This is a genomic window from Kitasatospora sp. NPDC002040 (genome assembly GCF_040296785.1).
Lineage (GTDB): Bacteria > Actinomycetota > Actinomycetes > Streptomycetales > Streptomycetaceae > Kitasatospora.
The window spans coordinates 115344-158912 of sequence record NZ_JBEOXV010000015.1; the positions used below are offsets into that span (position 1 = coordinate 115344).

39 protein-coding genes and 1 tRNA gene (1 of these 40 cut by a window edge) are annotated in these 43569 nt (G+C 71.8%); 14 read left to right on the forward strand and 26 right to left on the reverse strand.

What is annotated here, in order from left to right; translation table 11 throughout:
• Positions 1–1582 carry the 3' portion of a putative bifunctional diguanylate cyclase/phosphodiesterase gene (locus tag ABT118_RS26385; RefSeq protein WP_350673774.1) on the forward strand. Its footprint begins 428 nt before the window's first position, so only the last 1582 of its 2010 coding nucleotides appear in the window; the start codon falls outside the window, past its left edge; its stop codon occupies positions 1580–1582.
• A gap of 38 nt (positions 1583–1620) precedes the next feature.
• On the opposite strand, the gene ABT118_RS26390 is transcribed toward ABT118_RS26385, so the two are convergent.
• The gene (locus ABT118_RS26390; RefSeq protein ID WP_350673779.1) at positions 1621–2727 is read right to left on the reverse strand and encodes an LLM class flavin-dependent oxidoreductase; all 1107 of its coding nucleotides are present in this window, start codon (positions 2725–2727) and stop codon (positions 1621–1623) included.
• A 668-nt stretch (positions 2728–3395) separates the two neighbouring features.
• Here ABT118_RS26390 and ABT118_RS26395 point away from each other — a divergent pair.
• Entirely contained in the window at positions 3396–3938 is a 543-nt protein-coding gene (locus ABT118_RS26395) for a DedA family protein (RefSeq protein ID WP_350673784.1), read from the forward strand.
• A 289-nt stretch (positions 3939–4227) separates the two neighbouring features.
• Complete coding sequence (locus tag ABT118_RS26400) at positions 4228–5499, forward strand: polysaccharide deacetylase family protein (RefSeq protein WP_350673787.1); 1272 nt, start codon at positions 4228–4230, stop codon at positions 5497–5499.
• A 48-nt stretch (positions 5500–5547) separates the two neighbouring features.
• Here ABT118_RS26400 and ABT118_RS26405 read toward each other — a convergent pair whose 3' ends face one another.
• From ABT118_RS26405 to ABT118_RS26430, 6 genes are all read right to left on the reverse strand, one after another.
• Positions 5548–6438: an alpha/beta fold hydrolase gene (locus ABT118_RS26405; protein WP_350673790.1), complete on the reverse strand. Its 891-nt coding sequence runs from the start codon at positions 6436–6438 to the stop codon at positions 5548–5550.
• Entirely contained in the window at positions 6435–7514 is a 1080-nt protein-coding gene (locus tag ABT118_RS26410; protein ID WP_350673795.1) for a branched-chain amino acid ABC transporter permease, read from the reverse strand. Before ABT118_RS26410 ends, ABT118_RS26405 begins: the two co-directional genes overlap by 4 nt.
• Before the next feature lie 116 nt (positions 7515–7630).
• Positions 7631–8497 carry a branched-chain amino acid ABC transporter permease gene (locus tag ABT118_RS26415; protein WP_350673801.1) on the reverse strand — a complete coding sequence of 289 codons (867 nt, stop codon included), beginning with the start codon at positions 8495–8497 and terminating at the stop codon, positions 7631–7633.
• Complete coding sequence (locus tag ABT118_RS26420; RefSeq protein ID WP_350673804.1) at positions 8497–9345, reverse strand: ABC transporter ATP-binding protein; 849 nt, start codon at positions 9343–9345, stop codon at positions 8497–8499. The genes ABT118_RS26415 and ABT118_RS26420 overlap by 1 nt, the downstream gene beginning before the upstream one ends.
• A complete protein-coding gene (locus ABT118_RS26425) occupies positions 9342–10172 on the reverse strand; it encodes an ABC transporter ATP-binding protein (RefSeq protein WP_502884671.1) in 831 nt (276 codons plus the stop codon). Before ABT118_RS26425 ends, ABT118_RS26420 begins: the two co-directional genes overlap by 4 nt.
• Before the next feature lie 5 nt (positions 10173–10177).
• Positions 10178–11467 (reverse strand): substrate-binding domain-containing protein, encoded by a 1290-nt coding sequence (locus ABT118_RS26430; RefSeq protein ID WP_350673812.1) that lies wholly within the window; start codon positions 11465–11467, stop codon positions 10178–10180.
• A gap of 284 nt (positions 11468–11751) precedes the next feature.
• Between ABT118_RS26430 and ABT118_RS26435 the strand changes: the two genes are divergently transcribed.
• Both ABT118_RS26435 and ABT118_RS26440 read left to right on the forward strand, forming a co-directional pair.
• Positions 11752–12564, forward strand: a complete 813-nt coding sequence (locus tag ABT118_RS26435; RefSeq protein WP_350673817.1) for a CoA transferase subunit A — start codon at positions 11752–11754, stop codon at positions 12562–12564.
• 3 nt (positions 12565–12567) lie between these two features.
• Positions 12568–13203 (forward strand): 3-oxoacid CoA-transferase subunit B, encoded by a 636-nt coding sequence (locus tag ABT118_RS26440; protein WP_350673821.1) that lies wholly within the window; start codon positions 12568–12570, stop codon positions 13201–13203.
• 96 nt (positions 13204–13299) lie between these two features.
• Here ABT118_RS26440 and ABT118_RS26445 read toward each other — a convergent pair whose 3' ends face one another.
• The 3 genes from ABT118_RS26445 to ABT118_RS26455 form a co-directional block, all read right to left on the reverse strand.
• On the reverse strand, positions 13300–14286 hold the full coding sequence (locus ABT118_RS26445; RefSeq protein WP_350673824.1) for a glycoside hydrolase family 6 protein: 987 nt from the start codon (positions 14284–14286) through the stop codon (positions 13300–13302).
• A gap of 148 nt (positions 14287–14434) precedes the next feature.
• On the reverse strand, positions 14435–15145 hold the full coding sequence (locus ABT118_RS26450; RefSeq protein WP_350673826.1) for a uracil-DNA glycosylase: 711 nt from the start codon (positions 15143–15145) through the stop codon (positions 14435–14437).
• Between the two features lie 136 nt (positions 15146–15281).
• Positions 15282–16061 carry an HAD-IIA family hydrolase gene (locus ABT118_RS26455; protein WP_350673828.1) on the reverse strand — a complete coding sequence of 260 codons (780 nt, stop codon included), beginning with the start codon at positions 16059–16061 and terminating at the stop codon, positions 15282–15284.
• A 306-nt stretch (positions 16062–16367) separates the two neighbouring features.
• Between ABT118_RS26455 and ABT118_RS26460 the strand changes: the two genes are divergently transcribed.
• Together ABT118_RS26460 and ABT118_RS26465 are read left to right on the forward strand one after the other, a co-directional pair.
• The gene (locus tag ABT118_RS26460) at positions 16368–17309 is read left to right on the forward strand and encodes a lytic polysaccharide monooxygenase auxiliary activity family 9 protein (protein ID WP_350673831.1); all 942 of its coding nucleotides are present in this window, start codon (positions 16368–16370) and stop codon (positions 17307–17309) included.
• A 155-nt stretch (positions 17310–17464) separates the two neighbouring features.
• Complete coding sequence (locus tag ABT118_RS26465; RefSeq protein WP_350673834.1) at positions 17465–18550, forward strand: Gfo/Idh/MocA family oxidoreductase; 1086 nt, start codon at positions 17465–17467, stop codon at positions 18548–18550.
• Between the two features lie 12 nt (positions 18551–18562).
• On the opposite strand, the gene ABT118_RS26470 is transcribed toward ABT118_RS26465, so the two are convergent.
• Together ABT118_RS26470 and ABT118_RS26475 are read right to left on the reverse strand one after the other, a co-directional pair.
• Positions 18563–19639: an adenosine deaminase gene (locus tag ABT118_RS26470; RefSeq protein WP_350673837.1), complete on the reverse strand. Its 1077-nt coding sequence runs from the start codon at positions 19637–19639 to the stop codon at positions 18563–18565.
• A 1-nt stretch (position 19640) separates the two neighbouring features.
• The gene (locus ABT118_RS26475) at positions 19641–20942 is read right to left on the reverse strand and encodes a DUF445 domain-containing protein (protein ID WP_350673840.1); all 1302 of its coding nucleotides are present in this window, start codon (positions 20940–20942) and stop codon (positions 19641–19643) included.
• A gap of 124 nt (positions 20943–21066) precedes the next feature.
• On the opposite strand from ABT118_RS26475, the gene ABT118_RS26480 reads away from it, so the two are divergent.
• A complete protein-coding gene (locus tag ABT118_RS26480) occupies positions 21067–22062 on the forward strand; it encodes a Gfo/Idh/MocA family protein (protein ID WP_350673842.1) in 996 nt (331 codons plus the stop codon).
• Between the two features lie 7 nt (positions 22063–22069).
• On the opposite strand, the gene ABT118_RS26485 is transcribed toward ABT118_RS26480, so the two are convergent.
• The 7 genes from ABT118_RS26485 to ABT118_RS26515 form a co-directional block, all read right to left on the reverse strand.
• Positions 22070–23374 (reverse strand): nucleotide sugar dehydrogenase, encoded by a 1305-nt coding sequence (locus ABT118_RS26485; protein WP_350673847.1) that lies wholly within the window; start codon positions 23372–23374, stop codon positions 22070–22072.
• Between the two features lie 2 nt (positions 23375–23376).
• Positions 23377–24507, reverse strand: coding sequence for a glycosyltransferase family 2 protein (locus tag ABT118_RS26490; protein WP_350673850.1), 1131 nt, complete (start codon positions 24505–24507; stop codon positions 23377–23379).
• On the reverse strand, positions 24504–25517 hold the full coding sequence (locus ABT118_RS26495) for a Gfo/Idh/MocA family protein (protein WP_350673853.1): 1014 nt from the start codon (positions 25515–25517) through the stop codon (positions 24504–24506). Before ABT118_RS26495 ends, ABT118_RS26490 begins: the two co-directional genes overlap by 4 nt.
• Positions 25507–26619 (reverse strand): DegT/DnrJ/EryC1/StrS family aminotransferase, encoded by a 1113-nt coding sequence (locus ABT118_RS26500; protein WP_350673856.1) that lies wholly within the window; start codon positions 26617–26619, stop codon positions 25507–25509. The genes ABT118_RS26495 and ABT118_RS26500 overlap by 11 nt, the downstream gene beginning before the upstream one ends.
• Before the next feature lie 106 nt (positions 26620–26725).
• On the reverse strand, positions 26726–27685 hold the full coding sequence (locus tag ABT118_RS26505; protein WP_350673859.1) for an ABC transporter ATP-binding protein: 960 nt from the start codon (positions 27683–27685) through the stop codon (positions 26726–26728).
• 23 nt (positions 27686–27708) lie between these two features.
• Positions 27709–28536 (reverse strand): ABC transporter permease, encoded by an 828-nt coding sequence (locus ABT118_RS26510; protein WP_350673862.1) that lies wholly within the window; start codon positions 28534–28536, stop codon positions 27709–27711.
• Positions 28529–29374, reverse strand: a complete 846-nt coding sequence (locus tag ABT118_RS26515) for an ABC transporter permease (protein ID WP_350673865.1) — start codon at positions 29372–29374, stop codon at positions 28529–28531. The genes ABT118_RS26510 and ABT118_RS26515 overlap by 8 nt, the downstream gene beginning before the upstream one ends.
• Before the next feature lie 272 nt (positions 29375–29646).
• Here ABT118_RS26515 and ABT118_RS26520 point away from each other — a divergent pair, with 272 nt between their 5' ends.
• A complete protein-coding gene (locus ABT118_RS26520; protein WP_350673868.1) occupies positions 29647–31929 on the forward strand; it encodes a transglycosylase domain-containing protein in 2283 nt (760 codons plus the stop codon).
• Here ABT118_RS26520 and ABT118_RS26525 read toward each other — a convergent pair.
• Complete coding sequence (locus ABT118_RS26525) at positions 31926–32228, reverse strand: GroES family chaperonin (RefSeq protein ID WP_184925018.1); 303 nt, start codon at positions 32226–32228, stop codon at positions 31926–31928. The two genes, ABT118_RS26520 and ABT118_RS26525, sit on opposite strands and share 4 nt — an antisense overlap.
• A gap of 158 nt (positions 32229–32386) precedes the next feature.
• Positions 32387–32734: a DUF3618 domain-containing protein gene (locus ABT118_RS26530; RefSeq protein WP_502884672.1), complete on the reverse strand. Its 348-nt coding sequence runs from the start codon at positions 32732–32734 to the stop codon at positions 32387–32389.
• A 135-nt stretch (positions 32735–32869) separates the two neighbouring features.
• On the opposite strand from ABT118_RS26530, the gene bcp reads away from it, so the two are divergent.
• A complete protein-coding gene (bcp, locus tag ABT118_RS26535) occupies positions 32870–33346 on the forward strand; it encodes a thioredoxin-dependent thiol peroxidase (protein ID WP_350673870.1) in 477 nt (158 codons plus the stop codon).
• A 114-nt stretch (positions 33347–33460) separates the two neighbouring features.
• Here the strand turns inward: bcp and ABT118_RS26540 are convergent, their stop codons facing one another.
• Positions 33461–35830 carry a chitinase C-terminal domain-containing protein gene (locus ABT118_RS26540; protein WP_350673905.1) on the reverse strand — a complete coding sequence of 790 codons (2370 nt, stop codon included), beginning with the start codon at positions 35828–35830 and terminating at the stop codon, positions 33461–33463.
• Between the two features lie 541 nt (positions 35831–36371).
• Between ABT118_RS26540 and ABT118_RS26545 the strand changes: the two genes are divergently transcribed.
• Positions 36372–36455 (forward strand) — tRNA-Leu (locus tag ABT118_RS26545).
• A gap of 58 nt (positions 36456–36513) precedes the next feature.
• On the opposite strand, the gene rdgB is transcribed toward ABT118_RS26545, so the two are convergent.
• From rdgB to ABT118_RS26565, 4 genes are all read right to left on the reverse strand, one after another.
• Positions 36514–37122: an RdgB/HAM1 family non-canonical purine NTP pyrophosphatase gene (gene rdgB, locus ABT118_RS26550; RefSeq protein ID WP_350673874.1), complete on the reverse strand. Its 609-nt coding sequence runs from the start codon at positions 37120–37122 to the stop codon at positions 36514–36516.
• Positions 37123–37142: 20 nt separating this feature from the next.
• Complete coding sequence (locus ABT118_RS26555; RefSeq protein WP_350673876.1) at positions 37143–37529, reverse strand: DUF8711 family protein; 387 nt, start codon at positions 37527–37529, stop codon at positions 37143–37145.
• A 162-nt stretch (positions 37530–37691) separates the two neighbouring features.
• Complete coding sequence (gene rph, locus ABT118_RS26560) at positions 37692–38417, reverse strand: ribonuclease PH (RefSeq protein ID WP_350673880.1); 726 nt, start codon at positions 38415–38417, stop codon at positions 37692–37694.
• A 106-nt stretch (positions 38418–38523) separates the two neighbouring features.
• Complete coding sequence (locus ABT118_RS26565; RefSeq protein WP_063349220.1) at positions 38524–38757, reverse strand: PTS sugar transporter subunit IIB; 234 nt, start codon at positions 38755–38757, stop codon at positions 38524–38526.
• Between the two features lie 348 nt (positions 38758–39105).
• Here ABT118_RS26565 and ABT118_RS26570 point away from each other — a divergent pair, with 348 nt between their 5' ends.
• The 3 genes from ABT118_RS26570 to ABT118_RS26580 all read left to right on the forward strand — a co-directional run bounded on the left by ABT118_RS26570 (position 39106) and on the right by ABT118_RS26580 (position 43441).
• On the forward strand, positions 39106–40395 hold the full coding sequence (locus ABT118_RS26570; RefSeq protein ID WP_350673883.1) for a PTS transporter subunit EIIC: 1290 nt from the start codon (positions 39106–39108) through the stop codon (positions 40393–40395).
• 235 nt (positions 40396–40630) lie between these two features.
• A complete protein-coding gene (locus ABT118_RS26575; protein WP_350673886.1) occupies positions 40631–41878 on the forward strand; it encodes a PTS transporter subunit EIIC in 1248 nt (415 codons plus the stop codon).
• A 288-nt stretch (positions 41879–42166) separates the two neighbouring features.
• Positions 42167–43441 (forward strand): PTS transporter subunit EIIC, encoded by a 1275-nt coding sequence (locus tag ABT118_RS26580; RefSeq protein WP_350673890.1) that lies wholly within the window; start codon positions 42167–42169, stop codon positions 43439–43441.
• Positions 43442–43569: the final 128 nt, after the last annotated feature.

A 43569-nucleotide genomic window follows, 5' to 3' on the forward strand; every position in this document is an offset into this window, starting at 1 on the left:
CGGCGCCGGGCAGCCGATGTACACCCTGGCCATGGTCGAGGACGTGACGGAGCAGCGGCTGCTCGGGGACCAGCTGGCCTACCAGGCCATGCACGACCCGCTGACCCGGCTGCCGAACCGCACGCTCTTCTTCGAGCGGCTCAACGCGGAGTTCGGACCCGGGGCCGAGCCGTCGTCGAGCGGGCTCCCGCGCTCGCTCGACCGCGGTCCTGACGGTGGCGACGACTTCGCCGAGCCCCGGCCCCGCACCGGGGCGGCGGAGGCGGCCGACCCGACCGGGGACGGTGAACCGGCGGACCCGGGCAGGCGGGTCGGCCTCTGCTACCTCGACCTGGACGGCTTCGCCGCGATCAACGAGACGCTCGGCCACCATGCCGGGGACGAGCTGCTGGTGGCGGTGGCGGCCCGGCTGGAGCACGGCTTCGCCCGGGGCGACGGGCAGGGCAACGGGCCGGGTGGCGGGCGGCTGGTGGCCCGACTGGGCGGGGACGAGTTCGCCGTCCTGGTCTGCGACAGCGCCGGGAGCGAGCAGCTGACCGCGCTCGCCGCCGATCTGATCAAACTGCTGGCGGAGCCCTTCCACGTGGCCGGCCAGCAGTTGGCCGTGACCGCGAGCGTCGGGGTGGTCGAACGGCGGATCGTCGAGACCACCCCGACCGACCTGCTCAAGGACGCCGACGCCACGCTGTACTGGTCCAAGGCCGACGGCCGGGCCCGCTGGACGCTCTACGACCCGGACCGGGGCGCCCACCAGCTGACCAGGCAGCGACTGGCCACCGCGCTGAGACCGGCGCTGGAGCGCGGTGAGTTCACGGTCGAGTACCAGCCGCTGGTGGGGCTGGCCGACGGCACCGTGCACGGCGCCGAGGCCCTGGTCCGCTGGCGCCATCCCCGGTACGGGACGCTCTCCCCCGACCGCTTCATCCCGCTCGCCGAGGAGTCCGGCGCCATCGTGCCGCTCGGCAAGTGGGTGCTGGAGGAGTCCTGCCGGCAGGCCAAGCGCTGGCTGCTGGAGTTCCCCGAGGCCGAGGCCTTCGTCAGCGTCAATCTGGCGGCCCGCCAGATCTGGGACTCGGACGTGGTGGCCGACGTCGCCCAGGCGCTGAAGCTCACCGGCCTGCCCGCCCGGCTGCTCCAGTTGGAGATCACCGAGAGCGCGGTGCTCGGCCCCGGCGGCCGCCCGGTCCAGGCGCTCCAGGCGCTGGCGGACATGGGCATCCGGATCGCCATCGACGACTTCGGCACCGGGTACTCCAACCTCGCCTACCTCTCCCGGCTGCCGGTCCACGTGCTCAAGCTGGACGGCAGCTTCATCGAGGGGTTCCGTGACCCGGCCCCGGGCGGGCGCCCGGACAGCCGCTTCCGCCGCACCGACGCGGACGAGCAGATCGTCGGTGCGATGGTCCAGCTCGCGCATGCGCTCGGGCTGACCGTGACGGCCGAAGGCATCGAGAACGCCTCCCAGGCCGAACGCCTGCGGCTCACCGGCTGTGACACCGCCCAGGGCTGGTACTTCGCCCGGCCCGGCGAGGCCGAGCGGATCGCGGCCATACTGCGTGAAGGTCGCGTCCGCTCGGCCTGACGGGGCGTCGGCTCCTGGCTCTGGGGGTTCTCCGACGGTCAGCGGGAAGGCGTCAGCCCGTACGCCTGGGCGATCAGGCCGTAGGAGCGCTGCCGGGCCTCGTGGCCGTGGATGTGCGAGGTCACCATCAACTCGTCGGCCCCGGTCCGCTTCCGCAGCGACTCCAGCCCGTCCGCGACGTCGCCCGGGGCGCCGAGCACGACGTTGGCCAGCCAGTCGTCGATGAAGTCGGCCTCGGCCGGGCTGTACGGGTACTCCGCCGCCGTCTCCGGGCTCGGGATCAACCCGGGAGTGCCGCGGCGCAGTTGGAGCATGGCCAAGCCCGCCGAACGGGCCAGCCGCCTGGCCTGCGGCTCGTCGTCGGCCGCCACCGCGCTGACCCCGATCAGCGCGTAGGGCTCGTCCAGCACCGCCGAGGGGCGGAAGGAGGAGCGGTAGAGGTCGAGCGCGGGGACGGTGTTGGCCGCGCTGAAGTGGTGCGCGAAGGCGAACGGGAGGCCGAGCCGGCCCGCGAGCCGGGCACTGAAGCCGGAGGAGCCGAGCAGCCAGACCGGCGGTCGGCCGTCGCCCCGGGGAACGGCACTGAGCCTGGCGTACGGGTGCCCGTCCGGGAAGTCGCCGTCCATGAAGTGCAGCAGCTCCGAGAGCTGGTGCGGAAACTCGTCCGGCCCCTCCTCCAGGCCCCGGCGCAGCGCGCGGGCGGTGGCCTGGTCGGTACCGGGGGCCCGGCCGAGGCCGAGGTCGATCCGGCCCGGGTGCAGGGACTCCAGCAGGCCGAACTGCTCGGCGATGGCCAGCGGCGCGTGGTTGGGCAGCATCACGCCACCGGAACCGAGCCGGAGCGTGCTGGTGTGGGCCCCGAGGTGAGCCAGCAGAACCGCCGGGGTGGAGCTGGCGACGCCGGGCATGCCGTGGTGCTCGGCGACCCAGAACCGGTGGTAGCCCCAGCGCTCGGCGTTCCGGGCCAGCTCGGTGGTGGCCGTCAGCGCCTGGCTCGGCGAGTACCCGGCGCCGACCGTCGCCAGGTCGAGGATGGAGAGCGGGGCCGGGGCACTGCCCCGGATCACGCCGCGGATCGGGTCCCGGATCGGGTCGGCGGGCGGGGCCGGCGGTGCACTCGCCTGCGGTTCGTCCTCGGAGGTCATGCCGGGGGTCTCCCTTCTGGCGAGGTGCGGGCCGTCCGTTCCTGCCGTCGAGACTCCACCAACCCGGACGGACGGTTCGCTGTTCCCTCCGGACCCGGGGTGTGACGTGCCCGTCCGCGGATGTGCGTGGCCCCGGCGGGCGCCGGGCACCCTCCGGCGTCCGCCGCCACCGGACCCGCCGCCGCGCCGCTTCGCGCACTGACGGTCAGACAGCGGGCACGGTGAGTTGGCGAGTTAACGCCAGCGCCAGAAGTCGCCAGGCGTAGGACTCGCGCCGCCGAACGCCTTCCGGCAGGCTTTCCGATCAGTGGGGGCAGCACATCGGAGCCCTCACCCCCCTGCAAGGTCGGCGGGCTGGACCAGTGCCGCTGGACCCCCGTGAGCCCCTGGAGCGGCACCCCGCCTCAGGGGCTTACGCCATTCCCGAGCACTTTCCTGATACGGCCGACCACCCTCCCGGCGCCCCAGGTGCCGACTCGCCCGGCCGCACAGCGGATCGCTGTGATGCGCGACACACGGGGGTGCTTCATGGCATGAAACGTCAACCCGCTAGCGTTTACCCCCGTAGCCACCTGGGATCCCTCCAGGCGACTTGTTGAGGGAGCATCGCCTTGGACGCCGCAGCGCTAGTCGGGCCGGTATGGATCTGTGTACTGGCACTCTGTGCCGTGCTCGGTGACGCCTTCCTGCCCTTCCTGCCGAGCGGCACGCTGGTGATCCTCGCCGTGCTCAACACCACCGATGTGGCCGGCGCCCCGCTGATGCTCGCGGCCGGCGTCGCCCTGGCGTCCTTCCTGGGCGACTTCGTTCTGCTGAATCTCGCCCGGCGCGGTTCACCCAGGGTCCAGCGCCGACTCGACGACCGCCCCGAACTGGCGGCCAGCGTCGAACGGCTGCAGCGCTACTTCACCGGGCAGACGAGTCGAACGGCCGCCGCCGTGGTGATCGTGGCCCGCTTCGTCCCGGCCGGTCGGACCGTCCTGGACCTGGCCGTCGGGCACTCCGCCGACTCCACCCGCCGGTTCCTCCGGATGTCGGCCCTGGCCGCACTGATCTGGGCCGCGTACATCGTGAGCCTCGGCTGGCTGAACAGCCACTGGTTCAACACCGACTGGCTCAGCCTGGTCGTCTCCTGCGTCGCGGCCACCGCGATCAGCACCGCGGTCGCCCGGCTGGTCCGCCGTCGCCGGCGCGAGCTCGCGCTCACCTGACGTTCCCCCGGCTCGCCGCTCCGGCCCCCGTACCGGTCGTTCCTGCACCGCCCGGTCATCGCTCGGCCAGCCACTCGGCCATCCGATCGGGCGGCGTTCCGAAGAACTGTCCCAAGACTGCAACAGTCCTCCTATCGTGGAGCCTGACGCCCCTTGGCTGCGTGTTGTCCCGCAGTGAAGGGGCTTTGAAGTGCCTTCATCCCGCATGGCATGCTGACGATGAAATATCCATCAATATCCGATTTTTCCGCACAGGCGGACTGTCGGACGCACTACGGCTGGGGAGACCATGGGGAGCATCTCGCGCAGGACCGTGCTCAGTGCCACCGCCGCCACTGCCGCTCTCGGAGCGGTGGCCGCCTGCAACGACAGCGGCTCCGGATCCGGGACCGGCGGCTCGGGGTCGAGCAGCTCCGCCCCGGGCACCCCTGGTGCGAGCGGGAGCTCGAGCACGGCACCGGTGAAGGGCAAGCCGATCGGGGACGGCTCCACCTCGGACACCGGCGCGCAACCCAACCAGCCGAAGCCCGAGAAGCTCAAGGCCGGTGAACGGCCGCCCCAGTTCGTGGTCTTCTCCTGGGACGGCGCCGGCGGCACCGACGACAACCAGTTCCCACGGTTCCTCAAGCTGGCCGAGCAGTACAAGGCCTCCATGACCTTCTTCCTCTCCGGCATCTACACCCTGCCGAAGAGCAAGTCGAACCTCTACCACCCGCCGCAGCACTCGGTCGGTGCCTCCGACATCCCCTTCCTCTCCGACGGCGCGGTGAAGAGCACCATCAAGCTGATCAGCCAGGCCTGGCTGGCCGGGCACGAGATCGGCACCCACTTCAACGGGCACTTCTGCTCCACCCGCTCCGACGGCAACGGCGTCAACAAGTGGAGCCCCGAGGACTGGCAGAGCGAGATCGACCAGGCCGTCTCCTTCGTCACCCAGTGGAAGACCAACACCGGCTTCACCGACGTGGATCCGCTGCCCTTCGACTACAAGAAGGAGCTGATCGGCGCCCGGACCCCGTGTCTGGAGGGCCAGAAGGCGCTGCTCCCGACGGCGGCCAAGCTGGGTTGGAAGTACGACTCCAGCTCGCCGGGCGGACTGCAGATCTGGCCGCAGAAGGTGCAGGACGGCAAGATCTGGGACTTCCCGCTCCAGTCCGTCCCGTTCCCCGGGCACAGTTTCCAGGTGCTGTCGATGGACTACAACATCCTCGCCAACCAGTCCGCGGGCAGCACCAAGGGCGACCCGGCCAAGTACGACGCCTGGCGGGCCCAGGCCAAGGACGCCTACCTGGCCGGCTTCGACCGCGCCTACAACTCCAACCGTGCGCCGCTGTTCATCGGCAACCACTTCGAGCAGTGGAACGGCGGCATCTACATGGACGCCGTCGAGGAGGCGCTCAAGGTGATCGCGGGCAAGCCGGAGGTCCGGCTGGTGTCGTTCCGTCAGTTGGTCGAGTGGCTCGAGGTGCAGGACCAGTCGACACTGCGGAAGCTGCGGACGCTCGGGGTCGGCAAGGCTCCGACGGAGGGCTGGGAGGCCTTCCTCGGTTCGGCGGGCTGACCGCCGCTGCCGCGCGGTCGGCGGTCGGCGATCAGCCCGGTCGGCGGGTCAGCCGGCCAGCAGCCGTCGGACGATCTGCTCGGCCCCGGCCGGCCCCGCCACGATCGTGTAGTGGTTGCTGTCGGGCACCGGAGTCGCCGTGACCCGGTCCGGGTCGAGCCCGGCGAGCTCGATCCGCTTCGGGTCGTACAGGCCCTGCGGCTCGTCCATCAGACCGCGTTCGGCCCAGAGCAGTTCGGCCGGGAGCGGCAACCGGTGGACCGCCGCAGCCGCTTCCTGGTCGAGCAGGACCTCCCGGCCGTCCTGCTCGATCGCCTCCAGCACGCAGGAGGACCGGAGTTCGGGCTCGGTACCGATCAGGTCCCGCTGGATGTAGGTGTCGAACCCGGGCGGCCACTCCCCAGTGAAGGCCGGGTGCTGCTGCCAGAACGCCCGGTAGGCGTCCCGGCTCGGGAAGGTCATCGACAGCCGGGCCAGCGCCGGGCCGAGCACCGCGCCGAGCGCGGCGTCCTCGGTCACCCCGGGCGGCAGCGGGAAGCTGAGCGCCCCGTCCACCAGGAGCAGCGAGGACGCCAGCTCGGGGTGCCGGACGGTGGTGAGCGCGGCGACCCAGGCGCCCATCGAGTGGCCGGTGAGCCGGACCCGGCCGAGGCCGAGCGCCGCCACCAGCGCGGCGACGTCGTCGGCGTGCCGGGCCAGGCCGTACGGTCCGGTGACCGTCCGACTCGCGGACCGACCGCGCAGGTCGGGGGCGATCAGGGTGGCCCGGCCGGCCAGGCAACGGGCCACCTCGCTCCAGGCCAGGGCGTTCGCGGTGATGCCGTGCAGAGCGACCACGACCGGGGCGTCGGGGTCGGTGGCCGGCCACCGGAGCGCCGTCAGGTCACCACCCGGGACGGGGACGGTCAGCTCTTCGTAGCGGGCGGGTCCGGAGCTCAAGTGGTGCCACCTTCCAGGGAGTGGGCCGGCCCGGGGGCACCGACGCGGTCGCCACCGGAGCGGGTGGCCCGGACCCGGGCTGGCAGTTTAGCCAGGCCCCCGGGGAGCAGGTAGACCACCGCGACGAAGAGTGCTCCGAGCAAGAAGAGCGGCTGCGAGAGCGGTACCCGGAGCACAGCCGGAAGGTCCGCGATGGCCGAGGAGTTGGCCAGATCCCCCAGCCGATGGCCGGCCCAGGTGTAGAGGACACCGCCGAGCAGCGGGCCCCACCGGGTGCCGGAACCGCCCAGCACCACCATCACGAGCAGTGCGAGGGTCGCGTCCGAGGTGGCCGCCTGCGGGGTCGCGCCACCGGTGAGCAGCAGGTAGACCACACCGCCCGCGCCGGCCAGGCCACCGGCGATGACGAAGGCCACCAGCTTGAAGCCGTAGGGCCGCAGGCCGAGCACCTCGACCCGGCGCTCGTTCTCCTTGATGCCCTCCCAGACCCGCCCGGTGGGCGAACTGACGGCCCAGTGGACGACGGCGAGGGTCAGCACCAGGTAGCCGAGGGCGATCCAGTAGAGGTTCGCGGTGTTCTCGATCCCGACCAGGCTGTCGGGCAGGAGGTCGACCGGAGCGGCTCGCCCCTCCTCACCGCCGGTCACCCCGCCGGGGTTGCGCTGGACCAGGATCGAGCCGGCCTGGGCGAAGGCGAGCGTCACCATCGAGAAGCCGATGCCGGTCACCCGGAGGCTGACCGAGCCGAGCAGCAGCGCGAGGCTGATGGAGCAGCCGATGCCGAACACGGCGGCCGCGACGAACGGGAGTCGGAGTTCGAGCATGGCGAGGTCGGTCGCGTAGAGGCCGGTGGCGAAGTAGAGCGCGTGGCCGAAGGAGAGCAGGCCGGTGCGGCCGAGCAGGAGGTCGTACCCGGTGGCGAGGGCCCCGTAGACCAGGCACAGGGCGATCAGTTGCAGACTTCCGGGACTGCCGAGCGGGCCGTCGAGCAGCCCCGGGATGGGAAGCGCACTGTATGGGGCGACAAGGAACAGGATCAGCAGAGCGATCGGCCACCAGCGTAGCGCTCTGTGCATCACTGTCGAGCGCTGAGTGATTGATTCACCTGTTCGAGGGATGGTGCGATCAGCGCCGGGTGCTGCAGACTTGCCGTCAGCGGCGCTTCCGGTGCTCGTGGTTGAGGTGTTGGTGCTCACGCGAGCCTCCCGGTCAGTCCGCGCGGTCGTACCAGGAGCAGTACGGCCAGCAGCACGACGACCGAGAGGTCGCCGAGCCCGGCAGCGGTGTAGTAGTTGGCGAACTGCTGGACCAGGCCCACCGCGACGGAGGCCACCGCCGCTCCGGTGACGGAGCCCATACCTCCCATCACCACCACCACGAAGGCGAAGATGAGCAGGCTGGTCCCCTGGCCGGGGTGGACCGAGCCGAAGTAGAGACCGCTCAGCGCGCCGCCCAGTGCGGCGGCCGCCCCACCGATCGCGAACACCAGCGTGAAGGCCTTGCGGACGTCGATGCCGAGGGCCGTGACCATCGCGCGGTCCTCCACCCCCGCCCGGACCACCAGGCCGTACCGGGTCCGGCTGAGGAACAGGCGCAGTGCCACCAGGACGAGCACGGCCGCCGCGAGCAGCACGAACCGGTTGACCGGGACGATCGCACCGAACAGCCCCACCGTGCCGGAGAGCGCGGCGGGTTGGGGGAAGGGACGGGAGTCCGCACCCCAGATGCCCATCAGCAGCGCGGGCACCGCGAGACCGACACCGACCGTGGCCAGGATCTGGTCGCGCGGCCGGTTGTAGAGAGGACGGATCAGCACCAGTTCGAGCAGGACGGCCGCGACCGTCCCGACCGCCGTACCGAAGAGCACCGCGAGCCAGAAGCTCATCCCGCCCTCGGTGCCCGCCCACCAGGTGGCGTACGCACCCACGGAGAGCAGCGCCCCGTGGGCAAAGTTGAGCACATCCATCAGACCGAAGATGAGCGAGAGCCCGGAGGCGACCAGGAAGTACAGCGCACCGAGTCCGAGCCCGGTGCAGGTGAGGAGGACGACAGTGTCCATCAGGGAGCCACCTCCGTGGTGACAGTGGCGGAAGAGGGTGCCGCGACCGCAGCGGATTCAGGAGCGGCGGGGGCGGTGGCGGTCGCGGCAGTCGCGGTGACGGTCACGGCGGGGCGGCCGACACCGAGCAGTCGGCGGGCGGCCTCCTCGTCGGCGAGCAGCTCGGCCGTGCCGCCACGGTGGGCGGTCCGCCCGTCGGCCAGTACGGCACAGGTGCCGGCCAACCGGCGGACCAGGGCGAGGTTCTGCTCGACCAGCAGGACGGGCACCGTCGCGGCGGCCCGCTCCAGCACGTCGGCGACCTCGGCCACGATCTTCGGCGCCAGGCCCTTGGTGGGCTCGTCGGCGATGATCAGCCGGTTGCCGTTGAGCAGGGTCCGTCCGATCGCCACCATCTGCTGCTGCCCACCGGACAGCGTTCCGGCCAACTGACCGGCCCGCTGCTTGAGTTCGGGGAAGAGCTCGTGCACCAGGTCGTACGCGGGAGCGCCGTCCCGTTCGGCCAGCCGGAGGTTCTCCGCCACGGTCAGCCCGGCGAAGATCCCCCGGTCCTCGGGGGCGTAACCGATGCCCTGGCGGACCACCAGATGGGTGGGCAGGCCGACCAGTTCGGTGCCGGCGAACCGGAGGCTCCCGGTCCGGGGGACGAGCCCCATGATCGCCTTGACCGTGGTGGTCTTGCCCGCACCGTTGCGGCCGAGCAGGGCGGTGACGCCGCTCGGGGCGACGTCCAGGTCCACCCCGTGCAGGATGTGCAGCCCGTCGATCACCACCCGCAGGTCCCGCACGCTCAACAGCGCTTCTGCGGAGGCAGTCTGACCGGAGGCCAGGAAGGAGGAGTCCGTCACAGTCCCTCTCCCAGGTAGGCCTGCTGCACGGTGGTGTCGGCCATCACCGCGGCAGGGGTGTCGAGCGCGAGCAGCGTGCCGTGGTGCATCACGGCGAGCCGGTCCGCGAGGCCGAGCAGGACGTCCATGTGGTGTTCCACCATCAGCACGGTGCGGCCGAGGTCCCGGTGCACCGAGCAGATCAGCGCGGTCAGGGCCGGGACCTCCTCCGCGCTGACTCCGGCCATCGGCTCGTCCAGCAGGATCAGCCGGGGGTCGGAGACCAGCAGGACGGCCAGCTCCAGCTTCCGCTTCTCACCGTGCGACAGCGCGCTGGCCAACGTGTCGGCCCGGTGGGCGAGTTCGGTCCGCTCCAGGGTCTCGGCGACCTGGTCGGCGTACCGGCCGGCCCGGCGCCAGATCCGGTACGAGGCGCCCGGCCCGGCGGCCGCCTGGGCGGCCAGCCTGACGTGGTCCGCCACCGTCATCCCGCTCCAGAGCGAGGAGGTCTGGAAGGTCCGGCCGAGGCCCCGGCGGGCCCGGCCGTGCACGGACTCGCCGGTGATGTCCGCGCCGTCGAGCTCGATGGTTCCGTGCGTCGTCGGGTAGATCCCGGAGATCAGGTTGAACAGGGAGGTCTTGCCCGCACCGTTCGGGCCAATGAAGGCGATGAACTCGCCCTCGTGCACGTCGAAGGAGACGTCCTCGACGATCGGCACGCCCCGCACGGACCAGCCCACCCCGTGCAGCCGCAGCACAGAATCGACCGGGGCTCCTGCGACGGCGGCCGGAGCGCCTGCGGCTCCGGCCGCTACCGCCACCGCAGCCGCGGCTGCACGGTTCGACATCCGGATCAGCCCGCGATCGGGGTGGCCGGGGGTACCACCTGGTCGGCGGTGAGGGTCTGCTCTACTGTCGGCTTGGCGGCCGCGCCGGTCCCGGTCAGCTTCACCTGGAACATCGGCTGCAGCAGCGCGTGGTCCTCGGCCCGGATGGTCAGCTTCCCCTTGACCCCGTCGAAGCTCCAGCCCTCCAGCGACTTCACCAGCGCGTCGGTGTCCTCGGCCGAGCCCTTGTTGGCCTCGATCGCGTGCACCACCATCTGCGCGGCGGTGAAACCGTCAGGGGTGAAGATGTCCGGCTTGCCACCGGCCTTGCCCACCGCGGCGGTCATCGCCTTCTCGACCTCGGTGCCGGCCGCGCCGTCGAAGTAGTGGTTCAGGAAGGAGATCTTCTCGGCCGCCGGGCCGAAGAGCGGGTAGGAGGCGGCCAGGTCGAGGCCGGTCACCACCTTGGTCGAGGCGAAGACGTCCTGCTGGTTGAGCGAGGTCCAGAGCGCGGAGGCGGTCTCCCCCGCCCAGGCGACGAACAGCAGGTCGGGCTTGGCCGACTTGGCCTGGGTGGCGAACGGCGTCAGGTCGGTCGCGCTCGGCGGTGCGAGCACGGATTCCACCGTTGCGCCCTGGCCGCCCAGCACCGCCTTCACCGCAGCCACGTTGGCCTGCCCGAAAGCGTTGTCCTGGGCCAGCACCGCGACCTTCTTGCCCTTGGCGTCCCCGATGAACGAAGCCGCCGTGCGGATGTCCTGGTAGGACTGCCGCCCCGACCTGAAGGTGTACTTGTTCAGCCCGGTGACCTTGTCCGCGGCGGCCGGGCCGCTGATGAAGAGCACCTTGTTCTGGGCGGCGATCGGGCCGACCTGGAGCGCCACCCCGGAGGCGGTCGAGCCGGCCAGGATCTTGTGGCCCTTGCCGATCAGATCCTTCGCGGCGGAGACCGCCTTGGCCGGGTCGCCCGCGTCGTCCTGCTCGGCGATCTCGATCTTGTGGCCGTCCACCGCGCCGGTGCCCTTGGTCGCGTAGTCCAGACCGGCCTTGAAGCCCTCCAGGTACTGCTTGCCGTAGGCCGCCAGCGGCCCGGTCTTCGAGTAGACCAGCCCGACCTTCACCGGGTTCTTGCCACCACCGGCGTCACCCGCCGTACTGCCCGCCGTACCGGCCTTGGCGCAGCCGACCGCGCTCACCACGAGCAGACCGCCCACCGCTGCGGCGAGCAGCCGCCGCCCCACCCGGCGATCGGTCGGCAGGGCGGACGCCCGCCCCGGCTGAGCTGCGGGTCTGGGAATGCTGGAAGAACTGCGCATGATGGCCGACTCCTGACGACACGGCGGTGTGGATGCCGGAACCGTAGGTGCGGGCCCCGGCCCGCGACATGTGACGGGACGACGCAGCAACGGCCTTCGCTATGTGAAAGGCAGCCATATCCCCGGGCCGCACCCCGGCTCATGTGCCCGACCGCCATGGGACCGGCCACCCCCATGGCCACGGCCGCCATGGAAAGCCCCCGGGGGCTGCGGTGAAGGTGGTGGGCGCCGCACGGTCCCGACACCTGCGGCACCGCCCCGATCCCCCTCATGAGGTGACTCCCTTGGACAAGGTCTTGGACTCCCCCGCCCGCGCGGTCGAGGACATCCCCGACGGCGCGACGCTGGCCGTCGGCGGCTTCGGCCTGTGCGGCATCCCGAGCACGCTGATCCACGCCCTGGTCACGGCGGGCACCTCCGGCCTGCGGGTGGTGTCCAACAACTGCGGCGTGGACGACTGGGGCCTGGGCCTGCTCCTGCGGGCCGGCCGGATCGCCCGGATGACCTCCTCCTACGTCGGGGAGAACAAGGAGTTCGCCCGGCAGTACCTCTCCGGCGAGTTGGAGGTCGAGCTCACCCCGCAGGGCACCCTGGCCGAGCGGCTGCGGGCCGGCGGCGCGGGCATCCCGGCCTTCTTCACCCCGGCCGGCGTGGGCACCCAGGTCGAGGAGGGCGGCCTGCCCTGGCGGTACGCCGCCGACGGGAGCGTCGCGCTGGCCTCACCTCCCAAGGAGGTGCGGGAGTTCGGCGGTCGGCGCTACCTGCTGGAGGAGGCGATCACGGCCGACTACGCGCTGGTCCGCGCCGAGGTGGCCGACCGGCACGGCAACTGCGTCTTCAACGCCGCCGCCCGCAACTTCAACCCGCTGTGTGCCACCGCGGGCCGGATCACCGTGGTCGAGGCGGACCGGATCGTCGAGCCCGGCGAGCTGCCCCCCGACGCGATCCACCTGCCGGGCGTCTATGTCGACCGGGTGGTCGCCGCCGACCCCGCCGACCGCCGGATCGAACGCCGCACCGTCCAGCTCCGGTCCACCCACACCCTCACCCCCAACGCCCCCGTAAGCACCAACTCCACCACCCCCCAGGGGAGCTGAGCCATGACCACCACCCTCGACCCGCGCGACGCCCTGGCCGCCCGGGCCGCTCGCGAGCTCCGCGACGGCCAGTACGTCAACCTCGGCATCGGCCTGCCCACCCTGATCCCCGGTCACCTGCCGCCCGGTGTGCACGTGGTGCTGCACTCGGAGAACGGCATCCTCGGCGTCGGCCCCTACCCGTACGAGGGCGAGGAGCACCCCGATCTGATCAACGCGGGCAAGGAGACGGTCACCGTCGCCGACGGCGCCGCGTACTTCGACTCGGCGTTCTCCTTCGGCATGATCCGGGCCGGCCGGATCGACGTCTCGGTGCTCGGCGCGATGCAGGTCTCCGCCGCCGGCGACCTGGCCAACTGGATGATCCCCGGCAAGATGGTCAAGGGCATGGGCGGCGCGATGGACCTGGTGCACGGCGCCCGGCGGTTGATCGTGGTGATGGAGCACACCGCCAGGGACGGCTCCCCGAAGATCGTCGACGAGCTGTCCCTGCCCGCCACCGGCCGGGGCGTGGTGCATCGGATCGTCACCGACCTGGCCGTCATCGACGTCACCCCCGAGGGCCTCCGCCTGGTCGAGGTCGCCCCCGGTCACACCTTCGACGAGGTGCAGGCCGCCACCAGCCCGAGGCTTCTCTGACTCACCCTCACCCGGGCCCGGCACCGCTTCCCTCGGCGGCCGGGCCCGGCCCCCAGACGAACAAGCAAACGAACAAGCAGACGAACGAACAGCGCGTCAGCCCGTGAAGCCCGCCAGCCGCAGCGCGTACTCCGTCCAGAACTCCCCCGCCTTCGGCTCGCCCCGCCCGCAGTCCCCGTCCGACTCCCCCGGGTTCTTCACCCAGAGCAGCGCGTCCAGCCCGCTCCGGCCGGTGTCGGTGGTGGGCGTCCGGCCGAGCGCGCGCCCCGGCGGGTTGCACCAACTCTCGCCGCCCAGCGCGCCGTTGCCGTTGCGGCTGGTGTCGATCACGAACGGGCGGCCGCCCAGCACCGCCGAGAGCTGTCGGCCGTACTCGTAACTCTGGTCGGTGGTAAAGAAGTTGGAGACGTTCAAGGCGAAGCCGTCGGCCGCCCCGACACCCGCCCGGCGCAGCCCGTCCGCCAGTGCGGCGCGGTCCTGCACCCAGCCGGCGTTGCCCGCGTCGAGGTAGACCCGCACCCCCGGGTTCCGCTTCAACTCCCGTACCGCGTGGGCGAGCAGCTCGTACCGCTCGGCCGCCGCCGGGCCGCAGCCCTGCAGTGTCTGCGGGACGGCGTCCGGCTCCAGCACCACCCAGGCGGAGCGGCCGGTCAGCGCGGAGGCCACGCCGTCGATCCAGCTCCGGTACGCCGCGCCGTCGGCCATGCCGCCCGCCGAGTACAGGCCACAGTCCCGCTGTGGGATGGCGTACGCGACCAGCAGGACGGGCTGCCCGGTCGGGGCGGCCCGCGCGGTCAGCGCCGCGACCTGGTCACGGGCGGTCGGGCCGGTCAGCCAGAGCGCCGAGGGCTGCTCGGTGATCCGCCCCAGCGCTCCGGCCCGGGCGGCATCGAGGCCGGCCGCCTGCCGGGCCGCCGCCGTGTCCCGGGAGATGTAGAAGCCGGGCTGGGCAGCAGTCGGCCGGGCGGGTGAGACCCCGGTGGCCATCACTGCCGTGGGCGCCGGTTCGGCCGTCGAGCGGCAGCCGGCCCCCGCCAGCATCAGCCCGATCCCCACCAGCGCGAACAGCTGCCGACGCACCACGAACCCCCCGACTCCCCCGAGCAGGGCCCCGAACCGCGCGCCCCAAGATCGGCACCAGCTTCGCACAGCCGGTGCCGACCCCGGGCGAACGCCCGGCACCCGGACAACCGCCCGGCCCCTGACAACCCAGCCCCGGGGGAACGAACCGTCAGCCCTGCTCGGCCAGGTTCGGCACCCGCCAGTCGATCGGCTCGCTGCCGAAGCCGGTCAGCGCCTCGTTGATCTGCGAGAACGGACGGCTGCCGAAGAACAGCCGGGCCGACAGCGGCGAGGGGTGCGCCCCCTGCACCACCACGTGCCGCGAGGTGTCGATCAGCGGCAGCTTCTTCTTCGCGTAGTTGCCCCAGAGCACGAAGACGCAGGGCTCGGGCCGGTCGCTGACCGCCGTGATCACCGCGTCGGTGAACTTCTCCCAGCCCTTGCCCTTGTGCGAGTTGGCCTCGTGGGCGCGGACCGTGAGCACCGCGTTGAGCAGCAGCACGCCCTGCTCGGCCCAGTGCATCAGGTAGCCGTTGTCAGGGGCGGGGATGCCGAGGTCGGCGTCCAGCTCCTTGAACATGTTCCGCAGCGAGGGCGGGGTCTTGACGCCGGGCTGCACCGAGAAGCTCATCCCGTGCGCCTGGTTGTCGTCGTGGTACGGGTCCTGACCGAGCACCAGCACCCGAACTCGGTCGTACGGGGTGGCCGCCAGGGCCGCGAACTCCTGCCCGCTGGGCGGGAAGACCTGGTGCTCGGCTCGCTGCTCCGCCACGAAGGCCGCCAGCTCGCCGAAGTACGGCTTCGCCAACTCCCCTGCCAGCGCCCCGCGCCAGGACTCCGGCACCTCGAACCCGGCCACCGTCTCCACCAGCTCCGTCACAGCCCACTGCCTCTCACCGCACCACAACCTCTGACACCCCGAACGCTACACACTCCCACCGACACGTCTGTGCCCCTCAGGTCGGCACGGGACCGGAGGGGCACAGACGGCGACGGCACGGGCGACGACCGGGTCGTCAGATCAGCTCGATCACGTCGGCGATCGACTTGAAGACCCGGGTCGGCCGGTACGGGAAGCGCTCCACGTCCGCCTCGGCGGTCAGGCCGGTGAGCACCAGGATGGTCTCCATGCCGGCCTCCATGCCCGCCACGATGTCGGTGTCCATCCGGTCGCCGATCATCACGGCGCTCTCGGAGTGGGCGCCCGCGCTGTTCAGCGCCTCGCGCATCATCAGCGGGTTGGGCTTGCCGACGAAGTACGGGTCGACCCCGGTCGCCTTGGTGATCAGCGCCGCGACCGAGCCGGTGGCCGGCAGCACGCCCTCGGTGGAGGGGCCGGTCTCGTCCGGGTTGGTGCAGATGAACCGGGCCCCCGCGTTGATCAGGCGGATCGCCTTGGTCAGCGCCTCGAAGCTGTAGGTCCGGGTCTCGCCGAGGACGACGTAGTCCGGGTCCTTGTCGGTCAGCACGTAGCCGGCCTGGTAGAGCGCGGTGGTCAGACCGGCCTCGCCGATCACGTACGCGGTGCCGTTGGGGCGCTGGCCCTTGAGGAACTTGGCGGTGGCCAGGGCCGAGGTCCAGATGCACTCCTCCGGCACCTCCAGGCCCATCCCGGCCAGGCGGGCGCTGAGGTCCCGGGGGGTGTAGATGGAGTTGTTGGTCAGCACCAGGAACGGCTTGCCGGACTCCCGCAGGCGGCGGAGGAACTCCTCCGCGCCGGGGATCGGCGTGCCCTCGTGAATGAGGACGCCGTCCATGTCGGTCAGCCAGGACTCGATGGGCTTGCGCTCTGCCACGTGCGTGTCTCCCGAAGTCGTACGAGGTGGTGCGAGGTCGTGCGGATTGCTGTGAGGTGCCGGCCCCGGAGGGCCCCACCAGGGATACTGCGCTGCCCCAACGGGGCACAGCCTAATCCGCACACCTGCCCGACGGCAGCACGTCCCGCCCACCGGACGCCCCGATCCGCCCCTCGGGCGCGTCCTCATGTCCGCCTCAAGGGAGTCTTAAAGGGTTCCTAACAATCTGAAGGCCCGTCAACTGCCAAGCGGCGCCTGGCTAGCGTACTTGTCAGCGACCCCCACCGCTGAAGGAGTACCCCCACCATGAGTATTCGTCGCACCGCCGTCGTCGTCGCACTGGCCGGCACCGCGCTGGCCACCACCGCGCTCGGCGCCGGCACCGCCACCGCCCACGGCTCGCTGCAGAACCCGCTCAGCCGGGTCTACGGCTGTTACCTGGAGGGCCCCGAGCAGCCCAAGTCGGCCGCCTGCAAGGCCGCCATCGCCTACGGCGGCACCCAGGCCATGTACGACTGGAACGGCGTCCGGATCGGTGACGCGGCCGGCCGCCACCGCCAGCTGATCCCGGACGGCCGCCTGTGCAGCGCCAACGCCGCCGAGTTCGTCGGTCTCGACCTGCCCCGCACCGACTGGCCGGCCACCAACCTCACCGCCGGCGCCAGCACCACCTTCAAGTTCCGGGCCACCGCGCCGCACCGGGGCACCTTCCAGCTCTTCCTGACCAACAGCAGCTACAACCCGAGCCTGCCGCTGAGCTGGTCGAACCTGGACACCACCCCGTTCGCGAGCATCACCGACCCGGTGGTGGTGAACGGGTACTACTCGTTCCCGGTGACCATCCCGACCGGTAAGACCGGCCGTCAGATGATCTACGCGATCTGGCAGCGCTCGGACAGCCCGGAGGCGTTCTACACCTGCTCCGACGTCGCCTTCGACGGCAGCGGCACCGCCGCGGCCCCGGCCGCCGTCGTCGCCGCCTCGGACACCACCGAGCACCACGACCACGCCGCCGCCCCGGCCCTCGCGCCCGCCGCCGCACCGGCCGCGGCCGTGCCCGCGGTCGCCCCGGCTGCCGCTGCTCCGGCGGCCGCCGCCCCGGCCGGCACCACCCAGGAGCTGGCCCAGACCGGCACCGACCGCTCCACCGGTCTGATGGCCGCGGTCGGCAGCTCGTTCATCCTGGCCGGCGGCGCCGTCGCCGTCATGCACCGCCGCCGCCGCACCGCGGGCCTGCACGCCCGCTGACCCCGGACCCGGACTGCGGGCCGCCACCCCACAGCGGCCCGCAGTCCGAATCACGCCACCGCCCCGCACCCCCGCACCGCACCCGGTCGGCCGTACCCGCGGTCGGCCGTACGCGTCGCACCCGCCCGGAGCGGGGGCCGTGGTTGAGTGAGGGCATGAGCAGCGAGCCCCGCCCCCCGTTCCGCGTCGGTCTGGTCGGCTACGGCCTGGCCGGCTCCGCCTTCCACGCCCCGCTGATCGCCACCACCCCGGGGCTGCGGCTGGACGCCGTGGTCACCGCCAACCCCGACCGCCGGGCCCAGCTGCACCGCGAGCACCCGGACGCCCGTCCGCTGGCCACGCCCGAGCAGCTGTTCGAGGAGGCCGCCGAGGGCCGGCTCGACCTGGTGGTGGTCGCCTCGCCCAACCGCACCCACGTCCCGCTGGCCCGCACCGCACTGACCGCCGGGCTGCCGACCGTGGTGGACAAGCCGCTGGCCGCGACCGCCGCCGAGGCGGCCGAGCTGTGCCGGCTGGCGGATCGCACCGGCACCCTGCTCTCGGTGTTCCAGAACCGCCGCTGGGACGGCGACTTCCTGACCGCCCGCCGGCTGGTGGAGGAGGGCGCGCTCGGCCGGGTGCACCGGTTCGAGTCCAGGTTCGAGCGGTTCCGGCCCAAGCCCAAGGCGGGCTGGCGGGAGCTGGCCGACCCGGCCGAGGTCGGCGGCACCCTGTACGACCTGGGCAGTCACCTGGTCGACCAGGCGCTCACGCTGTTCGGTCCGGTCGGGTCGGTCTACGCCGAGATCGACATCCGCCGGGACGGCGCGGCCGTGGACGACGACGCCTTCCTGGCCCTGACCCACCTCTCGGGCGTCCGCTCGCACCTGTGGACCAGCGCCGTCACCGCGCTCGGCGGGCCCCGGCTGCGGGTGCTCGGCGACAGCGCGGGGTACGTGAAGTTCGGGATGGACCCGCAGGAGAACGCGCTGCGGAGCGGCCGGCGGCCCGGCTCCGGCGCCCCGTGGGGCACCGAGGCCCCGGACCGGTACGGCGTACTGGGCACCGACGGTTCGTCAGCCCCCTGCCCCACCGAGCCCGGTGACTACCCGGCCTACTACGCGGGCATCGCCGCCGCCCTCGCCGACGGCACCCCGCCCCCGGTGAACCCGCGCGACGCCGTCGCGACCCTCACCGTGCTGGAGGCGGCCCGCAACTCCGCCGCCACCGGCAGCACGGTCCGCCTCCCGCACGCGCCCTAGGGCCCGGGCGGATCAGCCCCGGTCCCACCCGGCGAGGTACTGGTCGATCTCACCGATGATCCGGGCCTTGCCGGGGGCGTCCAGGAAGGACGCCTCGACGGCGTTCCGCGCCAGCCCGGCGACCCCGGCCTCGTCCAGGTCGAGCAGCCGGGCGGCGACGGCGTACTCGGTGTTCAGGTCGGTGCCGAACATCGGCGGGTCGTCGCTGTTGACCGTCACCAGCAGGCCCGCGTCGACCATCTGACGGATCGGGTGCTCCTCCATCCGCTCCACCGCCCGGGTGGCGATGTTGGAGGTCGGGCAGACCTCCAGCGGGATGCGGTGCTCACCGAGCCAGTCCAGCAGCGACGGGTCCTTGACCGCCTGGGTGCCGTGGCCGATCCGCTCGGCGCCGAGCACCCGCAGGGCGTCCCAGACCGTCTCGGGCCCGGTGGTCTCGCCCGCGTGCGGGACGCTGTGCAGACCGGCCGCGCGGGCCCGGTCGAAGTAGGGCTTGAACTGCGGGCGCGGCACCCCGATCTCGGGGCCGCCCAGGCCGAAGCTGACCAGGCCCTCGGGCGCCAGGTCGACGGCCAGCCGGGCGGTCTCCTCGGCGGCGGCCAGACCGGCCTCGCCGGGGATGTCGAAGCACCAGCGCAGCACCACGCCGAGTTCCTTCTCGGCGGCCTTGCGGGCGTCCTCGATCGCCTCCATGAAGGCCACGTCCGGGATGCCCCGGCTGACCGAGGAGTACGGCGTGACGGTCAGCTCGGCGTAGCGGATGTTCTGCCGGGCCATGTCCTCGGCCACGCCGTAGGTGAGCGCCCGGACGTCCTCGGCATCGCGGATCAGGTCGACCACGCTGAGGTAGACCTCGATGAAGTGGCCGAAGTCGGTGAAGGTGAAGTACTCCGCCAGCGCGGCCGGGTCCAGCGGAACCTTGGTCAGGCCCTGGTGCCGGGCGGCCAGTTCGGCCACCACCCGGGGGGAGGCGGAGCCGACGTGGTGGACGTGGAGTTCCGCCTTGGGCATCCCGGCGATGAACGCCTCGATGCCGCGCTTGCCCTGGGTCACCACTTCGTTCTCCTTCGTACGACGCAGACGCGTCATGCTAACCCGCCAGTGCGGTCGCCACGGTGTGGATCAGCAGCCCGGCCAGCGCGCCGACCACGGTGCCGTTGATCCGGATGAACTGGAGGTCCCGGCCGACGTTGGCCTCGATCTTGCGGGAGGCGTCGTCCGCGTCCCAGCCTGCGACCGTGTCCGAGATCAGCGAGGTGATCTCGGCCCGGTAGGTCTCGACCACGTACTGCGCCGCGTCCTGCAGCCAGCCGTCGGTCTTCGCCTGCAGCTTCGGGTCGGTGGCGAGCCGGCGGCCGAACGAGCGCAGCCCGTCCCGGATCCGGCGGCGCAGCTCGCTCTGCTCGTCCTCGGCGGCGGTCAGCACCAGGGTGCGGACGGCCGACCAGGAGCTGGCGATCAGCTCCTGCACCTCCGGCCGGGCCAGCAGGTCGCCCTTGGCCCGCTCGACCCGGGCGATGGTCTCCGGGTCCTCCTGGAGCTCGGTGGCGAACTCGGCCAGGAAGTTGTCGATCGCTCCCCGGGCCGGGTGCTGCGGGTCGTCCCGGATGTGGGTGACGAAGCGCATCAGCTCCTTGTGCACCCGCTCGCCGACCTGGTGGTCGATGAACTTCGGCGTCCAGCCCGGGCTCTTGCGGGTGACCCGCTCGACCACGTCCTGGTGGTGCTCCGTCAGCCAGTCGTGCACCCGGACGGCGACCAGGTCCACCACCCCGTGGTGGCCGCCCTCGGCGACCACCTTGCCGAGCAGCCGGCCGGCCGGTTCGGCCACCGAGGTGGCGGCCGCCCGCCGGGTGACCGCCTCGGCCACCACCGCCTGCACGTCGTCGTCGTTCAGCACCGCCAGCACCCCGCGCAGTGCGGCCGCCGCCTCGCTGGTGACCCGCTCGGCGCTGCCCGGCGCGGCCAGCCACTCGCCCAGCCGGCGGGCGATCCCGATCCGGGCCAGCCGGTCCCGGACCACCGGGGCGGAGAGGAAGTTGTCGCCGACGAAGTCGCCGAGCGACTGGCCGAAGGCGTCCTTCTTGGTCGGGATGATCGCGGTGTGCGGGATCGGCAGCCCGAACGGGCGGCGGAACAGCGCGGTGACGGCGAACCAGTCCGCCAGCGCACCGACCATGCCCGCCTCGGCCGCCGCCGCGACGTACCCGGCCCAGGCCCCCGCCCCGGCCGAATCGGCCCAGGTGGCCAGGCCGAAGACCACCGTGGCCAGCCCGAACAGGCCGGTGGCGAACAGCTTCATCCGCCGGACGCCACGCCGCTTCTCCTCGTCGGCCGCCGTGAAGCTGACTCCCAAGCCGACCCCGGGCCGGACCTTCTGATCGACGCTCACACCGACAGTCTGCCCCGCCCGGCCCGATCATCCGACGATGCCACGAGCTTCTCCGGGACAGATCAGGGACACTGGCTCGCGCCAGGCCAGCCCGCGCCGGACCTTTCGAGAGGTGTCCCGCCCCATGACCAGCTCCGACCGACCCATCCGCTGGGGCATCCTCGCCACCGGCGGGATAGCCGCGGCCTTCACCGAGGACCTGCTCACCGTCCCCGGCGCCGAGGTGGCCGCGGTGGCCTCCAGGGCCGAGGGCCCGGCGCGCGCCTTCGCCGACCGCTTCGGCATCCCCCGGGCGTACGGCTCCTGGGCCGAGCTGGCCGCCGACCCGGACGTCGACGTGGTCTACGTGGCCACCCCGCACGCCGCCCACCTGGACGCCACCGCGCTGATGCTGGCGGCCGGGAAGGCGGTGCTGTGCGAGAAGCCGTTCACCCTGAACCTCCGTCAGGCGGAGCAGCTGGTCGGCACCGCCCGGGCGGAGGGCCGCTTCCTGATGGAGGCGATGTGGATGTACCTCAACCCGGCCGTCCGCCGGGTCGCCGAGCTGGTCCGGAACGGCGCGATCGGCCGGGTCCGCGCGGTGCACGCCGACTTCGGGTTCCCGACCCCGGTCGACCCGGGCCACCGGCTGCGGGACCCGGCGGCAGGCGGCGGCGCCCTGCTGGACCTCGGTGTCTACCCGGTCTCCTTCGCCCACCTGCTGCTGGGCGAGCCCGAGCAGGTCACGGCGGTGGCCGTGCTGACCCCGGAGGGCGTGGACGAGCACACCGCCGTCGTGCTGGGCCACGCCGACGGCGCGCTGTCGCTGCTCAGCTGCTCGCTGGTGGCCGAGTACGGCCAGCGGGCCTCGGTGCACGGCAGCACCGGCCGGATCGAGCTGCCGACCGACTTCTTCCACGCCGACGGCTTCGTCCTGCACCGGGACGGCAAGCCCGCCGAGGAGGTCGGGTTCGAGCGCGGCCCGGTCCACGGGCTCGGGCTGGAGGCGGCCGAGGTGGTCCGCTGCCTGCGGGCCGGGCTGACCGAGTCGCCGCTGGTCCCGCTGGACGGCACGCTCGCGGTGATGCGGACCCTGGATGCCGTCCGGGCGCAGATCGGGGTCCGCTACCCGGGCGAGTGACAGCCCGTCAGGGCGAGGCCAGGGGAGCGCCCAGCACGATCCGCAGTACGCCCGGCCAGCGGTCCGGGTCGGTGATCCGGCGGCCGTCGAGCAGCGCCCGGACGCCCGGCAGGTCGGCCGCCCCGAGGGTCCGGTACTCGGGGTGGTCGGTCTGCACCACCGCCGCCCCGACCGGCTCGCCCCGGTGCGGCGGCAGGCCGAGCGCGGTCAACTCCTCCGCGCGGTACAGCGGATCGGCGACATAGGGCCTGGCCCCGGCCGCCCAGAGCGCGTCCACCAGCGGGAAGACGCCGGAGTGCGCGGTCTCCCTGACCCCGCCCCGGTAGGCGGCGCCGAGCACCAGCACCGCGACTCCGGCCAGCCCGCCGAGCGCCTGCTCCAGCCGGCCGACCGCGTACCCGGGCATCGCCAGGTTGGCCGCCCGGCCGGCCCGGACCACGGTCGCGGACGGGTCACCCCACAGGTAGAGCCTCGGGTAGACCGGGATGCAGTGGCCGCCGACCGCCACGCCCGGCTGGTGCAGGTGGCTGTACGGCTGCGAGTTGCAGGCCTCGATCACCTCGCCGAGGTCCACCCCGATCCGGTCGGCGTACCGGGCGAACTGGTTGGCCAGGCCGATGTTGACGTCCCGGTAGGTGGTCTCGGCGAGCTTGGCGAACTCCGCCGCCTCGGCCGAGCCGAGCGCCCAGACCCCGTTCGGGCGGGGCAGGTCGGGGCGCGGGTCGAAGTCCAGTACGTCCCGGTAGAACTCGACGCCCTGCCGGGTGGAGCGCTCGTCGATCCCGCCGACCAGCTTCGGGTAGCGCCGCAGGTCGGCGAAGACCCGCCCCGAGGAGACCCGTTCGGGGCTGAACACCAGCGCGAAGTCGGCCCCGGGGCGCAGGCCCGAGCCCTCGGCCAGCGCCGTGGCCAGCCGGCCGGCCGTGGTGCCGACCGGGAGCGTGGTCTCGTAGCCGACCAGGGTGCCCGGGCGCAGCCCGGCCGCGACGGCGGCGGTGGCGGCGTCCAGCAGGCCGAAGTCGGGCTGCTCGTCCGGGCCGGTCAGCAGCGGTACCGCGACCAGCACGGCGTCCGCCTCGGCCACCGCCGCCGCGGTGTCCACCGAGGCGGTCAACTGCCCGCTGCTGAGCGCGAGCTCGAGCCGCTCGGCCAGTTCGGCCTCGCCCGGGAAGGGCGGCCGGCCCTCGTTCACCTGCCGGACCACCCCGGGCGCGGTGTCCACGCCGAGCACCCGGTGCCCCTTCCCCGCGCACTGCACCGCGAGCGGCAGCCCGATCTTCCCCAGCCCGACCACACAGATCGTCCGACCCACCGTCAACTCCCACCGATCCGGTTGGCGAAGCTCCGCCAGCCCTGCCGTCGGCGCAGCTCGCGCCGGGCCCGTTCGGGCACCAGTTCCCGCCAGAGCTGCCGGGGCAGCGCGAACCGGGGTTCGCCCCGGCCGAGTTCGTCCTCGATCAGGCCGAGCACCGCCCGGTGCCGCCCGGCCGCCGCCAGCTCCAGCCGGAGCCGCTCCGGCTCCCCGAGCGCGTCCAGCACCGTGCAGTACTCGGCGACCAGCAGGCCGACCCCGGCGATCACCTGCCGCTGCTCGGCCAGGGGCAGCGCGAGCAGCCCGGCCTGGAGCAACTGCGGGACGTCCCAGCCGAAGTGGCGCAGGTGCAGGGCCCGCCGCACCTCGCCCGGTTCGGTCAGCCGGTCGGTGACGGCGAGGATCTCGGCCAGCCCGCGCAGCCGGTCGCGGTGGTCGGAGCGCACCGTGGTGTTGCCCCGGTCGGCGCGGAGCACCGCGTGGTAGCAGTCGTAGTCGGCCAGCACCGAGATCCGCCCGGCCAGCAGCAGCGCCTGCAGCGTGAACGGCTGGTCGGAGTAGACCGGCAGGTCCTCGCGGCGGCGGAGGCCGTGCCGCACCAGCGGCTCGCGGCGGAACAGCTTGGTGTCGGAGAGCGCCCAGGCGAGCGCGGAGTCGGTGAAGCCGACCGAGGGCTCGGTGCGGTCGAAGATGCCCTGCGGGACGTGCCGGCCGCCGACCCCGACCATCCGGCCGAGCACCACGTCCGAGCGGTACCGGTCGGCCATCGCGACCAGCCGCTGCAGCGCCTCCGGGCCGAGCCAGTCGTCGGCGCCGAGGTAGAACACGTAGCGCCCCCGGGCCAGTTCCGTCGCCCGGTTGGTGGGGGCGGCCGGGCCGCCGGAGTTGGCCTGCCGCTCGATCCGGAACAGCCCGGGGTGGGCCCGGGCGAACCGCTCCAGCTCGGCGCCGCTGCCGTCGGTGGAGCCGTCGTCGACCGCGACCACCTCCATCCGGTCCGCACCGATGGACTGTTCGGCCAGCGAGGTCAGACAGGCCGTCAGGTACGGCATGGTGTTGTAGACCGCGACCACCACGGTGACATCGGGCGCGGAGGGCTCGGAGGGCGCAGAGGATCCGGGCTGCTCGGTCATCGGGTCGGTACTCCCAACAGGTTCTGTCGTCCGGCGGCGGCCAGCACCGATTCGGCCACCTCCACGGTGTGCAGGCCCTCGGCCAGCCCGACCGTCTCGGCCGGCCGCCCGGCCACCGCCTCGCGGAACTGCTCGTGCAGGCTGAGCAGCGGCTCCCGCTTGCGGAAGGCGTACCGGATCACGTCGCCCTCGGCGACCCCCCGGAACGCGCGGACGGTGTCCCACTCGGTGGCCACCGCGCCGTTCACCTGACGGGTGAGGTCGGCGGTCAGCGTGTCGGCGACCAGGCAGCCGCGCTCGCCGGTCACCGCCACGTACCGCTCCTTCTGCGGGCTGAGCCAGTTGACCAGGTGGCTGACCATGGTGCCGTCGGCCAGCGTGCCGACCACCGCCACCATGTCCTCGTGCGGGCGGCCGCTCTTGCGGACCGTCCTGGCGGCCACCGAGGCGTACGGCTGGCCGGTGATCCAGCCGGTCAGGTCGATGTCGTGGGTGGCCAGGTCCTTGACCACGCCGATGTCGGCGATCCGGCTCGGGAACGGGCCCTGACGGCGGGTCGAGACCTGGTAGACCTCGCCGAGTTCGCCGTTCGCCAGCCGGGCCCTGAGCTGCTGCAGCGCCGGGTTGTAGCGCTCGACGTGGCCGACCCCGGCGACCAGGCCCCGGAACGCCTCGACCAGCCGGCGGGCGGCCCTGGCGTCGTGCGCGAGCGGCTTCTCGATCAGCGCCGGTACGCCCGCCACCGCCAGCCGCAGGCCGACGCCCTCGTGCTGGGCCGTCGGGCAGGCCACCACCGCGTAGTCGATCCCCAGCGCGAGCAGGTCGTTGAGCTCGGCCAGCACGGGTGCGCCGCCCAGGACGGTGCCGCCCGCCGGGTCGACCACCCCGACCAGCTCGACCCCGTCCAGTCCGGCGAGCACCCGGGCGTGGTTGCGCCCCATCGCGCCGAGTCCGATCAGCCCGGCCCGCAGCGGCCGCCCTCGGCCGGGCTCCCGGCCGTCAGACCGCATGCCGCACCGCCCGGACCACCCGGTCCAGCTCCTCGGCCGACAGCGTGGGGTGCACCGGCAGCGAGACCACCTCGGCCACCGCCCGCTCGGTCTCCGGCAGCGCCCACCGCCCGGGGAAGGGCGGCAGCCGGTGGATCGGCACCGGGTAGTACACCTCGGTCGCCACCCCGGCCCCGGCCAACTCCCGCCGGAACTCCTCCCGTTGGCCGGGCACCCGGACGGTGTACTGGTGGTAGACGTGCCGCGCGCCCGCCGCCGCCACCGGGAGCCGCAGTCCGGTACCGGCCAACTCCCGGTCCAGCAGCGCCGCGTGGGCCCGGCGGCGCTCGGTGGCCGCGGGCAGCCGCCCGAGCTGGACCCGGCCGACCGCCGCCGAGACATCGGTCATCCGCAGATTCGCCCCGACGATCTCGTTCCGGTACGGCTGCTCCATCCCCTGGTTCCGCAGCAGCCGGAGCCTGCGGGCCAGCGCGGGGTCCGCGACGGTGACCATGCCGCCCTCCAGGGCGTGCATGTTCTTGGTCGGGTAGAAGCTGAAGCACCCGGCGGTGCCGAACGCGCCCACCGGCCGCCCGGCCAGGGTCGCGCCGTGCGCCTGGCAGGCGTCCTCGACCAGGGCCAGGCCGTGCCGGTCGGCCAGCCCGGTCAGCTCGCCCATCGCGGCCGGGTGCCCGTACAGGTGGACCGGGAGCAGGGCGGCGGTGCGCGGGCCGATCGCGGCCCGCACCGCCGCCGGGTCGAGGCAGAAGGTGTCCGGGTCGATGTCGGCGAAGACCGGCTCGGCGCCGACCAGCCGGACCGCGTTGGCGGTGGCGGCGAACGAGAACGACGGCACCACCACCTCGTCACCGGGTCCGATGCCGACCGCCGCCAGCGCCAACTGCAGCGCGGACGTACCGGAGTTGACGGCCACGCAGTGCCGCCCGTCCACCAGCTCGGCGAACTCCCGCTCGAACGCCGCCACTTCGGGCCCCTGGACCACCGATCCGCTGCGCAGCACCCGGACCGCCGCGGCGATCTCCGCCTCGCCGATCACCGGCCGCGCCACCGGCACCGCCTCGGACCGCGGGACCGGCACCGACTCCCCGACCAGCTGAGCCATCCGCCTGCACCCCTCACAAACCCCGTCCGGTGATCCGGAGTGTCAACTGCCGCCGACACCCCGGAGTCACCGCGCTCACCCGGACGAGTGACGGCGGTCGAACGGGTCAGCCGATCGCCACCTCCGCGTACATCCGGGCGATCACGTCCTCGATGGCCGGCTCCCGGACCGACAGGTCGACCAGCGGGTAGCGCTCCGCCACCGCCGCGACCAGCGGGGCGGCGCTCTGCTCGGCCGGGAAGGCCAGCCACTGCCGGGGGCCCTCGACCCGGACCACCCGGGCTCCGGGCACGGAGATCGCGGGCCCGGCCTCGGCCAGGTCGACCACCAGGGTGCGTTCGCTCCGTCCGGCCGTGTGCAGCCCGTCCAGGCCGCCGTCGTAGACCACCCGGCCGTGGTCGATCACCATCACCCGGCCGCAGAGCTGCTCGATGTCGGTCAGGTCGTGGGTGGTGAGCAGCACAGTGGTGCCCTCGGCCCGGTTCACCTCGCGGAGGAACTCCCGCACCCTGGCCTTGCTCACCACGTCCAGGCCGATGGTGGGCTCGTCCAGGTAGAGCACCTGGGGGTCGTGCAGCAGCGCCGCCGCCAGGTCCCCGCGCATCCGCTGGCCGAGCGAGAGCTGCCGGACGGGGGTGTCCAACAGGGCTCCCAGGTCCAGCAGTTCGACGCAGCGCGCCAGGTTGGCCCGGTACCGGTCGGGCGGGATCCGGTAGATCCGGCGGGCCAGTTCGTAGCTGTCGCGCAGCGGCAGGTCCCACCAGAGCGTGGTGCGCTGGCCGAAGACCACGCCGATCCGGCGGGCCAGCCCGACCCGCTCCCGGGCCGGTTCGACCCCGGCCACCCGGAGCCGCCCGGCGGTGGGCACCAGGATGCCGGTGAGCATCTTGATGGTGGTGGACTTGCCCGCGCCGTTCGGGCCGATGTAGCCGACGCACTCGCCCGCGCCGACGGTGAAGCTCAGCCCGTCCACCGCGTGCACCACCCGCTTCTCCCGGCGCAGCCGGCCGGTCCTGGTCCGGATCACGAAGTCCCGGCGGACGTCCTCGAGTTCGATCAGTGCCATGTCCGACTCCTGTTCAGGTGGTGTCAGTTGCCCGTGCCGCGGTAGGCCCGCAGGCCGGTCCGCCAGGCCAGCCCGGCCGCCAGCACGCAGAGCAGCGCGGCCACCGGCGAGGCGAAGCGGAGCGCGACCGGGAGGCCGAGCGGGTCGGGTTTGCCGAGGATGTACAGCGCGGGCAGCCAGTTGACGAAGGCCAGCGGGAGGCCGAAGACCAGCCCGGCGACCAGTTCCCTGGCGAAGATGGTGGGCGGGTACTGGAGCACGGTGGCCCCGCCGTAGGTGAAGGCGTTCTGGAACTCGGCCGCCTCGCCCCACCAGAACTGCACGGTGGCGAAGCCGATGAAGACCGCACCGAAGATGACGCTGCCGCAGACCAGCAGCACCGGGAGCAGCAGCACCCGGCCCGCCGTCCAGTGCACCTCCAGCCGGGTCATCGACCAGCCCAGGAAGGCCAGCGCCTGGAGCGGGCGGCCGACCCGGCGCAGGGTGAACCGCTCCGCGCAGACCTGGGACAGCGCTGCGGCGGGCCGGATCAGCATGGTGTCCAGGGTGCCGGTGCGGATCCGGTTGCCGAGCGCGTCCACGCAGCCGACCAGCAGGTTGGCCATGCCCAGCCCGAAGGCCGAGGTCCCGTACAGGAAGCCGACCTCGGGGAACGACCAGCCGCCGAGCTGTTCGGTGTGCTGGAACATCAGCAGCAGCACCACGAAGTCCAGCGCGGTGACGACGGTGCTGGCGATCAGCATCATCACGAACGAGGCCCGGTAGGCCATGCTGGAGCGGTTCCACATCGAGGCCACCAGCCACCACGAGCGCAGCGCCCAGCCCGTCCGCACCACCAGGCTCTCAGCCACCCTGGACCACCACCTTGCGGGTCGCCAGCAGCTGGCAGGCCCGGCCCAGGCCGAGCAGCACCACGGCCCAACTCGCCTGGAACGCGAGCCCGGTGAGCAGACCGAGGCCGGACCGGCGCTCCAGCAGCACATCGGTGGGGATCTGCACCAGCGCGGACCAGGGCAGCACCGTCGCCAACTCGCCCAGCCAGCCGGGGTAGAGCGCCACCGGCAGCAGCGTGCCGGAGAAGAACAGCGCGATCACCACCATCACCGAGCGGATGCCCTCGGAGTCGTGCAGCCAGAAGCCGGTGAGCGCGACCAGGAAGCGCAGCCCGAAGCTGACCACCACCGCCAGCAGCACCGAGAGCAGGAAGGCGGCCCAGACCAGCGGCGAGCCGGGCAGCCGGGTGTCGAAGGCGATCGCCCCGACGACGGTCGGTGCCACGCCCCGGCCGAGCAGGTGGAACGCGGCCCGGCCCAGGTCAGCCGCCAGCCACCAGCCCATGAAGTCCACCGGCCGGTACAGGTCGATCGCGATGTCCCCGCTCCTGAACCGCTCCTGGACGTCGTCCTGGAAGCCGCCGCCCCAGACCGCGACGGTGATCAGCAGGGACTGGCTGACCCAGATGTAGGTGACCGCCTGGGCGGTGTCGTAGCCGCCCAGGCCGGGCCTGGCCTGCCAGAGCGCGAGGAAGGTGTAGGCCAGGATGAAGCCGAAGACGGTGTTGGTGAAGGCCCCGGCCAGGGTGGCGGCCCGGTAGGTGGAGTGGCGGCGGAACGAGCCGGCGGCCACCGCGAGGTAGAGCCGGGCCGAGGCGGTCCGATCCGGTGGCCGGAGCTGCTGCGCGAGCTGCACTTTGTCTCCTTGTCGACTTTTGGGCAGGCAGGAGTGCACAGCCGGAGCGAGTTCGGCGGCGGCCCCGGCCGGTGCCGGGGGCAGCCTCGAACGGCCCCGACCGGCTGACCCCCGGGGGTACCGGAGGCTGCGGGCGGAGCTGCGTCAATCCTGCTGCGCTATGCGGTTGTCACCTTTCAACGTAGCGCCGGTCCGCCCGGAGCGCAGCCGAATTGCGCGGCCACGCCTCGTCAAACCGGCTGATCCACCGTCAATTCCCACATAATCCCCCCATGAGCCAGCAGCCGGACCAGCCGCCCGCGCCCGACACCCTCGAGTCGGAGGACCGGGCCGAGGGCTCCCGGCGCGACCGCCGCCGGGCCAGGCGCACCGCCCGCCGCACCCGGCGCCGGGCCCTGCCCTGGTGGCGCCGGGCGGTACCGACCTGGCGGATGATGGTCGGCGGACTGCTCGGGCTGGTCCTGCTCGGCCTCGCGGGCTTCGTCACGCTCTACCTGATCGTCCCGGTGCCCGACCCCAACACCCAGGCGGTGGCGCAGAGCAACGTCTACTACTACGCCGACGGGACCACCGAGCTGGCCCGCACCGGCACGGTCAACCGGCAGGACGTGCCGATCCGGCAGATCCCGCTGGACACCCAGCACGCGGTGGTCTCCGCCGAGGACCGCACCTTCTACCGGAACAAGGGCATCGACCTGCGCGGCATGGCCCGCGCCGCCTGGCAGAACATCAGAAACGCGGCCGCCAACGGCAAGAGCATGCAGGGCGGGTCCACCATCACCCAGCAGTACGTGAAGAACTACTACCTGACCCAGGACCAGACCCTGGCCCGCAAGGTCAGGGAGCTGTTCATCGCGCTCAAGGTGGACCAGCAGCGGAGCAAGGACGAGATCCTGGCCGGCTACCTCAACACCAGCTACTTCGGCCGCAACGCCTACGGCATCCAGACCGCCGCCAAGGCCTACTATGGCGAGGACGTGTCCCGGCTGACCACCGCTCAGGGCGCCTATCTGGCCGCCCTGTTGCAGGCACCGAGCGCGTACGACGTCCGGAACACCACCCCCGTCAACCGGGACCGGGCGATCACCCGCTGGAACTACGTCCTGGACGGCATGGTCGCGCTCGGCTTCCTGGACGCCGCCACCCGCGCCGCCACCGTCTTCCCCGAACCGGTCGACCCGCAGCCCGCCACCGGTCTGAGCGGCCAGGCCGGCTACCTGGTGGGCGTCGCCGACGACTACCTGACCAGCACCGGGGTGCTGGACCCGGCCACCCTGAAGGCCGGCGGCTGGCGGATCACCACCACCTTCGACAAGGCCAGGCAGGACGCCTTCGTGCAGGCCGTCCGGCAGGAGCTGACCGCCGAACTCGACCCGGCCGTCCGCCCGGAGACCGACACCGACGTCCGGGTCTCCGGCGCCTCGATCGAGCCGGGCAGCGGGAAGATCGTCGCGGTCTACGGCGGACCCGACTACGCCAAGCAGCAGTACAACGACGCGCTCCGGCAGGACAACCAGGTCGGCTCCACCTTCAAGCCGATCGACCTGGCCGCCGGGCTCGCGGGCGACCGGACCACCCAGGACGGCCGCCCGATCACCACCCGGACCCTGTACGACGGCGCCAGCCGCCGCCCGGTGGTCGGCGGACCGACCGCCTACGCCCCGCCGAACGAGGACGACGTCGACTACGGCTCCGTGACCCTGCGGTACGCCATGATGAAGTCGATCAACTCGGTCTACGCCCAGCAGGGCGTGGACGCCGGGCTCGACAGTGTCCGGCGGACGGCGGTCCGGCTCGGCCTCCCGGAGACCGTGCCGGGGATGGACCCGGCCAACACCTCGATGACCCTGGGCACCGCCACCCCGAGCGCGATCGACCTGGCCTCGGTGTACGCCGCACTGGCCAACCACGGCCAGGCGATCACCCCTTGGGCGGTGCTCGGGCTGGAACGCTCCGGCGGCTACTCCGACCTGCCCGAACTGCCCGCCCACCCGGCCCGGGAGGCGGTCGACCGGGGTACCGCGGACGCCGTCACCGACGTGCTGCAGGACGTGGTCGGCCCGGCCGGCACCGGCGCCCGGGCGCTCGGCCTGCGCCGCCCCGCGGCCGGCAAGACCGGCACCACCGACAACAACCGCTCCGCCTGGTTCGCCGGCTACACCCCCGAACTGGCCACGACGGTCGGCCTGTTCCGGGAGGACCCGAAGACCCACGCCAAGCTCTCACTGGCCGGCACGGCGGGCTTCAACCGGATCAACGGCGGTGCCTTCCCGACCGAGATCTGGACCAGCTACATGACCGGGGCGCTCCGCGGCACCCCGGTCCAGGACTTCGACCTCCAGCCCAGCCGGGGCAACACCCGCCCCAGCGAGCCCGCCTCACCCACCGTCAGCCCCTCGCCGACCCCGTCGGCGACGCCGTCCCCCACCCCGACCCCGACCCCGAGCCCCTCACCGTCGGCCACCCCGAGCCGGACCCCGAGCCCCTCGCCCTCCCCGGTCCCCACCCCGAGCCCGACCACGTCCGCGAGCGGGGAACCGCTGCCCACCCCCTAGAGGTACAGGCCGGTCGAGCCCTCGGTGTCGCCGAACCGGGTCGCCGCCACCGCGTGCAGGTCGCGCTCGCGCAGCAGCACGTAGGTGGCGCCCCGCACCTCGACCTCCAGCTTGTCCTCGGGGTCGTACAGCACCCGGTCGCCGGGCTCCACCGAGCGGACGCTCTGGCCGACGGCCACCGCCTCGGCCCAGGTGCAGCGCTTCGACAGCTCCGCCGTGGCCGGGATCAGGATGCCGCCGGTCGAGCGGCGCTCGCCCTCGCTGCCCTCGGTCTTCACCAGCACCCGGTCGTGCAGCATCTTGATCGGCAGCTTCGCGCCGAGCCGGTCGTGCCGGGTCACCTCGTCCTCTACGTTCACGCCCCCGACGGTACCCGCCCGGGGCGGACGGCGTGACGCTGGCCCGGCATGCGGGAGGGGCCGGACCGCCACGGGCCCGGCCCCTCCCGCTGTTGCGCTCAGGCGCGCTTGCGCCGCCGCACCGACGCCACCAGCAGCAGCACCCCGACGCCCACCAGCGCGGCCGGGACGATCCGCTCCTTGCGCGGCTGCCCCTTCTCGTCGGTGAACTGCGCCTTCAGCTGCTCCACCGCGCCGCTGGCCGCGACGTAGGCACGCCCGGCCTTCTGCTCGACCGCACCGAGCACCTTGGCCCGGGTCTGGGCCGCGATGGTGCTCGGGTGCACCCGGACGGCGAGCTCGTCCAGGGTGGTCGCGAGCTGGGTGCGGGTCCGCGCGATGTCCGCCTCGATCTGGGCGGTCGTCCGCGCCGCCTTGTCTGTGCCGGCCTTGCCCACTCGGGCCACCCCTTCACTTCTCTCGTCCGTTACGACAGGTGTCAGTCTGTCAGCTCCCCGCCCGGCCCGCGCAGTGCCACCCACCAACGGGGGTAGGTTGGCGAGCGGTACGACCCACGAGTCCGCACGAGGAGAAGCCCCACCATGAGCGAGCGCCTTCAGCCCGGCGACACCGCCCCCGCCTTCACCCTGCCCGACGCCGACGGCAACCTGGTCTCCCTCGCCGGCCACCTCGGCCGCAAGGTGATCGTGTACTTCTACCCCGCCGCCCTCACCCCCGGCTGCACCAAGCAGGCCTGCGACTTCACCGACAACCTGGAGGTCTTCGCGGGCGCCGGGTACGACGTGATCGGCATCTCCCCCGACAAGCCGGCCAAGCTGGAGAAGTTCCGCGAGGCCGAGAACCTCCGGGTCACCCTGCTGTCGGACGAGGACCACGCGGTGCTGGAGGCCTACGGCGCCTACGGCGAGAAGCAGAACTACGGCCGCACCTACGTCGGCGTGATCCGCTCCACCGTGATCGTCGACGAGCAGGGCAAGGTCGAGCACGCCTTCTACAACGTCAAGGCCACCGGCCACGTCGCCAAGCTCCTCCGCGACCTCAAGGTCGACGCGGCCTGACGGCTCCTCAGCACGTCCGGAGCACAACCCGGAACACGTCCGGAGCACAACGAAGCGGTGGCGGTGCACCCCCCGACCGGGTGCACCGCCACCGCCGTCCATTACCCCGTCAGGTCAGCAGACCCCGAGGTCGGTCCAGACGCCCCACTGACCGGTGGTCGAGGGGTCCTCGCCGGTGGTCCACCACTTGTTGCTGTACTGGTGGCCCTTCCAGGACACCTTGGTACCCGTGGTGGCGTAGATGTTGCCGGCCGCCCAGCTCGGCGCGGTGCAGGTGCCGGGCGTGGTCGGGCTGCTGCTCGGGCTGCTGCTGGGCGAGGAGGACGGCGAGCTGCTCGGGCTCGACGACGGGCTGCTCGACGGGGAGCTGCTCGGCGAGGAGGACGGGCTGCTGCTCGGGGAGGCGGACGGCGAGGAGGTCGCGCCGCTGCTGCCCCGGGTCAGGTCGCCGGTGAGGCCGTACAGGGTGCCGCCGACGCTGACCGTCCAGTTGCTGGGGGTCGTGATCGGCAGGTAGTAGGTGAAGTCCATGGTCAGCGACGCACCTGGGGCCAGCGACTGCCAGCCCGGGAGCTTGACCGAGGCCCGGTTGTAGACGCCCTTCAGGCCGCCGACGTTGTTGCCGGTGTGGTCCTGACGGATCGTCGTGAGGCCGAAGCCCGAGGAGTCCTTGGCGTTGCCCGGGGCCGAGGTCGAGTAGTCGAACTGGAACTCGGTCCCGCCCGGCAGGGTCACCGTGGAGTTGTTGGTGATCTGCAGCTTGGGGCTGATCGGGTAGTTCGAGTCACCCAGCGCGAAGCTGTTGAACTGGACGTCGATCGGCAGGGTCTGCTGCGGCAGCGCGATGGTGGAGCGCTTCGCGCCGTACGCCGAGGCGGACTTGAACTTGTCGTACATCAGCGAGGTCAGGGTCGAACCGGGGACGTACTGGTTCTTGGCGGCGTCCCACTTGTAGTCGCCCGCGAGCTCCCAGATCATCGCGCCGCCGATGCCCTGGTTGACCACGTAGTCGGCCTTGGCGCCGACCGACTGCTCGTCCTCGGTGGAGAGGAAGACCTTCTTCTGCGCGTTCCACAGCCACGGCGCGACCAGGGTCGAGTCGTAGTTGCGGGTGTAGGTGCCCTGGAGCGCGGTGTCGGTCACGCCGTACTTGGAGAGGTAGTCGGGGACGATGCCCTTCTCCAGGTTCTTGGCGTGCCACATCGGGTTGGAGCCCGCCGGGGACTCGACCCCGTTGGTGTCCTTGTCGTTCCAGATGTTGTCGATGCCGACCGCACCGTCACCACAGGTGGTCAGACCGGCGCCGGCCGGGCAGGTGTTGGTCGAGGCGGTGCCCCAGAGGCCGTTGGTGCCACCGGTGACGTTCTTGAACCCGCGGGTGTAGTACGGCAGACCGATGTTGATCCGGCCGGCCGTCATCGCACCGCGGAAGTAGTGGTACGCCCAGTCGGTGTTCAGGTAGCCGATGCCGCCGTACTGCGTGGTGCCGTACACGTTGGCGGCGGCCAGCTCGGCGTCCTTGCCGTCGTCGAACAGCGAGGCGTTCGGACCGACGTACTTGTTCCAGGCGCCGTGCAGGTCGTACGACATGATGTTGACGTAGTCCAGGTACTTCGCCATCTGGTACGTCTCCATGCCGCGGAGCAGGTACCCGGAGGACGGAGCGGCGACGGTCACCATGTAGTGCTTGCCGTCGGCGGCGCCGGCCCGGTCCATCTTCTCGCGCAGGGTCTTCAGCAGCGCGTCGAACGCCTTGACCAGCGAGCCGCGCTTGGCGTTCGCGGTGGTCCAGTCGAGCGGGTTGCCCGCGTCCTTCATCGAGGTGGCGTACTCGTAGTCGATGTCGACGCCGTTGAAGCCGTACTTCTTGATGAAGTCGACGGCCGAGTCCGCGAAGGTGTTGATGCCGGCCTGGTTGACCGAGCCGTCCGCGTTGACCGTGGTGGAGTAGAAGCCGCCCGAGTTGACCCGCTTGCCGTCGGCACCGAAGTAGCCGCCGGTCTCGGTCCAACCGCCCACCGAGATCAGGGTCTTCACGTTCGGGTACTGCTTCTTGTACTTGGTCAGCAGGTTGAAGTGACCCTTGTACGGCAGCGTCGGGTCCATCTCGGCCCCGGCGACGCCCGGGAAGGTGATCCCGGTGGCCTCGTTGGTCGGGGTGTCGTCGCCGACCGACAGCTTGTTGTTGCCGTCGATGTGCCCGAACGCGTAGTTCAGGTGGGTGACCTTGTCCCAGGGGATGTTGTTCACCAGGTAGGCGGGCGTGCCGTCCTTGCCGGTGCGCCAGCCGGTGAAGTAGCCGATGATGCGGCGCTGGTGGTCCGCGCCCATCTTCTCGCGGCCCTCGGTGTCGTAGACGTTGCAGTACGGCACGTCCACGCCGGGCGTGGTGTACATGCCGTCGGGGCGACAGGACTGGTTGTCGACAGCAGCGGCGGCCTGCGAGGGCGCCGTGCCGAGCGTGGCGACCAGCAGACCGGCCATCACCGCGGCGGCAGCGGTGGCGAAGGCCACCCGCTTGCCGGACGTCTGACGGCCCGCAGCGGTGGGACGCTGCTCCGTCGTGGATCGGATCAACACTCGGTCCTCCAGGGGAGAGTGCCGGCGCGCGCTGTGGGGGCGCGCAGTGGGGGAGGTCGGACAGCCCGCAGCTGACGACCGGTCAGAACCCCGACTGCCGCGCTGCAGGTTGGCGCGAAGCTATGTGGTCTGAACCACATAGGTCAATAGGTCTGTACCAATCGAGTGTCAACCGAGACCTGGGAATGATCGTGATTCTCATCACTCCTTCATCTTCCGTGCACCTGTTGGCCGTGTATCCCGGGGGCCGTTCGTACCCGCTGGTAAGTCCGCCCGCCCGAAGGGGTCTTGGCGGACGGGAAGGACCGTGACGACTTGGTCAACTCTTGGGTATCGCTCCATGCAGCCGTCGGGGACGACCCGCGGCGGCCCGGTCGACCCGCCGTCGGCAAAGCCGGGTGCAGGCTCGGCAGCGGGCGAAGTAGCATGACGGCACGCTGTCTCTGCGGCCTTGGTGAAATTGGCAGACACGCGGGCCTTAGGAGCCCGTGAGGGTGACCTCGTGAGGGTTCAAGTCCCTCAGGCCGCACAACGGAAGGGCCCCGCATCCGAGGATGCGGGGCCCTTCGCGTCCGGCCGACGGGGCGTCAGCCGAGCAGCTCGCGGACCACCGGGACCAGGCCGCGGAAGGCCTGGCCGCGGTGGCTGATGGCGTTCTTCTCGTCGGCGGTCAGCTCGGCGCAGGTCCGGGTCTCGCCGAGGGGCTGCAGGATCGGGTCGTAGCCGAAGCCGCCGTCGCCCGCCGGGGTGGTGCGCAGGGTGCCGAGCAGGCGGCCCTCGACCACCCGCTCGGTGCCGTCCGGCAGGGCGAGCGCGGCGGCGCAGGCGAAGTGCGCGCCCCGGTGCGGGTCGGAGATGTCGCCGAGCTGGGCCAGCAGCAGGTCCAGGTTGGCCCGGTCGTCGCCGTGCTTGCCGGCCCAGCGGGCGGAGAAGATGCCGGGGGCGCCGTTCAGCACGTCGACGCAGAGCCCGGAGTCGTCCGCGACCGCCGGCAGACCGGTGGCGCGCGCCAGCGCGTGCGCCTTCAGCAGGGCGTTCTCGGCGAAGGTCACGCCGGTCTCGGGGACGTCCGGGATCTCCGGGTAGGCGTCGGCGCCGACCAGCTCCACGTCGAGCCCGGCCGCGCCGAGGATGGCGAGCAGCTCCGCGACCTTGTGCTGGTTCCGGGTGGCGAGGACGAGGCGTCGGGTAGTCATGCCGACCAGCCTAGGGCGTGTCAGCCGGTGCAGGCCTTGGTCAGGTTGGACGCGGCGTCGCCGAGCGGCTTGAGGTCGGGGATCTGCTTGGCGTCGATCGCCTGCTGGGTCTTCTCGACCTGGGTCTGCAGGTCGGTGATCGCCTTGCTGACGTCGGTGTCGCTGGAGTTGCGGCCCAGCTCGTCGAGGTCGGTCTTGAGCTTCTGCAGCGCCTGCCCGGCGGCCTGCGGGTCGTCGGCGGCGTTGCCGAAGGCGGAGCTCACGTTGGCGAAGTCGGTGCTGATCCGCACCGCCGTGTTGCCGCAGTCCAGCGCCTTCTGGGCCGCCGAGCAGCCCACGCCGAGCGGCAGCAGGAGCGCGAGCGCGGCGACCGACAGGGTGGCGGAACGGTGGATGCTGAGGGGCATCGGGAGTCCTCCGTGGGAGACGCTGGGCGAGGTCCGGCGGTCAGGAGGACGACGGCCCGGCCGCCACCGGTTCCCGGACCGGGCTGACGGCCCGAACCGTACGGGCTCCGGGCCCCGCCTGTACAGCGGCCGCTCCCGGAGCCCGTACGGGCTGACACCCGGTCAGCCCTCCAGCACCTTGCGCTGGATCTCGTCCAGCTCGGCGCAGCCCAGCGTGCCCAGGTCGAGCAGCTGGTCCAGCAGCGCGCGGTCGAACGGCGCGCCCTCGGCGGTGCCCTGGACCTCGACGAAGCGGCCGTCGGAGGTGCAGACGATGTTCATGTCGGTCTCGGCCCGGACGTCCTCCTCGTAGCGGAGGTCGAGCATCGGGACGCCGTCGATGATGCCGACGCTGACCGCGCTGACGCCGCCGGTGATCGGCTGGCCCTTCGCCCGGAGCAGCTTCTTGTCCCGGGCCCAGGAGACCGCGTCCACCAGCGCCACGTACGCGCCGGTGATGGCCGCGGTGCGGGTGCCGCCGTCGGCCTGGAGCACGTCGCAGTCGAGCACGATGGTGTTCTCGGCGAGCGCCCGGTGGTCGATCACGGCGCGGAGCGAGCGGCCGATCAGGCGGCTGATCTCGTGGGTCCGGCCGCCGATCTTGCCGCGGACCGACTCGCGGTCGCCGCGGGTGTTGGTGGCGCGCGGGAGCATGGAGTACTCGGCGGTGACCCAGCCCTCGCCGCTGCCCTTGCGCCAGCGCGGGACGCCCTCGGTGACGCTGGCGGTGCAGAGCACCTTGGTGTCGCCGTAGGAGACCAGGACGGAGCCTTCGGCGTGCTTGCTCCAGCCCCGTTCGATGGTGATCGGGCGGAGGTCTTCGGGGGTGCGGCCGTCGATGCGTGACATAGCCACCGAGCCTAGCCGCTCTTCACCACGGCCCGGGAAACGCTGCGGCCCGTCCACCCCCTGACGGGGTGACGGGCCGGAGCTGGTGAGACCGGTGGGTCTCAGCTCACATCATGTCCTCGATGTCGGCGGCGATCGGGTCGGCGTCGGTGCCGATCACGACCTGGATCGCGGTGCCCATCTTGACGACGCCGTGGGCGCCGGCGGCCTTCAGCGCGGCTTCGTTGACCAGGGAGGCGTCCTTGACCTCGGTGCGCAGGCGGGTGATGCAGCCCTCGACCTCTTCGATGTTGTCGATCCCGCCGAGACCGGCGACGATCTTCTCAGCCTTGCTGGCCATGTCTTTCTCCCTCTGTCTCGGCCCCCGGCAGCTCTGCCCGGTGCCGTACCGCTCGGTGCTGGTGGCTGTGGTCGGAAAGGTGACGCGGACTCAGTTGCCGCGCCCACAACAGCGCGCGACCAGCATCGCCCGACTTCGACCGACTTGCCACGTTAGTCCACTTTTGGCTCAGCACCGCGCGCGCGCTCCCGATCTTCACCACAGGATGACGATCAGTAGGACCTTGGACCCGGCGCGCCCGCCTCTGCTCCGCAAGTGGTCTACACCAATATTAGGTGCACTTCGGACAACGCGGAAACGCCCGCCGGTGTTCCGGGCCCGGACACATCCGGCACTCGGAGGACGATGATGAGTTCGGCAGGCGCCGCGGTTCCGCAGAAACAGTGGTGGCACGGCCTCTACGGCGGCCTCCAGAAAATGGGCCGCAGTCTCCAGCTACCGGTGGCCGTGCTGCCCGCCGCCGGCCTGCTGAACCGGATCGGCCAACCGGACGTGTTCGGGGCCGACGGCCTCGGCTGGGACAACGTGGCCAAGGTGTTCGCCTCCGCCGGCGGCGCCCTGCTCAGCTCCACCCTCGGCCTGCCGCTGCTCTTCTGCATCGGCGTCGCGATCGGCATGGCCAAGAAGGCCGACGGCTCCACCGCGCTCGCGGCGGTGGCCGGCTTCCTGGTCTACTTCGCGGTGCTCCAGGCCTTCCCGGAGGACTGCGCCGCAGGCACCAAGCTGCTCGGCAACCAGTGCGTGGACTTCGCGACCCAGAAGGGCACGAACGCGGTCTACCAGAACCCGGGCGTGCTCGGCGGCATCGTGATCGGCCTGCTGTCGGCCTGGCTCTGGGTGCGCTACCACCGGGTCAAGCTGGTCGACTGGCTCGGCTTCTTCAACGGCCGCCGCCTGGTCCCGATGATCACCGCCCTGATGGGCCTGGCGATCGCCTGCATCGCACTCTGGGTCTGGCCGCCGATCGGCGACGCGCTGACCTCGTTCAGCGAGTGGCTCTCCGACCTGGACGCCTGGGGTGCCGGACTGTTCGGTCTGGCCAACCGCGCCCTGCTGCTGGTCGGTATGCACCAGCTGCTGAACACCTTCCTCTGGTTCCAGTTCGGCTCCTTCACCAAGCCGGACGGCACCGTGGTGAACGGTGACATCAACCGCTTCCTGGCGGGCGACCCGACGGCCGGCCAGTTCACCTCCGGCTTCTTCCCGATCATGATGTTCGCGCTCCCCGCCGCCGCACTGGCGATCGCCCACTGCGCCAAGCCGCACCGGCGCAAGGAGATCACCGGCCTGATGCTCTCGGTCGGCCTGACCTCCTTCGTCACCGGCGTCACCGAGCCGCTCGAGTACTCCTTCGCCTACATCGCCCCGGCGCTGTACGCGGTGCACGCGGTGCTGACCGGCGCCTCGATGGCGATCACCTGGGCGCTCGGCGTGAAGGACGGCTTCAGCTTCTCGGCCGGCCTGATCGACTACGTCATCAACTGGACCCTGGCCACCAAGCCCTGGCTGATCATCCCGATCGGACTCTGCTTCGCGGTGGTCTACTACGTGCTCTTCCGGTTCGTCATCATCAAATTCGACCTCAAGACCCCCGGCCGCGAGGACGAGGACGAGGTCGAGGACGTCACCAAGGCCTGACGCTCCGTCCGAAAGGGCCCCCGGACCACTGACCCGGGGGCCCTTCGGCATATCCGGAAAAGGACCAAAGGCCCTGCCGGAATTCCGTTAAACAATCCCGGTCCGTTCGGTGTCGGATTTTTTTCAATCCCTTGTCGGATGCGTGTTAGAAAAGGGCTGCACCGCGAACTGGTGTAGACCAATCGGCCCCCCGGCCGATCGGTGCGCAAAGTCGCCCACCGCCGAAGGACCGCCCATGAGTACGACGACCGCCCCCGCGGCGGCACCCGCCAAGAAGCCGGGTGCCGGCCTGATGCAGGGCCTCCAGAAGATCGGCCGCAGCCTGCAGCTGCCGGTCGCCGTGCTGCCCGCGGCCGGCATCCTGCTGCGCCTGGGGCAGGACGACGTGTTCGGAAAGGACGGCCTCGGCTGGGGCAAGGTCGCCACCGTCTTCGCCACCGCCGGTGACGCCGTCTTCAGCAATCTCCCACTGCTCTTCTGCGTGGGCGTGGCGATCGGCTACGCCAAGAAGGCCGACGGCTCCACCGCGCTCGCCGCGCTGGTCGGCTACCTGGTCTTCCACAATGTGCTGACGGCCTTTCCGATGGCCGGCACCATCACCGAGGCGCTGCCCGCAGGAAAGCCGCAGAACCCCGGTGTCTTCGGCGGCATCGTGATCGGCCTGCTGAGCGCCATCCTGTGGCAGAAGTACCACCGCACCAAGCTGGTCGACTGGCTCGGCTTCTTCAACGGCCGCCGGCTCGTCCCGATCATCATGGCCTTCGTCGGCACCCTGGTCGGCGTGGTGGTCGGCCTCGCCTGGGGCCCGATCGGCACCGGCCTGACCAACGCCAGCGACTGGCTGGTCGGCCTCGGCTCGGCCGGCGCGGGCATCTACGGCGTGGCCAACCGGCTGCTGATCCCGATCGGCATGCACCAGTTCCTGAACACCTTCTTCCAGCAGCAGGTCGGCAGCTTCACCGACGCCTCCGGCCACACCTGGATCGGCGACATCCCGCGCTTCTTCCACGGTGACCCGACGGCCGGTCAGTTCATGTCCGGGTTCTTCCCGATCATGATGTTCGGCCTCCCGGCCGCCGCCATCGCGATCGCCCACTGCGCCCGCCCGGAGCGCCGCAAGGCGGTCATGGGGATGATGGTCTCGGTCGCGCTGACCAGCTTCATCACCGGCGTCACCGAGCCGATCGAGTTCTCCTTCATGTTCATCGCCCCGGCGCTGTACGTGATCCACGCCCTGCTCACCGGCCTCTCGATGGCGGTCACCTGGGCCCTCGGCGTGCACGACGGCTTCAGCTTCTCGGCCGGCCTGATCGACTACCTGCTGAACTGGAACCTCGCCACCAAGCCCTGGCTGATCATCCCGCTCGGGCTCTGCTTCGCGGCGCTGTACTACCTGCTCTTCCGGTTCGCGATCACCAGGTTCAACCTCACCACCCCGGGCCGCGAGCCCGAGGAGGAGATCGAGGACATCACCAAGGACTGACCCGGCGTCAATCCGAAACCCGCTCCCGACGGCAGCCGCCGCCGGGAGCGGGCCTTTTTGTTGCGCAACTCGCCAAAATGGCGATTACGGCGAGTAGCCAAGATCGTTAATCATTAAGAAGGTTTCGATTTCATAGCGCTTCCCACCTGCACGGCTTCCAGGGCTACCGACCCCCCTCCATGCGTGCTAGAAAACTGGTCTACACCACTAGTGGTGTAGACCAGTTCGCGGTTCGGCCCCCGATGCTCCTCCCCCGACCGATCCGCCCTGCCGTGAGGAACCACCCCCATGACCACGACCGCACCGGCATCGCCGCCCGCCGCGGCACCGACGCCGTCCCCGGCCAAGAAGTTCGGGCAGAACCTGCTCCAGGGCCTCCAGAAGATCGGCCGCAGCCTCCAGCTCCCGATCGCCGTCCTCCCGGCCGCGGGCCTGCTGGTCCGCCTGGGCGCGGACGACGTCTTTGGCAAGGACGGCCTCGGCTGGGGCAAGGTCGCCGCGGTGTTCCACTCCGCCGGTGACGCCGTCTTCTCGAACCTGCCGCTGCTCTTCGCGGTGGGCATCGCGATCGGCTTCGCCAAGAAGGCCGACGGCTCCACCGCGCTCGCCGCGCTGGTCGGCTACCTGGTCTACAAGAACGTGCTGACCGCGTTCCCGATCACCGAGTACGAGGTCCTGCCCGGCAAGGACAAGCCCGCGACGTTCCAGAACCCGGACGTCCTGGGCGGCATCGTGATCGGTCTGCTGAGCGCGGTGCTCTGGCAGAAGTACCACCGCACCAAGCTGGTCGACTGGCTCGGCTTCTTCAACGGCCGCCGCCTGGTCCCGATCATCATGGCCTTCGTCGGCACCGGCGTCGGCGTCGTGTTCGGCCTCGGCTGGGGCCCGGTCGGCGAGGCCATCGGCAGCCTGAACAACACCCTGATCGGTGCCGGTGCACTCGGTGCCGGTGCGTTCGGCCTGGTCAACCGCGGCCTGCTGCCGGTCGGCATGCACCAGTTCGTCAACTCCTTCGCCTGGTTCCAGACCGGTGACTTCACCAAGAGCGACAACACCGTCGTGCACGGCGACCTGACCCGCTACTTCGCCGGTGACCCGACGGCCGGTCAGTTCATGTCCGGGTTCTTCCCGATCATGATGTTCGCGCTCCCCGCCGCCGCCCTGGCCATCGCGCACGCCGCCCGCCCCGAGCGCCGCGCCGCCGTGATGGGCATGATGATGTCGCTCGCGCTGACCTCCTTCGTCACCGGTGTCACCGAGCCGATCGAGTTCGCCTTCGTCTTCATCGCCCCGGCGCTGTACGTGATCCACGCCGTGCTCACCGCCATCTCGATGGCCGTCACCTGGGCCCTCGGCGTGCACCTCGGCTTCACCTTCTCGGCCGGCCTGATCGACCTCGTGCTCGCCTGGAGCAAGTCGACCAACGGCTGGATCATCTTCCCGCTCGGTGCGGTCTTCGCGGTCCTGTACTACGTGCTGTTCCGCTGGGCGATCGCCCGGTTCAACCTCCCGACCCCCGGTCGCGAGAGCGACGAGGAGCTCGAGGAGATCACCAAGGCCTGACGCCTTGCCGCAACGCACGGACCCCGCCCGGCAACCGCCGGGCGGGGGGCGTGGGGTGGGGGGGGAGGTTGTCGTACAGGCAATATCACTGGTACACGTTGGGGGTGGACGCCACACGGGTGCAGGTG

Coding starts and splice junctions, on each gene's coding strand:
- ABT118_RS26390 (WP_350673779.1), bottom strand. CDS start 2,727: ATGACCTCCGAGGACGAACCGCAGGCGAGTGCACCGCCGGCCCCGCCC.
- ABT118_RS26400 (WP_350673787.1), top strand. CDS start 4,228: ATGGGGAGCATCTCGCGCAGGACCGTGCTCAGTGCCACCGCCGCCACT.
- ABT118_RS26410 (WP_350673795.1), bottom strand. CDS start 7,514: ATGCACAGAGCGCTACGCTGGTGGCCGATCGCTCTGCTGATCCTGTTC.
- ABT118_RS26415 (WP_350673801.1), bottom strand. CDS start 8,497: ATGGACACTGTCGTCCTCCTCACCTGCACCGGGCTCGGACTCGGTGCG.
- ABT118_RS26425 (WP_502884671.1), bottom strand. CDS start 10,172: ATGTCGAACCGTGCAGCCGCGGCTGCGGTGGCGGTAGCGGCCGGAGCC.
- ABT118_RS26430 (WP_350673812.1), bottom strand. CDS start 11,467: ATGCGCAGTTCTTCCAGCATTCCCAGACCCGCAGCTCAGCCGGGGCGG.
- ABT118_RS26440 (WP_350673821.1), top strand. CDS start 12,568: ATGACCACCACCCTCGACCCGCGCGACGCCCTGGCCGCCCGGGCCGCT.
- ABT118_RS26460 (WP_350673831.1), top strand. CDS start 16,368: ATGAGTATTCGTCGCACCGCCGTCGTCGTCGCACTGGCCGGCACCGCG.
- ABT118_RS26465 (WP_350673834.1), top strand. CDS start 17,465: ATGAGCAGCGAGCCCCGCCCCCCGTTCCGCGTCGGTCTGGTCGGCTAC.
- ABT118_RS26470 (WP_350673837.1), bottom strand. CDS start 19,639: ATGACGCGTCTGCGTCGTACGAAGGAGAACGAAGTGGTGACCCAGGGC.
- ABT118_RS26480 (WP_350673842.1), top strand. CDS start 21,067: ATGACCAGCTCCGACCGACCCATCCGCTGGGGCATCCTCGCCACCGGC.
- ABT118_RS26490 (WP_350673850.1), bottom strand. CDS start 24,507: ATGACCGAGCAGCCCGGATCCTCTGCGCCCTCCGAGCCCTCCGCGCCC.
- ABT118_RS26495 (WP_350673853.1), bottom strand. CDS start 25,517: ATGCGGTCTGACGGCCGGGAGCCCGGCCGAGGGCGGCCGCTGCGGGCC.
- ABT118_RS26500 (WP_350673856.1), bottom strand. CDS start 26,619: ATGGCTCAGCTGGTCGGGGAGTCGGTGCCGGTCCCGCGGTCCGAGGCG.
- ABT118_RS26505 (WP_350673859.1), bottom strand. CDS start 27,685: ATGGCACTGATCGAACTCGAGGACGTCCGCCGGGACTTCGTGATCCGG.
- ABT118_RS26520 (WP_350673868.1), top strand. CDS start 29,647: ATGAGCCAGCAGCCGGACCAGCCGCCCGCGCCCGACACCCTCGAGTCG.
- ABT118_RS26525 (WP_184925018.1), bottom strand. CDS start 32,228: ATGCTGCACGACCGGGTGCTGGTGAAGACCGAGGGCAGCGAGGGCGAG.
- bcp (WP_350673870.1), top strand. CDS start 32,870: ATGAGCGAGCGCCTTCAGCCCGGCGACACCGCCCCCGCCTTCACCCTG.
- ABT118_RS26540 (WP_350673905.1), bottom strand. CDS start 35,830: ATGGCCGGTCTGCTGGTCGCCACGCTCGGCACGGCGCCCTCGCAGGCC.
- rdgB (WP_350673874.1), bottom strand. CDS start 37,122: ATGACTACCCGACGCCTCGTCCTCGCCACCCGGAACCAGCACAAGGTC.
- ABT118_RS26555 (WP_350673876.1), bottom strand. CDS start 37,529: ATGCCCCTCAGCATCCACCGTTCCGCCACCCTGTCGGTCGCCGCGCTC.
- rph (WP_350673880.1), bottom strand. CDS start 38,417: ATGTCACGCATCGACGGCCGCACCCCCGAAGACCTCCGCCCGATCACC.
- ABT118_RS26565 (WP_063349220.1), bottom strand. CDS start 38,757: ATGGCCAGCAAGGCTGAGAAGATCGTCGCCGGTCTCGGCGGGATCGAC.
- ABT118_RS26570 (WP_350673883.1), top strand. CDS start 39,106: ATGAGTTCGGCAGGCGCCGCGGTTCCGCAGAAACAGTGGTGGCACGGC.
- ABT118_RS26575 (WP_350673886.1), top strand. CDS start 40,631: ATGAGTACGACGACCGCCCCCGCGGCGGCACCCGCCAAGAAGCCGGGT.
- ABT118_RS26580 (WP_350673890.1), top strand. CDS start 42,167: ATGACCACGACCGCACCGGCATCGCCGCCCGCCGCGGCACCGACGCCG.